This window comes from Microcystis sp. MC19, from assembly GCF_003019735.1.
Classification (GTDB): Bacteria; Cyanobacteriota; Cyanobacteriia; order Cyanobacteriales; family Microcystaceae; genus Microcystis.
The window spans coordinates 978,815-1,025,000 of sequence record NZ_CP020664.1; the positions used below are offsets into that span (position 1 = coordinate 978,815).

General features: G+C 44.0%; 33 protein-coding genes and 1 rRNA gene (2 of these 34 cut by a window edge). 15 read left to right on the top strand and 19 right to left on the bottom strand.

Annotated elements, in window-relative coordinates:
* Positions 1-182, top strand: partial view of an IS630 family transposase gene (locus B5D77_RS05035; RefSeq protein ID WP_254053039.1) — the 3' end only. It extends 682 nt beyond the left edge of the window; 182 of the gene's 864 nt are visible here — the last part of the coding sequence; its start codon lies off the left edge, out of view; the stop codon is at positions 180-182.
* Between the two features lie 288 nt (positions 183-470).
* Here the strand turns inward: B5D77_RS05035 and B5D77_RS05040 are convergent, their stop codons facing one another.
* Positions 471-1,328, bottom strand: a complete 858-nt coding sequence (locus tag B5D77_RS05040) for an IS5-like element ISMae4 family transposase (protein ID WP_106909955.1) — start codon at positions 1,326-1,328, stop codon at positions 471-473.
* A gap of 426 nt (positions 1,329-1,754) precedes the next feature.
* On the opposite strand from B5D77_RS05040, the gene B5D77_RS05050 reads away from it, so the two are divergent.
* Positions 1,755-3,251: an IS5-like element ISMae6 family transposase gene (locus tag B5D77_RS05050; RefSeq protein WP_046660474.1), complete on the top strand. Its 1,497-nt coding sequence runs from the start codon at positions 1,755-1,757 to the stop codon at positions 3,249-3,251.
* 198 nt (positions 3,252-3,449) lie between these two features.
* Here B5D77_RS05050 and psbC read toward each other — a convergent pair whose 3' ends face one another.
* The 8 genes from psbC to B5D77_RS05095 form a co-directional block, all read right to left on the bottom strand.
* A complete protein-coding gene (psbC, locus tag B5D77_RS05055; protein WP_002801320.1) occupies positions 3,450-4,832 on the bottom strand; it encodes a photosystem II reaction center protein CP43 in 1,383 nt (460 codons plus the stop codon).
* Complete coding sequence (psbD, locus tag B5D77_RS05060) at positions 4,816-5,871, bottom strand: photosystem II D2 protein (photosystem q(a) protein) (RefSeq protein ID WP_002737445.1); 1,056 nt, start codon at positions 5,869-5,871, stop codon at positions 4,816-4,818. Before psbD ends, psbC begins: the two co-directional genes overlap by 17 nt.
* Positions 5,872-6,196: 325 nt before the next feature.
* Complete coding sequence (locus tag B5D77_RS05065; protein ID WP_106908395.1) at positions 6,197-6,958, bottom strand: biotin/lipoate A/B protein ligase family protein; 762 nt, start codon at positions 6,956-6,958, stop codon at positions 6,197-6,199.
* Positions 6,921-7,397 (bottom strand): YbjN domain-containing protein, encoded by a 477-nt coding sequence (locus tag B5D77_RS05070; RefSeq protein WP_008198407.1) that lies wholly within the window; start codon positions 7,395-7,397, stop codon positions 6,921-6,923. Before B5D77_RS05070 ends, B5D77_RS05065 begins: the two co-directional genes overlap by 38 nt.
* A gap of 489 nt (positions 7,398-7,886) precedes the next feature.
* Positions 7,887-9,230: a chloride channel protein gene (locus B5D77_RS05075; RefSeq protein WP_008198409.1), complete on the bottom strand. Its 1,344-nt coding sequence runs from the start codon at positions 9,228-9,230 to the stop codon at positions 7,887-7,889.
* Between the two features lie 492 nt (positions 9,231-9,722).
* Positions 9,723-10,178 carry a peroxiredoxin gene (locus tag B5D77_RS05085; protein ID WP_008198411.1) on the bottom strand — a complete coding sequence of 152 codons (456 nt, stop codon included), beginning with the start codon at positions 10,176-10,178 and terminating at the stop codon, positions 9,723-9,725.
* A gap of 49 nt (positions 10,179-10,227) precedes the next feature.
* Positions 10,228-11,922 (bottom strand): ABC-F family ATP-binding cassette domain-containing protein, encoded by a 1,695-nt coding sequence (locus B5D77_RS05090; protein ID WP_008198413.1) that lies wholly within the window; start codon positions 11,920-11,922, stop codon positions 10,228-10,230.
* A gap of 125 nt (positions 11,923-12,047) precedes the next feature.
* On the bottom strand, positions 12,048-12,443 hold the full coding sequence (locus tag B5D77_RS05095) for a nuclear transport factor 2 family protein (protein ID WP_106908396.1): 396 nt from the start codon (positions 12,441-12,443) through the stop codon (positions 12,048-12,050).
* A gap of 227 nt (positions 12,444-12,670) precedes the next feature.
* On the opposite strand from B5D77_RS05095, the gene B5D77_RS05100 reads away from it, so the two are divergent.
* Positions 12,671-14,314, top strand: coding sequence for a CocE/NonD family hydrolase (locus tag B5D77_RS05100; RefSeq protein ID WP_106908397.1), 1,644 nt, complete (start codon positions 12,671-12,673; stop codon positions 14,312-14,314).
* On the opposite strand, the gene B5D77_RS05105 is transcribed toward B5D77_RS05100, so the two are convergent.
* The 3 genes from B5D77_RS05105 to B5D77_RS05120 all read right to left on the bottom strand — a co-directional run bounded on the left by B5D77_RS05105 (position 14,297) and on the right by B5D77_RS05120 (position 17,800).
* Entirely contained in the window at positions 14,297-14,872 is a 576-nt protein-coding gene (locus B5D77_RS05105; RefSeq protein ID WP_002741242.1) for a hypothetical protein, read from the bottom strand. The genes B5D77_RS05100 and B5D77_RS05105 overlap by 18 nt on opposite strands.
* A gap of 110 nt (positions 14,873-14,982) precedes the next feature.
* Positions 14,983-15,942 (bottom strand): aldo/keto reductase, encoded by a 960-nt coding sequence (locus tag B5D77_RS05110; RefSeq protein ID WP_106908398.1) that lies wholly within the window; start codon positions 15,940-15,942, stop codon positions 14,983-14,985.
* A 358-nt stretch (positions 15,943-16,300) separates the two neighbouring features.
* Positions 16,301-17,800, bottom strand: a complete 1,500-nt coding sequence (locus B5D77_RS05120) for an SLBB domain-containing protein (RefSeq protein ID WP_008198426.1) — start codon at positions 17,798-17,800, stop codon at positions 16,301-16,303.
* Positions 17,801-17,930: 130 nt separating this feature from the next.
* Here B5D77_RS05120 and B5D77_RS05125 point away from each other — a divergent pair, with 130 nt between their 5' ends.
* Positions 17,931-20,129 (top strand): transketolase, encoded by a 2,199-nt coding sequence (locus tag B5D77_RS05125; protein WP_106908399.1) that lies wholly within the window; start codon positions 17,931-17,933, stop codon positions 20,127-20,129.
* 74 nt (positions 20,130-20,203) lie between these two features.
* Here B5D77_RS05125 and B5D77_RS05130 read toward each other — a convergent pair whose 3' ends face one another.
* Positions 20,204-21,133, bottom strand: a complete 930-nt coding sequence (locus B5D77_RS05130; RefSeq protein WP_008198430.1) for a 2OG-Fe(II) oxygenase — start codon at positions 21,131-21,133, stop codon at positions 20,204-20,206.
* 84 nt (positions 21,134-21,217) lie between these two features.
* On the opposite strand from B5D77_RS05130, the gene B5D77_RS05135 reads away from it, so the two are divergent.
* The 6 genes from B5D77_RS05135 to B5D77_RS05170 all read left to right on the top strand — a co-directional run bounded on the left by B5D77_RS05135 (position 21,218) and on the right by B5D77_RS05170 (position 30,967).
* Positions 21,218-22,345: an ABC transporter permease gene (locus B5D77_RS05135; RefSeq protein WP_106908400.1), complete on the top strand. Its 1,128-nt coding sequence runs from the start codon at positions 21,218-21,220 to the stop codon at positions 22,343-22,345.
* 140 nt (positions 22,346-22,485) lie between these two features.
* On the top strand, positions 22,486-23,712 hold the full coding sequence (locus B5D77_RS05140; protein WP_008198434.1) for a glycoside hydrolase family 10 protein: 1,227 nt from the start codon (positions 22,486-22,488) through the stop codon (positions 23,710-23,712).
* Positions 23,713-24,135: 423 nt separating this feature from the next.
* A complete protein-coding gene (locus B5D77_RS05150; RefSeq protein ID WP_106908402.1) occupies positions 24,136-27,015 on the top strand; it encodes a UPF0182 family protein in 2,880 nt (959 codons plus the stop codon).
* 961 nt (positions 27,016-27,976) lie between these two features.
* A complete protein-coding gene (locus tag B5D77_RS25730; RefSeq protein WP_159036941.1) occupies positions 27,977-28,303 on the top strand; it encodes a hypothetical protein in 327 nt (108 codons plus the stop codon).
* A 144-nt stretch (positions 28,304-28,447) separates the two neighbouring features.
* Positions 28,448-30,184 carry an IS1634 family transposase gene (locus tag B5D77_RS05165; RefSeq protein WP_106908404.1) on the top strand — a complete coding sequence of 579 codons (1,737 nt, stop codon included), beginning with the start codon at positions 28,448-28,450 and terminating at the stop codon, positions 30,182-30,184.
* A 114-nt stretch (positions 30,185-30,298) separates the two neighbouring features.
* Positions 30,299-30,967, top strand: a complete 669-nt coding sequence (locus B5D77_RS05170; protein WP_106908405.1) for a hypothetical protein — start codon at positions 30,299-30,301, stop codon at positions 30,965-30,967.
* Positions 30,968-31,401: 434 nt separating this feature from the next.
* Here B5D77_RS05170 and B5D77_RS05180 read toward each other — a convergent pair whose 3' ends face one another.
* A complete protein-coding gene (locus B5D77_RS05180) occupies positions 31,402-32,130 on the bottom strand; it encodes a GDSL-type esterase/lipase family protein (protein ID WP_008198446.1) in 729 nt (242 codons plus the stop codon).
* 229 nt (positions 32,131-32,359) lie between these two features.
* Between B5D77_RS05180 and B5D77_RS05185 the strand changes: the two genes are divergently transcribed.
* From B5D77_RS05185 to clpB, 4 genes are all read left to right on the top strand, one after another.
* The gene (locus tag B5D77_RS05185; RefSeq protein ID WP_008198449.1) at positions 32,360-33,253 is read left to right on the top strand and encodes a methylenetetrahydrofolate reductase; all 894 of its coding nucleotides are present in this window, start codon (positions 32,360-32,362) and stop codon (positions 33,251-33,253) included.
* A gap of 119 nt (positions 33,254-33,372) precedes the next feature.
* Positions 33,373-33,681, top strand: a complete 309-nt coding sequence (locus tag B5D77_RS05190) for a hypothetical protein (RefSeq protein ID WP_002781238.1) — start codon at positions 33,373-33,375, stop codon at positions 33,679-33,681.
* A gap of 17 nt (positions 33,682-33,698) precedes the next feature.
* Entirely contained in the window at positions 33,699-34,184 is a 486-nt protein-coding gene (locus B5D77_RS05195; RefSeq protein ID WP_008198452.1) for a GNAT family N-acetyltransferase, read from the top strand.
* Between the two features lie 555 nt (positions 34,185-34,739).
* Positions 34,740-37,400, top strand: coding sequence for an ATP-dependent chaperone ClpB (clpB, locus tag B5D77_RS05200; protein ID WP_106908406.1), 2,661 nt, complete (start codon positions 34,740-34,742; stop codon positions 37,398-37,400).
* 120 nt (positions 37,401-37,520) lie between these two features.
* Here the strand turns inward: clpB and B5D77_RS05205 are convergent, their stop codons facing one another.
* From B5D77_RS05205 to B5D77_RS05230, 5 genes are all read right to left on the bottom strand, one after another.
* Positions 37,521-38,048, bottom strand: a complete 528-nt coding sequence (locus B5D77_RS05205; RefSeq protein ID WP_106908407.1) for a zinc ribbon domain-containing protein — start codon at positions 38,046-38,048, stop codon at positions 37,521-37,523.
* Positions 38,049-38,212: 164 nt separating this feature from the next.
* Positions 38,213-39,289 (bottom strand): magnesium-protoporphyrin IX monomethyl ester (oxidative) cyclase, encoded by a 1,077-nt coding sequence (acsF, locus tag B5D77_RS05210; RefSeq protein WP_106909956.1) that lies wholly within the window; start codon positions 39,287-39,289, stop codon positions 38,213-38,215.
* A 761-nt stretch (positions 39,290-40,050) separates the two neighbouring features.
* On the bottom strand, positions 40,051-40,863 hold the full coding sequence (gene lpxC, locus B5D77_RS05220; protein WP_008198503.1) for a UDP-3-O-acyl-N-acetylglucosamine deacetylase: 813 nt from the start codon (positions 40,861-40,863) through the stop codon (positions 40,051-40,053).
* Between the two features lie 92 nt (positions 40,864-40,955).
* Positions 40,956-42,941 (bottom strand): BamA/TamA family outer membrane protein, encoded by a 1,986-nt coding sequence (locus tag B5D77_RS05225; protein WP_232306125.1) that lies wholly within the window; start codon positions 42,939-42,941, stop codon positions 40,956-40,958.
* A 431-nt stretch (positions 42,942-43,372) separates the two neighbouring features.
* Positions 43,373-44,251, bottom strand: a complete 879-nt coding sequence (locus tag B5D77_RS05230; protein ID WP_008198508.1) for an Hpt domain-containing protein — start codon at positions 44,249-44,251, stop codon at positions 43,373-43,375.
* Positions 44,252-44,936: 685 nt separating this feature from the next.
* Between B5D77_RS05230 and B5D77_RS05240 the strand changes: the two genes are divergently transcribed.
* Positions 44,937-46,186: ribosomal RNA gene (locus B5D77_RS05240) — 16S ribosomal RNA — on the top strand; it runs 239 nt beyond the window's last position.

Consider the following 46,186-nt stretch of genomic DNA (forward strand, 5'->3'; position numbering starts at 1 on the left):
GATTGAAATTAGGCTCCTTTAAAGGGGACACTTATATTAAGCTTCTCGAATGGCAAGCCCAACTCGCTGCCCAACATTTTGAAAAGACGGGGGAGATTACCGTCATCGTTCAAGATAATCATCCCATTCATAGGAGCAAGCAAGTCAGAGAGTATTGGGATAAGTGGCAGCAGCAAGGATGATTTTTCTTTCAACTGCCCAAATATTCCTCTGAAATGAATCTTATTGAAATTAGAACTCTTGCAAATTAATTATATGTTATAATGATGGGTTAACTAATTTTCCCCAAAAAATTAGTTAATCAGTACATTCGTCCTGAATGAAAACTTGAAGTTTAACTTTTAACTCAAAACTCTTTAGAGCTGCTTTAATTTGGTTATCAAAACCTCTTTATTTAAGCAGCACAAACTATCTCAATTTTTATAATTGAGAATAAATTCTCCTTGACTTGATTAATCTTTAGGCAACTTTTAAGAAGCTGCTATACCTATCCCTAACTCACAGTTATAAATAGCCGCCAACAAGTTAACTCTTAAACTATATCTTCGACGACGATTCCGATATTTACAGGATAAGATTTTAAAGGTTTTGAGTTTCCTATTTATATGTTCAATGATAATCCTTTCTTTGGCTAAAGCCTTGTTATACTCTTTTTCTAACTCTGTTAATTTTCTATTTTTCGGTTTCTTTTTCGGTGTATAACTATTACTATGGTATGCAGCTATTCCCTGATAACCACTGTCTTCTATGCTGGTAGTTAAAGGATGAAAACGAACTCGACTTTTTTTAAATAAACTAAAATCATGACCTCTGCCTTTCCCACAAAAGACACAGATAATTTCCTCTGTATTTTGATCAGCTACTAATTGGGATTTTAAAGTATGATAACCTCTTTTACCCGAAAAAAAATCTTTCTGTTTCTTTTGGGGGCGTTCAATGGGAGTTTCCGTTACATCCATTACCGTTATGACCGGTATCTCTGCTTGATTGAGTAAAGCTTTTTTTCCTTTTAAACGGAAGTTTCCCGATTGTAAAAGCATTTTTTCCGTCTTATTTACAATCCGACATATAGTTGATTCTGATAGTTCCCAGCTTGTACCAATGTGAAAATATGTTCTATATTCTCGCCAATATTCTAACGTTACTAAAACTTGTTCTTCTATAGATAGTTTAGGTTTCGGTCCCCTTTTAGATGGTGAATTAGAGTCGGCTTCAACACTTTTTACTGATTCTACCATCTTTCTATATGTTTGTTTATACACACCGAAACGGCGTTTGAATTGTTCATCTGATAAGTTTTGATAATCCATAATTTTGCTAATAAACATAGCAAAATTATAGATGATTTCCTGACCTAAGATCACATTTTATTCTTTTTTCCACTTCAATCTAAGAATTGAGAAAAAAGCAAAACCTTATATTGTACCATAAAAAAATTATGCAAGAGGTCTATTGAATGGCATCAATTAAAAACGCATGAACTGGCAGGTCAAATTTTTCCCGATGAGTCCGATTTAGCGATCGCTGTTAAACAAGGGATCGAAGCTCGCGCTCAAAAAGGAGGATACGAAACTCACTGTTTTAAGTTTAATTCTGCCTAGCTACTTAGGGTTTGCTGAATAATGGTAAAAACCTTACAGGAAAGGGCTTTTAGCTTGATTGAGAGCTTCCCAAATGCACTTAAATCTGCTAGAATCTCTTAAAACCCTTGCATCACCCTTGCATCACCCTTGCATCTTCTCTAATTAGTGCTAATGTACCGTAAAAGCGAGTTACCCTCAACCCCACCAGAAAACTTCGAGCTGCCCTTTGAGGGGAAATTATCCCAAGACAATCGTTGGGTAATTATGGCCAACCTCATTCCCTGGTCAGAATTTGAAGCGGAATACGCATCACTTTTTTCAGAAGAAATGGGCACACCCGCCAAAACATTCAGGACAGCACTCGGAGCATTAATTATTAAAGAAAAATTAGGAACAAGCGATAGAGAAACGGTAGAACAAATCAAAGAAAATCCTTATTTACAATACTTCTTGGGGTTTTCATCCTACAGCAATGAACCCCGGTTTGAAGCGTCAATGTTGGTTCACTTTCGAGAAAGAATCACTCTGGAACTAATTAATAAAGTGAATCGCTTTATGGTCAAAAATTCGAGAGAAATAAAAGAAGAAGAAAACACCGAAAAAAAGTTAGAGAGCGAAACCCAAAGTCAACCAGAAAATCGAGGTAAATTAATTTTAGATGCCAGTTGTGCGCCCGCAGATATTAGTTATCCTACGGATTTAAACCTGTTAAATCAAGGAAGAAAACAAACCGAAAAAATTATTGATATTCTCTATGAAACTTTAAAAGGAAAACTTGTTCAAAAACCGAGAACCTATCGTCTCCTAGCCAGAAAAAGTTATTTAGAAGTAGCAAAAAAAAGAAAACCTACCGTCAAACAAAGACGAAAAGCTCTGAAAAGACAACTGCAATATCTAAAAAGAAATCTCGACCATATTGAACAACTTTTAGCAGAAGGAGCCTCGCTACAAAGCTTGAAAAAAAGAGACTATAAACTGTTATTAGTAGTCACAGAAGTTTATCGCCAACAACTCTGGATGTACCAAAATAACAAACAGAGTATTGAAGACAGAATTGTCAGCTTAACTCAACCCCATATCCGTCCGATAGTCAGAGGAAAAGCTGGAAAACCCGTAGAATTTGGGGCTAAATTCTCAGCAAGCTGTATAGATGGTTACATATTTTTAGACCGGATTAGTTGGGATAACTTTAATGAATCGGGAGATTTAAAAGCACAAATAGAAGCTTATTATGACTATACAGGATACTATCCAGAATCAGTTCATGTGGACAAAATTTATCGAACCAGAGAAAACCGAGCTTGGTGTAAAGAAAGGGGAATCAGAATCAGTGGTCCCCCATTAGGAAGACCAGCCAAAAATGTTAGTAAAGAACAAAAGAAACAAGCTACCGATGATGAGAGGATTCGGAATTGTATAGAGGGCAAATTTGGACAGGGGAAAAGAAGATTTAGCTTAGGTAAAGTGATGGCTAAACTTCCTCATACTTCCTTTTCAGCGATTGCTATTACTTTTTTAGTCATGAATCTTTCTAACCTGTTGAGGCAGGTTTTTTGGGCTTTTTTATGTCTGAAATGGAAAAACAGCACTTTTTCTCGGTCAATGATTAGGATAAGTTATAACTTAAAAATTAATCAACAACTAAAGCTTATGCTTGTAGCTAAGTGAAATCATTGATTAAGAGACCTGTACTTTTCAATGACTTTTTCAGCAGACCCTACTTAATTCATAATTTATAATTCCCGCTCCCCACTTCCCCACACCCCACACCCTGCCCCCTGGAAAAGCTTTTTCAGCAAACCCTATTTAACAACAAAAAGGCTCCCGCCAACTAGACGGGAGCCGCTGCCATCGAACTAACCGAAATTAGTCGAGGTCAGGCATTGCCAATGCGGGTTCAGTCTCGCGGTCAATTCCTTTCTCGAAACCGGCGGCGGCGGCGCGAGCGCGTCCAGCGTGCCAGAGGTGTCCAATCAGGAAGAAGAAGGCGAGGGTGAAGTGAGAGGTAGCCAACCAAGCGCGAGGAGACACATAGTTAAACGAGTTAACGTCAGTGATAACCCCACCTACAGAGTTCAAGGAACCTAAAGGAGCGTGGGTCATGTATTCAGCCGCGCGGCGTACTTGCCAGGGTTGCACGTCATTTCTGATTTTGTCGAGGTCTAAACCGTTAGGACCACGAAGGGGTTCTAACCAGGGACCGCGGAAATCCCAGAAACGCATGGTTTCACCACCGAAGATGATTTCGCCAGTGGGAGAGCGCATCAGGTATTTACCTAGACCAGTGGGGCCTTGGGCAGAAGCGACGTTAGCACCTAAGCGTTGGTCACGGACCAAGAAGGTGAAAGCTTGAGCTTGGGAAGCTTCCATACCGGTCGGACCGTAGAATTCACTGGGATAGGCGGTGTTGTTAAACCAAACGTAAACGGCGGCGATAAAGCCCATCATGGAAAGAGCGCCCAAGCTGTAGGACAGATAGGCTTCTCCAGACCAGATGAAAGCGCGACGGGCCCAGGCAAAAGGTTTGGTGAGAATGTGCCAGATACCGCCAGCGATACAGATTAAGCCAATCCAGATGTGACCGCCGATGATATCTTCCATGTTGTTGACGCTGATAATCCAGCCTTCGCCACCGAAGGGAGCTTTAGTCAGATAACCAAAGATAACTGCGGGGTTGAGGGTCGGATTGGTGATGATGCGGACATCACCACCACCGGGGGCCCAGGTATCATAGACACCGCCAAAGAACATGGCTTTAAATACCAACAACAGCGCACCACAACCCAAGAGAATCAGGTGATAACCGATGATGTTGGTCATTTGGTTTTTGTCTTTCCAGTCGTAACCGAAGAAATTAGAGTATTCCTCTAGGGTTTCCGGTCCGCGGATAGCGTGGTAGATACCACCAAAACCGAGTACAGCCGAAGAAATTAAGTGCAGAACACCAGCGACGAAGTAGGGGAAGGTATCGACTACTTCACCACCCGGACCGACCCCAAAACCGAGGGTAGCTAAGTGGGGAAGCAGGATTAAACCCTGTTCGTACATCGGTTTTTCGGGGATGAAGTGGGCGGTTTCAAACAGGGTCATCGCCCCGGCCCAGAAAACGATTAAACCAGCGTGGGCGACGTGAGCGCCGAGCAGTTTACCGGAGAGGTTGATAAGACGAGCGTTACCAGACCACCAAGCGAAGCCAGTGGAACTTTGGTCACGACCACTAGCAGTAGGGATATTAGAGAGCGTTACCACGCGGGAGAACCTCCTCAGGGAAGATAAAGTTTTCGTGGGGTTGGTCTTGGGGAGCCATCCAAGCTCTCAGACCTTCGTTAAGCAGAATATTTTTAGTGTAGAAGGTTTCAAATTCTGGGTCTTCCGCCGCTCTCAATTCCTGAGAAACGAAGTCATAGGCCCGGAGGTTAAGGGCTAATCCCACTACACCCACAGCACTCATCCATAAACCAGTCACGGGGACAAAGAGCATGAAGAAGTGTAACCAACGTTTGTTGGAGAAAGCGATGCCGAAGATTTGCGACCAGAAACGGTTCGCAGTGACCATGGAGTAGGTTTCTTCCGCTTGGGTGGGTTCAAAAGCTCGGAAAGTGTTGGAACCTTCACCGTCTTCAAACAGGGTATTTTCTACGGTCGCTCCGTGAATAGCACAGAGAAGCGCACCACCGAGGATACCAGCTACACCCATCATGTGGAAGGGGTTCAGGGTCCAGTTGTGGAAGCCTTGGAAGAAGAGAATAAAACGGAAGATACCAGCCACGCCGAAGCTAGGGGCAAAGAACCAGCTAGACTGACCGAGGGGGTACATCAGGAAGACACTGACGAACACCGCAATCGGACCGGAGAAGGCGAGGGCGTTGTAGGGACGAATGCCGACTAAACGGGCGATTTCAAACTGACGTAGCATGAAGCCAATCAGGCCGAAAGCACCGTGGAGGGCGACAAAGGGCCATAAACCGCCGATTTGACACCAACGGGTGAAGTTACCTTGGGCTTCCGGTCCCCAGAGAAAGAGGATGGAGTGACCGAAGGCATCGGCGGGGGTGGAGACGGCTACAGTCAGGAAGTTGCCGCCTTCTAAGTAGGAACTGGCTAACCCGTGGGTGTACCAGGAGGTGACGAAGGTGGTGCCGGTTAACCATCCACCTAGGGCCATGAAGGCGCAGGGGAAGAGTAGTAAACCAGACCAACCGATGAAGACGAAACGGTCTCTTTTGAGCCAGTCATCGAGAGCATCAAACAGCCCTCTTTCTGGGGCGCGTCCGACAGCAATGGTCATGGGTATTTTTCCTCTTGCTTAACTGAAATCAAGGGCAAGATTTCTTAACTTTTTTGAGTCTGGGATTACTCCCATTGTCTTATAAGATGGGGCGCTCGATTGACTGGATTAGCTTGACTAACCTAGCTGCGATCGCCTGTTAATCCTCACAAAATGTAAAAGATTAACGTTTCTTAAACTAGCACAAGCTAGACAATAATTTCGAGTTTGGTAAGATTTTGGTTCTTTGCGGCCTCTATCTACCTTTACTCATTATTAGCAAAAAATTACAAATCTATACAACTTGACTCATAATTGATTTTAAATGCACACAAAAGCTTTTTTGTCAATGAGTATTTATATTCATTTTTTTAATTGATTGCCATTCCCAATCCTCAAGGGGTTGTTCTAGCAATTGACAATCAAAGCAATCCTCGGCGGCGGTTTTCAGGGTAGCGATAAGGGTCTCTAGGGTCAAATCTGGGGCTAAATTGAGCTTTTTAGGGGCAGCACTGGCGAAAACTTGCTCAAAGAGCGAATTATCTTGATCTAGCACCATGGAACCATGTTGGAGAACCGAGGAACCCCTTTGCAGTTGGGCGCTACCAATAAATTTATGCCCCCAATTATCAACTAGATCCGCACCGGTAGCCGTAGCGAAACAGTTAGCAGAATGGATATATCCCCGGCCAGCAGCACCGTAGGACAATTCCAAACCGAGATTTTGCCAGCCTGTGATTAAAAATTGACAGATTTGACGGTAAACTTCCCTAATATTCCCCTTCATACCCGAATTTACCACCATATAAGTCAAATCCCCCTGATGTAGTACGGATCGTCCACCGGTAGGACGACGAACTAGGGAGATTTTTTGACCTTGCCAAGTCAAATCACGCCAAAAATCGGGATATTGTCGTTGATGATAGCCCAAGGAAATGGCCGGGGGCGACCATTGATAAAAACGCAGAGTCGGGGGATGATGGCCGCAACGGTGTTGCTCTAGTAACCAAGAATCGATCGCCATTTGTAGCTCTGCCGATAAGATAATTGGAGGGATATAACGCCAAATTTTAGCTGCCACCAAAGGATTCTCGTAACATTTCATCATTATTATCTGCTACCGTCGCCACGAGAGTAATTGCTCGGGAAATCTCCCCAGCAGACAAATCGGCCACAGTACGCTGAGAAATCACCACCACCTGATCATTCATAATGGCAAAATGAGATTCAAAGGTTTCGGCACAATTCATCGCTAATAACTTGCGGGTTAATCCCAATTCATCCTTAACAGGCAATTTCAGCACAGAAGACCACACCGTGAGAAAATCATCATCGCTTTCCCCGGTTAACTGCACAAACACCTCAACGCTACCATACTGAAACTTCCAAAGATAACCTTTTTCTCCGTGTTGTACCATAGCAGTATCATTCTGCTGCAGAGTAGAAATAACCGTTTCAATCATTTCTTTGTGACTGCTTGTACTAGCCAGAAATTGGTCGGACATTGACTCTATTGCTTCTGAAGTCGCTAAACTTTCCGTGGTCATAAAAATTCCCTAAACTCGATCGATCACAATCTTATCCCACCCAAGGGAAAAGAAAAAAAGACATTCGGGTTGGGGGACTAGGGTGTTAGGGTTTTAGTTGAAATTTCCCCATTTCCCTGACCCCTTACCCCAATTACTCAAAATTTTATCAAGCATTTGAGTCAACAGCTGACTTGATAGCCGATCCTGTAGTGGACTGTTTCAACTAAAATAGGGCAATAGATTTCGGCTTAAAGTCTTAGATTATAGAATTTATAGCATTTTTCTAATACACCAAATTAGCTGAAACAGTCTATTAGGATGGGTTAGGGGGTTACTAATCGTGTTAAAAAAGCAAAATTAACCATCCGCGCCCCACACAGCCAATGGATCATTAAACTGGTGCGTTACGCTTTCGCGCTTCGCAGCCGACCAATTAGTGCGATCGCCGATCTGGTAGAGTGGGTCAGCACCCTCTGGATATCGCGGTCAATCCCCTGAGGGTGGCTTCTAGCGGAACATTGCGCGGAGGGAACTGGAGAGTTGATTGGCTGCCCGTGCGGCCACCAATCCCGAAAGGGCAGCCACCACCACTGTGGCAAGGCAGGTTAGCTGGGCTGCCCCCGGTCCACCCACCCCCAGCACCATGGCCATGGCGGTCAGAGGTAGGCGATAACCGCCAGCAATACCGGCCGCTGCCCCCGCCGCACCGGCCAGATCCCCCGAAATCTCAAAGGTGGTGGCGAACACCCGGCCACTGAGGTCGCCGATCGCCAGAAAAGGGACAAACACGCCGCCACAGCCCCCGGCTAAAACGGCAGCGGTGGTGGCCGCGGCCCGGAGCAGAGCTACCACCAACAGGTGGTAAGGAGTTGTTTCAGTGTTTTCGGCCCAGAGGATAGCGGCCACCCCTGGTCCAAAAGCCGCTGCTGGAGTCGCCACCTGTCCGATCACGATCGCCAAGAACAGCATCACCAGGCCACCGATCAGGAGACGAGTGGCGGGCCTGTCCCGCAAGCCTCTGGCCCAGTAGATCGCCTCACCGGTGAGGGCTGTAATCGTGCCGGCGATCACTCCGATCAACAAAGTGGCACCCACCGCATCCCAGAAGTCAGTCGGGGCAACCTGCGGCACGACCAGCCGGATCAGTTGCAGCTTAAAGGCAGCGTTGACTCCCCATCCCACCAGTCCCCCGGCTAACATCGCCGCTGCCCGCTCCGGGGTGATCGGAACCTGGCGTCGCTGACTCAACTCAAACATAAAAAAGCTGCCCACCAGAGGGATTCCCATCAGAGCAGAAACACTGGCCGCACCGCCACCGATGGCCAGGGGCCGCACCAGTTGACCTAGGGCTGGATTTATGCTACCTAACCAGGTTCCCGTCGCCACGCCAATATGAGCTGCCGGTGATTCTGTTCCCATGGGCGCACCCAGTCCAACGGTGGAGAGGATGGCCAGGGCGCGCAAGGGGGCTAGATTCCAGGGGAAGCGCTCTTCGGCACCAGATGCGTTCACCACGTCACCGGTCAGGTCGGCGCGAGCAATGTCATGGGGGAAGGAGTACCAGTCCATCAGAGAACCCCAGCGGCCAGAGGAAGTTGCCCCCCGGGGAGCTAAGGTCTGCACGGGTTGCCCCCTACCCAGTCCAAACAGGACTAGCACTGCTAAGGTAACGCCCACCAGAGGCAGCAGCAGTCGCCAAACGCTATCCAGTCCAGAGGCCATATCGAGGGTTTGCTTGATCGCCTCAGTCAGCAGTACCGCGGCCAGAGAGCCGATCAAACCTCCGAGCAGGCCGCCAACAGCCCATGTGCCTACCCTGGTTAACAGAAGTTGTAGTTTGTTATTTAGCATCGTGCCAAGAAAGTTAAACTTTTATCGTTCCTATAGCAAGTCCCTTGGAGTGGTCAAGCAAAACACCCTGAAAGTCTTTACTATATAGTTAGTAAAAGTATAGTCAAATATAAACAGACTGAATTCCATTTGAGAAATTCCCTTCACTTTTACTTCGAGAGATTAATTCTCCTTGGCTGAACTACGCACCTCTCTATCCCATAGCTGAACGGATTTGGGAATGCTTTTCTTAGGATGTTGTAACTTGAAACCACTACTCAACGGATTTAGTATAAGTTAACATTTCAATTAGACGTTTATAAGGAATAACGACAAACTTTTGGGTGTTAGCTTTGCCTATGTTAGCCTTCTGTTTCCAGCCGTCATTTTTGCCAATAACTAAAGCAGATTGAGGGTGTGTTAGTCAAAATTAACACACCATTAATTTTATTTTTAAGTCAGAACTGTCCCAATTATGGGACAGATGTTTTAATTTCTTGCATAATCATCAACCTAAAAAGATTTAATCGTGTTCAAAGATTCGGTAACGTGAGCTTTAAAATCTAACATAGAATCGAAAATATGTCTGACGATTCCCTCTTTATCAATGATATAGGTAACTCGTCCGGGGAGGACGAATAAGGTAGAGGGAACACCGAATAATTTCCGCACTCGGTTATCGCTATCACTTAAAAGGGTGAAGGGAAGATTATATTTTTGGGCAAATTGTTGATGAGATTGGGGACTATCGGCACTAATCCCAATAACTTCCGCACCCGCATCGGTAAAAACTTCGTAACTATCGCGGAAAGCGCAGGATTCTGCGGTACAACCCGGAGTATCATCTTTGGGATAGAAATAAATTACTAGGGATTTTTTACCGATTAAATCGCCGATATTAACCGTTGTTCCCGTTTGGGAAGGGAGAGAAAAATTGGGAACTTGATCGCCTACTTTTATAGCTGCCATAAGATTAATTAATCGATAGATAATTGTGGATAGGGTGATGCTTTATATTCTAACCTTTTTTGGCCTTTTGTTTAGCGCGTTTAGCGGCATCTTTGGCCGCTTTTTCTGCTTCAATGCGTTTTTGTTCGGCTTTTTGTTTTTCTTCGTCTAGTTTTTCTAGATAATAGTGATAATCTCCTGCGTAGGCAATTAATTCGCCCTCCCGAATCTCGACAATTTTGTTAGCTACCTGGGAGATAAAATAACGATCATGGGAAACAATTAAAACCGTACCTTCATAAACTTTTAAAGCTGATTCTAACATTTCCTTGGCGGGAATATCGAGGTGATTAGTGGGTTCATCGAGAATTAATAAGTTAGCGGGAGCAAGTAACATTTTGGCTAAAGCAAGACGCGCTTTTTCGCCACCACTCAAAGATTCTACTTTTTTTAATACCGTTTCCCCACTGAATAAAAATCGCCCTAAAAGACTGCGAACTTCCACATCTTTCCAATCGGGAACTTCATCATGAATGGTATTTAAAACAGTTTTAGTTAGGTCTAAAGCTTCCGCTTGGTTCTGCTCAAAATAACTAGGAATAACGTTATGTTTACCGATTTCGATCGAGCCTTCTGTGGGAGTTTCTAAGCCAACAATTAAACGTAAAAGCGTCGATTTCCCTGCACCATTTGGTCCTAAAAACGCCACGCGATCGCCCCTTTCTATTTCCAGATTTGCTGCCAAAAAGAGAATTTTATCATCATAAATGTGAACAAGATTTTTAATAGTTACCACTTCTCGACCACTACGCACTGCCGGAGGAAACTGGAATTTTAAGGTACGCACATCGGCGATTGGTGCTTCAATTTTTTCTACCTTTTCTAATTGTTTTTCCCGGCTTTTTGCTTGGGTGCTACGGGTGGCACTAGCCCGGAACCGATCGACGAAAGCCTGCTGTTTTTCTAGTTCTTTTTGTTGACGTTCGTAGGCGCTTAACTGAGCAGATTGTTGTTCGTATTTTTGCTGTAGGTAGGCAGAATAATTACCTAAATAAGTGGTAGAAACTCCCCTTTCAGTTTCGACAATTTTGGTACAGAGACGATCAAGAAATTCCCGGTCGTGGGACACTATGACCATGGGAGTGGTTAAATCCTTGAGGAATTTTTCTAACCATTCAATGGTTTCTAAGTCTAAATGGTTAGTCGGTTCATCGAGGAGTAAAATATCGGGAGTTTGTAGGAGAATTTTGCCTAAACTCATCCGCATTTGCCAACCACCACTAAAGGAACTTACTAAGCGATCGCCATCATCAATAGTAAAGCCCATTTCCGGTAAAATTTTCTCGATGCGCGCTTCTAATCCGTAACCATCTAACGCTTCAAATTGTCTTTGTAGGCGATCCAATTGATGAATTAAGCGATCTAATTCTTTGGGATCGGCTTTTTCCATGCGCTGGGGAATTTCGATGAGTTGATGGTGGACTTGATTCGCTTCTTGAAACACCGTCCAAAATTCCTCCCGTACCGTCCGACGGGGGTCCACTTCAAATTCTTGGGTAAGATAGCCCATATGGAGACTGGTAGGACGGATGATCTCCCCGGCGGTGGGTTCCACTTCCCCCATAATAATCTTCAGTTGGGTGGACTTTCCGGCCCCATTGACTCCCACCAACCCGATGCGATCGCCAGTTTTTACTTCCCAAGTGACATCTTTTAACACTTCTCCCGTCGGGTAAATCTTACTAATTCTCTCTAGTCGTAGCATCGCTGATTTTTCTCCAGTCCTAGGCCGGTGAGGCAGTCCGCCCTTATTGTAACATTTAGTTAAGCGCAATCTGGTCTTTGTCAAGTTTTCGAGGAAATAGCCGGAAACAATTATCAACTGACAAGCTATCTCATGATTGGACTAGCGTGATGGGAGACTAAATACCATTTCTGGGCCATTTTTTGCCAGAGATTGGTGGCGATCGATTGTGCTTTTAATTTTCTCCCGCGTACTGACTGTAAAACCGTTTCTCCCACGATAACATAGGCCAGTGCTTGGTCAACTTCTATCTTAATAATTTCTGTCTCTATCTCCAGAAATTCTGTATTGAGAAAAATCCCTTGCCAAGAGGCACGAATTGACTCCCATCCCCTGAGCATTTGCCCCCCGGGATGAACACAGACACTGGTGGAACCTTGCCACCAAAGACGACTCATACTACTAATATCTTTTTGGGAAAAAGCACGGTAAAATTCCTCATGGGTGGCGATAATTGCTTCTTGATCGGAAGAATCATTCATAGGAAAATATAGGTTAAGCTAATTTTATTGAACTGAATAATCCCTAGCCGCTTTCAGATTGAACCTGCTCAGATCAGGAAGGCGGCCAGGTTGGGGGGAGAAAAACTGAATACTGATAGCCGATATTAGTTATTATAGCTCTTGATCGGAAGAAATGCTATATACTATACTGAAAGTAATCTTAAATTGAGTGACTCAACACTATTTTTTATTTGACAGAGATAATAATGCTTAATCCCTACCCCGTAAAAAAAGAAACGGTCAGTTTCATCACCAGAGATGGAATTAGTTTAGTTGCCGATATTTATCGTCCCGATAGTAGGGAATCTTTTCCCATTTTACTAATGCGACAACCCTACGGAAAAGCGATCGCTTCTACGGTGGTTTATGCCCATCCTAGCTGGTATGCACGTCAGGGTTATATTGTGGTAATTCAGGATGTCCGGGGCCGGGGAAACTCGACGGGAAATTTTAATTTATTTGCCCATGAAATTAGGGACGGATTAGAAACCATTGAATGGGTTTTAACTATTCCTAATAATACGGGTGTGGTGGGAATGTATGGTTTTTCCTATCAGGGAATGACCCAATTATATGCCGCTGCCAATGGTCATAGCGCTTTAAAAACTATTTGTCCGGCGATGATTGCTCATGATTTATATCGAGATTGGGCCTATGAAAATGAAGCATTTAATTTACAATATAATCTCGCTTGGGCAATACAATTAGCTGCGGAAACAGCTAGATTAAAAGGGGAAGAAACTGCCTACCAAAAACTCTGGGCAGCTTCCCGAAATTTACCCCTTTTTGATCCTATTGCTGCCTATCCCCAAATTTTACAGGATTTAGCCGCCGATTCTTTTTATCACGATTGGATTACTCGTTATCTTCCCGATGACTATTGGCAAAATTTATCACCGCAACACTTTTTAAAAAATATCGATTTGCCGATGTTACATATCGGGGGTTGGTTCGATCCTCATCTCCGGGGAACTTTGAGTTTATACCAAGAAATGCAAGCGCGTTCTATCTATCCCCAACGACTAATTATTGGTGCTTGGACTCATCTACCCTGGGGGAGAAAAGTAGGAGAGATAGATTATGGTCAACAGGCAATTAGTCCTGTGGATAAAATGCAGCTGCAATGGTTTGATTATTTCTTAAAAGGTCAGGAAACGGAGTTATTTGAAAATCCTCCTATGTATCTATTTCAAATGGGGTCTAATCAATGGCGATATCTGGAGAAGTTTCCCAGAGAAAATCAGCAAATTTATTATCTTGCTAGTCAAGGTTTAGCCAATCTGCGCGAGGATGAGGGGAAATTAAGCGCGATTTTGTTAGAACCTGCGATCGAGGATACCATAGTTCACGATCCTTGGCGACCAGTGCCATCTTTAGGAGGTCATAGCGCCCTACTGGGGGGAATATTTGATCGCACCATGCTAGACTGTCGCAGTGATGTGATTACCTACACTTCTCCCCCCCTAGAGAAAGATTTAACGATTTTGGGTAGTCCCCGTCTGGATTGTTATTGTCAAGCAGACGCGGTTAGTTTCGATATCTGCGCGGTGGTTTCTCAAGTTACCCCCGATGGTCGGGTTTTTAATATCACTCAGGGTTATAAACGGGTAAATAATCCCGAATCACCCCTAAATATTGTCATGCAGGCCACTTTTATCACTATTCCTCAAGGTCATAGCTTGCGTTTAAGTCTGAGTCCCTCTTGCTTTCCTGCACATCCCGTCAACGCGGGGACTGGCAGCTATCCTCACGCAAGTCGAGCGATTGATTTTTCTATTATCACAATTAAGGTTTTTTGTCAAGGAAATTTTCCTGCAAAATTGCTATTACCTTTAGTCGGGGAAAGCTAAACCGCTGCGGGGATCGCGAATGTATAAACCTAACACCAGCGAGGAGATAACCGTATCCCAGACGGGGGTGAATTTGTCCGCATCATCGACCCAATAATCCATAGTAATTAAACATTGAACCCCAGAACCAATACCCACGGCAATGCGCGAATAAGCGGGACGATTTTCTTGGGGGTCGATGAATTGAATTTGCACCCAAACAATGCGGACAGTTTGACGTTTTTCTTGGATAACTTCGCCGATTTCGTGAGGATTGCGGCTATCTTCACGAGCTAACTTTTTGACCATTCCTTTTAGGGGTAATTCTTTCCAATCTCCGGGGGGAAGTAAATTATAGGAAACCTCTAAACGACAATCATCATCGGGGGGTTTTCTATCTAAAAAACGAAAGGAATTATCATCGGGTTCAAAATGCCAATCTTGAGGAACTTCAAAGCGAACTGCACCGCGACCAGCTACAAAAATACTGTTACCCGGACTAGATTTCCAGTTATGATCTGGATTTAAGTCGAGGGTTTCTTTAATCCATTGCAGATTGTGTTTTTTCGATTTAGCCATAGGTATAATCCTGCGGTAAGAATCGGACTATAGCTGTCATTATACAGGCTTTTTCCTGAGAATTAACCAAAACTTCTGTCTTCACCCTTAGGATAACTGCTGCATAATTTTTAAAAATCCCACAGCACAGGATTATCATCTAAGAAATCAGTTACCTGTTTACCGATATTATCAATTAATTTTAGGTCTTCTGGGATTAAATTAATTGTCATTGCTTGAGCGTTATTAACTGCTTGAGCGGCATTTCTTACCCCAGCAATTGCATTAGTTTGAGGTTGCTTGATTAACCAAGCAAGAGATAATTGAGCTAGGGAACAATTATAGCGGTTAGCAATCGGTTCTAATTGATTTAAAGCCGCTTGTACCCTCTGAAAGTTTTCGCCATGAAAGAGTTTATTTTTAATTCTATGGTCCTCCGCTGCCAACTGATAACCATTTCTAAATTTTCCTGTTAATAAACCTTGGGCAAGGGGAGAATAGGCCAGAATAGAAATATTATTTTCTATACAATAGGGCATAATTTCCTTTTCCACCGAGCGCCAAAAGAGAGAATAGGGAGGTTGAATGCTCTCAATTCTGCCGTATTGACTGGCTTCTTCCAGTTGAGAGCGGGAGAAATTGGAAACCCCGATAGCGCGAATTTTTCCCTGTGCTTTCAGATAATTAAGAGCGGACATAGTTTCAGCAATAGGCACTATTTCCGTGTTCCATGAGCCACTAGGCCAATGAATTTGGTAAAGATCAATATAATCGGTTTGGAGGTTTTTTAAAGAGCGGTGGCAAGCTGCGACAACTTGCTCATATTTGAGGTGATTAGCAAAGACTTTGGTGGCATAAATTACCTGTTCTCGCACATCGGTCAAAGCTTGAGCGACAATGGATTCCGAGTGACCCTCCCCGTAGATTTCGGCTGTATCTATAGTGGTAATTCCTGCCTCAAAAGCGGCACGAATAGCCTTAATACTTTCCTCATCTTCAATACCTGCCCACATCTTTTTTCCTGCTTGCCAAGTACCCACGAGAAGGGGAGTAATTTCTATATTAGTCTGACCGAGATAGCGTTTTTGCATAACAGTTTTTTTGATGGGTGAGGTATGCCCGGGTTTTTAGTCGGGTTTAGGGCTGAAAATCCCAGTAGAAGAGGACTAGGGTGACAAGAATAAAAACTTTTACCGTTAGGGGTGTAAAGAACAAACTTAACAAGCCACAAAAAAGACCTAATAAGCGGGTACTGAGGCTAATTATTTCGCCTTGAACATTGTAGCTAATCGACAGGGAGATTAGGGCTAGAGTAAGGAGAAAAATCATAGTTTTCTTTCCTGAGTCTATCGAGCAGAAAAGCCGTGACCGCTCACGACTTTTCGCCGTTTCTATATCTATTATTAGCTCGATTACTTAGCCAATGACATCGGGTTAAAGTAAACTTTTTTAACGGAAAAGATTTAAAAATCCGTTGAAGAGGCCTGTCAGACCAGTAAAGGGACTTAAAACCGTGCCGAGGGTGTCGGTGGCAGAGGCCAGATTGCTACGATGAACCACAACCACATCATTATTGCGGAGAATCGGGTTAGTTTTCTCGTTGATACCTTGGGAAAAATCGATGTTAATTGAGGTTTTGGTGACGGTTCCGTTAGGATTGAGACGAATTAATTCCACTGTGGACTGATTGGCCCGACGCTTATCAAAGTCTCCTGCGGTTAAAATTGCCTGATTGAGAGGGGTATTGGGAGGAACTTCAATTATCCCCGGTTTTTTCACCTCCCCGACCACTTTCACGTTAATGGTTTTAGGGGCAAAACTGGCCGATGCTAGGGTTTCCGATTCCTTGGCCGAGATTTCAGTCGCGGTGGGGATAATCACCGTATCACCTTCTTGAAGAAAGATATCGCCGGTCATATCACCTTTATCGAGCAAACTCCAGAGATCTACCGGGATTTTCTGCTGGGAACCGTCACGAGTATAACGCAGCACTTGCACCTGTCGGATATCGGCGAGGGGTTTGATGCCTCCCGCTTGTTGGATAGCTTGGGTTAGTCGGGCCGGTTTCCTGGTGCCGCCGCGATCTAGGTCATTATTATTATTATTGTTATTGTTGGCAGTGGGGACAATACGATGGGACCCCGGACGATAAACTTCTCCCACCACAGTAACATTAATTTCTCGATCGCTATCTAGTCCAAAATTGGCATCGGCCAATTGATTGACTTCCCCGACGCTAAGGGTCGTTTTAGTGGGAATAACGATGCTATCGCCATCTCTGAGGCTAATATCTTGGGTTGTATCGCCTTTTTGGATTAATTGCCAGAGATTGGCTTGTATTAGCTGTTCTTGTCCCTTGAGGTTGCGTCGGATTTGAACTTGACCAATATCGGCCACCGTAGTCACTCCCCCTGCTTGCCGGATTATTTCGGTCAATAGGGGCGTTTTTTGGCTTTGTTCGGGGTTAATTGTATAGGTACCTGGGCGATTGACTTCCCCCGCGATGGCGATTTGCAGGGGCCGGGGGGTGAGAACGCTAACAGTAACCACGGGACGCTTGAGATAGGTGGTGTAACGTTTAGCCAGGGTTTGGCCGGCTTCGGTGACGGTCATTCCTTCCACTTTGACGCTACCAATCAGAGGTAAAGTTAGGGTTCCATCGGCTAAAACAAGGAAATCGCCGCTTAAATCCGCCACTTGGTAGATGGTGACGCGCACTTTATCCCCTTCTCCCAGGGTGTAATCTTTGCTTTGGGCGGGGATAGGGGCGGTCGCTTCTTTAGGGGGTGCAGCACTACTCGGAGGAGTGGCTTGGACTGAGCGAGCCTCTAAGGAAGTTAGAGGGGCAATAGTGCCGATAATTAATAGATAACGCAGTGATTTGCTGATTAAATGCTGTGATTGGCTGCTATTTAACATGATCAATAGGATTAATTTTATTGTTAACATTGGCGATCAGTGTAACACAAATAGTCGATCGCCTATGGAAACCCCCTCTAATATCGCATCTATCGAGAGTTACCGCTAACTGTAAGATAGTGTTAACGATTGCCTGTATGTAAAGGGGTATATTAATTTTATGACAGCTACTAGCACAATTCCCGATTTTTGTCAAGGGATAAAATATTTTGGGGCTTCCTTACCCGAATTTGATAAATATGCAGGAAAAGCCGCTATTGCTGAGGGAAAAACCGCTATTAGTGACGCTAATGACCCAAATGCTATCTATCAAACCCTCCTAGCAGCCGATGCTTTGCGTTACCTCACCCTACAAATCACCGCTACCAAAGAATCGGGACACCCTGGCGGTTTTGCCAGCGCTGCCGACGTGATTGCCTCTTTGATGATGTTAGGCCAGAAAAATATTTTCACCGAAGTGGGCCATCATGCCCCCGGTTTTTATAGTAACGTCTTTCTCGATCGCTCTCTGGAAGCCATGGGCATCAGCAACGTCACCCAATTGGGAGAACGTTTTCGGGAAAAACACGGACTTTTAGGGCATCTTTCCGGACAAATCCCCGGACTTCTTGGGCCGGCCGGTCCGTTGGGCCAAGGCCAACATTTTGCCATGGCGGCGGCCAAATTACACCCTAATACCCTTTTCCCTGTGACTATCGGGGATGGTGGTTTAGGAGAACCCTACATTATGAGTAGTTTTGGTCATTTTCACACTGCTTATCCAGAAATTACTAATTTTCTGCCGATTTTAGTCTGGAATGGCTATTCCCAAGAACACCATAGCATGGTTTCCCTGAAAACTAATGCCGAAATGGAAGCCTATTGGCGCGGTAATGGTTTCGAGGAAGTGATTCTCATTAATGCCAAAGACTTTGATAATGCTAATCAAAATGGGGAATATGTAGATAGCACCAAATTCTCTTTTAACCAGCGTCTGGAGTTCATGAAAGCGGTGTTAATGGCCACGGATAAAGCCGCCCAATTAGCTCTAGGTGGTAAACTAACGGTGATCATTATTAAACAACTTAAAGGGGCGGGAGTTCACAAACGGGGAGCGGCTTCCCATAATCTTTATCCCGGCGATTCTTTAGAAAAAGATTATATCGTTAGTGCCTTACAGGAACGCGCTTTACCCCCGGAAGCTTGGGCAATTGTTCGTACTAATTTCGAGCGCTCTGGAGGTGGTCCAGCAGCAGAAACAGTGGTGACGGAAAAAGTCCTCCCGCTGCTGGATTTAGGAACCTTACCGATGACCGAATATACTGTGGGTGGCGATAAAAAAGTGGCCACCACTGCCATGGGGGAATTAGTGGTAGCTGTGGGTAAAGCTGACCCCAATTTTGTTGTCACTAATGCTGATGGTAATGCCGCTTCGGGAATTAATAATATTAACGTCGGGTTAAAGATTATTCACCCCACCAGCGATGATACCTATTTCCAAGCACCTAATGGTCAAGTTTATGAGCCTTTAAGCGAGGATGCCTGTGCCGGATTAGCCGTGGGTTTATCTCTCTTGGGAGCGCGGACTTTATGGTGTTCCTACGAGTCTTTTGCTATCAATGGTTTACCGATTTGGCAGACTGTAACCCAAGCGATGGCCGAATTACGTCGTCCTACCCCTTCTACTATTACTTTATTCACCGCTGGAGCCTTAGAGCAAGGACGTAATGGTTGGACACACCAACGCCCAGAGATTGAAAATTATTTCGCCGCTATGATGCGAAATGGTAATATTTTTCCTCTCTTTCCCTGCGATGCTAACAGTATTCAAGTCTGTTATGAATGGGCCTTAGGAACCAGCAATAAAGGCATTACAATCACCGCTAGTAAATCGCCTTTACCGGTGCGAACCACCTTTGAGCAAACTCGTCAAGCTTTGGAAAAAGGCGGCGTAATTCTCCACGAATCGGAAGGCAGTAAAAAAGTCGTTTTTGCCGTCATTGGTGATATGACTTTATTACCAGTATTTGAGTCTGCACAACAGTTAGAAGCGGCGGGAATCGGGGTTAAAATTGTCTCGGTAATTAATCCCCGTCGTCTCTACCGTCCTAGCGATGTGATGAGTGAAACTAGCTCGGAAGCGGATAATAATTTCCTCGATGATGCTGGTTTTGATAGTCTCTTTGCTGGTGATGCTTTAATCGGAGTAACCGGTGGTACAAGCGCCATGTTAGAACCGATTATGTTACGCAGTAATGCGCCTCGGGATGTCTTCGCTTGGAAACGGGGAGAAACCACCGCCAGCGCCGGGGAAATTATGGCCTATAATGGCTTAACTGCCAATGCTTTAACTGTGCGTGCTACCCAGTTATTAGGTTAAGTTCCCAGTTAGTTTTTTTGGTTATTCCCTACTTTTTCTGATTGGAAAGTAGGGATTTTTTTCTCAGGTCACTTTTACCAACGAGGCAAACTTTTAATGATTTGCCATAGGCGAGGGTATTGGAGAGATAGATAGCGCTTAATATGGGATTTTAAACTAACTAAATCCTGAGATTCTTTCAGTTCTCTATCTTGATAAAAACGAATTAAATCATCCCGTCTTTTCAATAAAATTTTAATTTGTTGGTAATCTTCCGCGCTTAAAACTTGATGGGGTTGAATATTTTCTGGCAGCGGGCGCGGGATGTAAAAAGTTGTATGAGATGGCGATAATTCCTCGATAGGACGTTCTTTGGTATAGAGATAGATAGAAAGAGATTTTCTGGATAAATGCCGTTGATTTTCTGGTAAGTTAATCTGAGAAAATCCATGCCATGAATGTTCATTGGTTTCAAAAATCAGACAACGATTAAAGATAGGTACAAAAGATTTAATCTTATTTTCTTCTGGTTGACGAGGATTGGAATGTAACTCTAGATTCCCCCCCCAATCTGCTTGCCATTGGGGATTTAAGTAGATTAATAAATTCAAGCGGCGATGATACCAGTGACGCTCATCGAGGTTAAAATCAATGTGAGGGTCTAATTCTTGACCGTGTAAATTTTCATGGGTTCCACCCCCATAAAAACTAGGGTCTGGAATTAAATTATCGATACCGGTTAATTGAGAAATTAACTCTAAAAACTCTTGAGCTTGAACGTAGCGGCCAAACTGTTGATAAACACCCCCCAAACCGATTAAATCCTCATTAACTGCCTTCCCCCCAACTTTTCCTAGCTCACTAATGGCTTTTTGCGGATTAAAACTGGGAAAATTTTCCAGCAAAATTTGCGCTTGCTCCCCAACTAAAAAATTATCGATGACCAAATGCTTAAACGGTTGCGCTGTCTCAAAATCTTGACGATAGACAGGAGATTTCTCATAAACAAGGGGGTTGATAAACATTAGACAGCTTTTTTGTTGGTATGATAAATTGTAGCAATCAAACTGACAAAATAAAGATTAACTCTCCTATTGACCTCATCGCCTATGGACTGGTGGCACAAACTCAAAGATAATCCTCTCGCTCGTTGGGGAGCAGTTTTACTGTTAATCTTCTATTTAAGCGTAATGGCGGCGGATTTTGTCGCTCCCTACTCTCCCTACTCCTCCCAACCCGGTCAGTCTCTCCTACCCCCCACCGAAATCTTTTGGCGCTCCCAGTCGGGAAGTAACAAGGGTGAGTGGATTGGCCCCCACGTCTATCCCACCACTCAAAGTGCTATTAATATAGAAACTGGTGAGCGGAAGCTAATGAGAGATTTTAACAACCCCTTGCCGCTGCGTCTCTTTGTTCAGGGTGAAACCTATAATTTCGGTCAAATTCGCCTACCTTTGCCGCCAAAATGGCAGGAAGTAACTTTATTCCCCGGTATCCCTTTTGATCTCCATCTGTTCGGGGTGATCGGCGATGGTAGAATCAATATATTGGGAACTGACGAATCGGGACGCGATAGTTTTAGTCGCCTGATTTTCGGAGGCAGAATTAGTTTATTTATCGGTTTGGTCGGGATTTTAATTTCTTTCCCTATCGGTTTATTTGTCGGTGGCATTTCTGGCTATTTTGGCGGTTGGTTAGATGGTATTTTAATGCGTTTTGTGGAAGTTTTAATGACTATCCCCGGCATATATTTACTCGTGGCCCTAGCGGCCGTTTTACCCGCAGGATTAACCAGCACCCAGCGCTTTTTATTAATCGTCCTGATTACTTCTTTTATCAGTTGGTCGGGATTAGCGCGGGTAATTCGCGGTCAAGTTTTATCCCTGAAAGAACAGGAATTTATTCAGGCAGCCAAAGCTATGGGAGCAAAACCCCTTTATATTATTCTGCGTCATGTGCTGCCCCAAACTGCCAGTTATATCATTATTTCTGCTACGTTAGCCGTGCCGGGGTTTATCGTGGCCGAATCGGTTTTAAGTTTAATTGGTTTGGGAATTCAACAGCCAGATCCTAGTTGGGGAAATATGCTTTCTCTGGCTACCAATGCCTCAATTATTGTTCTACAACCCTGGTTAATTTGGCCGCCTGCTTTGTTAATTATTCTCACCGTTTTAGCTTTTAATTTACTCGGTGATGGTTTACGCGATTCTCTAGATCCTCGCAATTTAGAGAGATAATTTAGTTATTTTAGCAGTCAGGAGGCGGTCGGCAGGAGATTATTTTTATTTATTCTCCCTTCTCCATTCTCCCTTCTCCCTTCTCCCTTTTCCCCAATTCATAATTCATAATTTATAATTTATAATTCCCACTTCCCATTATGAATAGAATCAGTAAAACCTTTAATAATTTCGCCGATAGTTTGGTGATTTATAGTCAAAGATACGGAAAAATAAGCTGGTTAATATTTTTAATTATCTTTGCTTGTATCATGACGATAACCTTTAATTATCCCGCACAATCCACCAATCAAACCCAAGAAAACCCCGAAATTCGTGGAGTTTGGTTAACTAATATCGATAGTGAGGTATTATTTAACCCAGAAACCCTAAAAGATGCCCTTGATAGGTTAGCCGATTTAAACTTTAACACTATTTATCCCACGGTCTGGAATTGGGGTTATACACTCTATCCTTCTAAGGTAGCAGAAAAAGTCACGGGACGAGCGATCGATCCCCATGAATCTTTAAAAAATCGCGACTTTTTAAAGGAAATAATTAGCCAAGGTCATCGGAAAAAATTAAGAATTATTCCCTGGTTTGAATTTGGTTTTATGGCTCCTGCGGATTCAGAATTAGCCAAACGACATCCCGATTGGTTAACCCAAAGACAGGATAAAAGCGTAATTTGGTGGGAAGGAAAAGTGCATCAACGGGTGTGGTTAAATCCCTTACATCCGCAAGTACAAAACTTTATTACCGATTTAGTCAGCGAGATTATTACTAACTACGATATAGAAGGAATTCAGTTTGATGACCATTTTGGTTATCCCGCCGATTTTGGCTATGATGAAACCACAATTAAACTCTATCAAAGGGAACATTCGGGAGCATTACCACCGCAAGATTACCAAGATAAAGCATGGATTCAATGGCGGGCCGATAAAATTACTGACTATATGAATAGTTTAGCCCAGACGATTAAAAAGCAGCAACCTAAAGCAATTATTTCCCTATCTCCTAATCCCTACACTTTCTCCCTAGAATCCTATCTTTTAGATTGGCAAAAATGGCAGCAAAAAAACTTGATTGATGAATTAATAGTGCAAGTGTATCGAACTGATATGAACGCCTTTGACTGGGAATTATCCCAACCAGAATTACAGCAAGCTAGAGAATCTATTCCCGTAGCTATTGGGATTTTATCTGGTTTAAAAGGTCGTCCGATTCCGATGGTTAATATTACTCAACAAGTGGAAAAATCGAGACAAGAAAATTTTGGCGTTTCTTTCTTTTTCTACGAAACTTTATGGAATATGAGTAATGAATCTCCTTCCTATCGACGCAGGATTTTTCGGGAAATACTCCAGTCTGCTAATCCTAGCTAAAATTGCTGACTTTAAGCGAAATTATTGCCCTAACCTAGCTATAGTTTCTTAAGTTTATCTTTAAATTAAGAAAAAGCAGCAGGGAGAGACGAGAAGGCTGCATCTCATTTTTGTCAATCTACTGAGTTGGAATTTTTAAAGGGAAACTCTCTGCTAAAATTAGTCATTACTTCTGATTTTATCACTCAATCCAAGCCTTTGGGGGGTTCTACCCCCCAAACCCCCCGTTGGGGACGCAAGCGCCGTCCCCAAACCCCGGAGCGCATTAGTTTTTCGGTGGGATGCTTACACGCAGCTGCTGATATATTTGTAATAATTTAAGAGTCACTGACTAATTGCTGATTTTCCGGATTTCTGTAAATGTGAGATGCACCCGACGAGAATCGCTAGAATAAAAAAAGACTCTCCCTTATCACTTTATTTATGCTGATCAGACATAACCGAAGCTCGATCGCTAAACCTATTTTACTTTTTCTCGGCTGCCTTGTGATCGGGCAGTTGGGGGTATTAGTGGTAGCCAATAGCCTCTGGTTTACCGAGATGGGTTATTTAAACACTTTCCTGAAGCAATTATCTTGGCAACTAGGATTAGGTTGGGGAAGTGCGATTCTTTCTTTACTCTTTATTTTTACAAATTTACGTTTAGCCCAGCGTTTTCGTTGGCAAAAACCCCAGGAAGATAGTTATCCTCTTAGTCCTCAATCTCCTAGTATTAATTTACTCGGCCTTTTGATTATCGCAACGGGAATTGGAGCTTGGATCGGGTCAATGTTATTGTATTACAGTAAACTAGCCCTCAGTCTCTGGACACCAGATTTTAATCTCCCTAACCTCAGTTCTTCCCTAAGTTCTCCTCTGCAAATAGTTTGGATTAGGCAAGTATTAACCGATATTTCCAGTAATCTTTGGCAAGGGGTAATTATCGCTTTTTTAGTCTTGGGATTATTAATTAAAACCGAGTATTTTTTGCGAATAATATCTATAGTATTCACTGTAACGCTATCTTTCATTATTGCTGGGCAGTGGGCGAATTTTTTAAAATATTTTTATGGTGTTCCTTTCAATATTAACGATCCTCAATACGGGAATGATTTAGGTTTTTACATCTTTCAATTACCCCTGTGGCAGTTACTAGAATTATGGCTCAGTGGTGTGGGAATATATACTCTTTTTGCCGTTAGTTTAACCTATCTTTTTTCAGGTGATAGTCTTTCTCAGGGAAAATTCCAGGGGTTTTCCCGTCCGCAACTGCGTCATTTATACGCTCTGTGGAGTGGGTTAATGGGGCTGCTAGTATTACACCATATTATTCAGCGTTACCTGCTACTTTATTCTCCCGAAGGAGTAGTTTATGGTGCAGGTTATATCGATGCTCATGTTGGTCAATTTATTGAAATTATTCTGGGAATTATTGCAGCAATAACCTCTATATGGTTAGGAGAAAAAGCATTATTTGGTAAAATAAACCGTCGCAAATTACACAAAATCGCCAAGAAAAAGTTGTTATTTTTCCCCTACTTAGTTCCTGTATTTCTATATTTAATTGTTTGGATCAGTGGCACAATTATCAGTGGAGGATTACAAAGAATAATCGTACAACCGAATGAATTAGTGAGAGAAAGACCCTATATTGAAAGAAGTATTCAATCCACAAGAGCGGCTTTTTCCTTAGATAGAATTGATGCCCAAGTTTTCGATCCACAGGCCGAATTAAATGCCGAAGTTTTAGAGAGAAATCATCTAACTATCGATAATATTCGTCTTTGGGACACCAAACCACTGCTAGAAACTAACCGACAATTACAGCAAATTCGCTTATATTATAAATTCCCCGATGCTGATATCGATCGCTATCGAGTGCGAGTAGGACTGCCTGAAAAAATCGAGGAACGTCAAATATCCGAAAAACAACAGACCATTATTGCCGCTAGAGAATTAGATTATAGTGCGGTTCCCACTACTGCTAATACTTGGGTGAATAAACATCTAGTTTATACCCACGGTTATGGGTTCACTCTTTCCCCGGTTAATTTAGTGGCTGCCGGGGGTTTACCCTACTATTTTGTCAAAGATATCGGCACAAATAAAGACGAAGGGGCCCTGCAAACCTCTAGCGAATTAATTGATTATAGCATTCCCATTGGTAAACCCCGCATTTACTACGGGGAATTAACTAATAATTATGTGATGACTCCCACCACTGTAGAAGAATTGGATTTTCCTAGCGGGGATGGAAATGTCTATCATACCTACGATGGTAAGGGAGGGATCCTAATTGGGAAGGGGTGGAGACGTTGGCTATTTGCCCTTTATCTGCGGGATTGGCAAATGTTATTTAGCCAAGATTTTACTCCCGAAACTCGGCTATTAATGCGTCGTGATATCCAAAATCGCGTGCAAACTATCGCCCCTTTTTTAAATTATGATCGCAATCCCTATTTAGTAGCGGCAGATGTGGGCGATAGTAGTAGTAAATTACATTGGATTATCGATGCTTATACTATCAGTGATCGCTATCCCTATTCTGACCCCGGGAAAGATAAATTTAACTATATTCGCAATTCGGTGAAAGTGGTAGTGGATGCCTATCATGGAACGGTGAATTTCTATGTTGCCGATGAAAATGATCCAATTATTCAGACGTGGAGTAAAATCTTTCCTCATCTCTTTAAATCTTTAGCAGAAATGCCGAAAACTATCCGCAGTCATATCCGTTATCCTGAAGATTTATTTAGTACCCAAGCGGAAAGATTATTAACCTATCACATGACCGATCCGCAAGTATTTTATAATCGGGAGGATCAATGGGAAATTCCCCTAGAAATTTACGGCACGGAACCCCAGGCTGTATCACCCTATTATTTAATCATGAAACTGCCCGATGCCGACAAAGAAGAATTTATTCTCCTCCATCCCTATACTCCCTCTAGTCGGCAAAATTTAATCGCTTGGTTGGCAGCGCGTTCAGACGATAGAGAGTATGGTAAGTTATTACTCTATCAATTTCCTAAACAAAGGTTAGTGTACGGACCGAATCAAATTGAGGCTTTAATTAACCAAGATCCAGATATTTCTCAACAGATTTCCCTTTGGAATCGAGACGGTTCTAAAGTTTTGCAGGGACACCTATTAATTATTCCCATTGAACAATCGCTGCTTTATGTAGAACCTTTGTATCTAGTGGCAGACCAAAATAGTGTCCCGACAATCGCTAGAGTAACAGTTGCTTATCAAAATAAAATTGTCATGGAACCAACCCTGAAGGAAGCTTTAGAAAAGTTATTCTCAGGCCATCAGAGCTAAATTGCCGCTAATTGGCCCCAAATTAGCTAGAAAGCTGATGCTGGTTCCAGAACGATCCTCAATCTACAAGAATTTCCTAAAGAATTTCCCTTGGCAAATTCTTATAGATTGAGAAAGATAATAACTGGACTTCCCCCATACAGAAATACTAAAAAATCAACAAAACTCTTACTGCATGAAGCTTCTCAGAAAAAATTGACAGGCGGCTACTGGATATATTTCCCATTGAAAAGGGCCGTACCGTTGACTATATCTAAGGTTGGCTGAATAAATCTAAAAACCTTGTTGGATAATATGTTTAGGCTTTTTTGAAATCAAAAAGTGCTACCCCTTCCAGTGATCGGGGGGAAAAATTAGGCACTTTTTCCCTGAAAATTAGGTAATTGACCCCCTGAAAATGGGTAAAACCCCACACCCGTTCAGACCTCGGACGTTCGGCGAGACTTCGGGGTGAGCTTTTGTCGAACGCTCAGTCGAGCCGCGTGAGCTTTTGTCGAACACTGAGCTCATGGCCGAAGCCCACACTCTGCCCCCACGAAAAACTTTTTCAGCAAGCCCTATCTAGAGTGGAGCGATTCCGTAGAGTTGGCTATATAGCGATCGCCGACCTGATTGTAACAGATAGTGTCATTAATCTCTAGAGTCAGCGATTCCCTCTTTAGTCGTGTTTTTGAGCGTTTTCTGCCCCGAAACAAGCTATAATGGTCGAAAGTCCAAATTTAAAAATCCTGGACTCAAACCCTATTTGCGTAAAGACTTCAGGATTTTGCACTCAGTAGTTCATTAGTGTTATATTGCTTTAACTCAGGCTCTGTAAGACTTTTAGCCATAGCTAGTATGTTTATCCAGCGCACTATGTCTCCTCAACAGCTACACAAAAATTAACATAAACTTCTGGGAACATTCAGCATCATTAAGGAATATCATCGGCCCTGACTTGAACACAGGAATTCTATTGCTTATGATGACTACATCTTATCGAACCGTTTTTTCAGTCGTTTTGGGTACTGGGGTAGTTTTCGGACTTAGTACTTCAGTTCTTGCACAAACCACCACCTCCTACAGCATTACCCACGGTTTTAGCTTTAGTGTCGGGGGAAACACGACTCCTCTCGTCCGGGGATTCGACGGGGGAAGTGCTTTTGCTTTCTCTCCTTACGTCTCGCCACCGGCAGCATTCTCCAGCTATGTGAATCTCTCCTATCCCCTCGGCCCTCCTTGGACCCGTTTCGACTCCGTGAGTGTTTCCAGAGGGTTGGCATCGGCTACCGCTAGTTCCTATACCTGAACTTCCCCCATACATATATACTATAATAGCCGAAAACCCTTATCCATCAATGGATGCACCCCCTTAACTTTTCTTAATGTACCCATGTAATTTGTAACATTTCTTAATGGACAAGAATTCTCTCCATTTGCTAAAATGATAGCCATGTATATAGAAAAAGTTCCTAACCGTAATTCTCCCCCCGCTGTTCTTCTTCGAGAATCCTACCGAGAAGGAGATCAAGTCAAAAAAAGAACCCTTGCCAATCTCTCAAAATTACCCGATGATATTATCGAAAATCTGAAACTGGCTCTTAAAGGAGCAACACTGTCCATGAATGAAGGCATTCCCAATCATTTTGAAGTGATTAGAAGTCTTCCTCATGGTCATGTAATGGCTATTTTAGAGACGATTAAAAAATTGGGTTTAGATAAAATAATCAGTGAAAAATCCTCACGAATCAGAAACTTAGTGGTGGCGATGATTGTGGCAAGAATCATCAATCCTAAATCGAAACTAGCCACAGCGAGAGGGTTTAATAGTGAGACTTGTAGTCAGAGTTTAGGACAATTGTTAGACTTAGAGAAAGGCGATGAAGACGAATTATATAACGCCTTAGATTGGTTATTAGAAAAACAAGAGAAAATTGAGAAGCACCTAGCAATTAAACACTTAGAATCAGGAACATTAGTCTTGTATGATGTCACTTCTACCTACCTAGAAGGAAATGGTTGTGAACTGGGAAAATATGGGTATAATCGAGATAAAAAGAAGGGGAAAACTCAGATAGTGTTTGGTTTGCTCTGTTCAGCTAAGGGTTGTCCGATAGCGGTAGAAGTATTTGAAGGAAACACTTCAGATGGTGCTACTTTAAGCGGACAAATTGAGAAAGTCAGAAAGGGTTGGGGGATTGAGAATGTGGTCTGGGTAAGTGATAGAGGAATTTTAACTAACTCGAAAATCAAGGAATTAGTAAAACCGATAGAAGGATTAGACTATATTACTGGTTTAACTAAGCCTCAAATTCGGAAACTGGCTGAGGTGGAAGTGATTCAATTAGGATTATTTGATCAGGTAAACTTGGTGGAATTTGAGAGTGAAGATTATCCCGAAGAAAGATTAATTGCTTGTCGGAATCCCTTAATAGCCCAGAAAAATCAACTACAAAGAGAGGCATTATTAGAAGCGGTAGAGAAGGAACTAGATTTGATTGTTCAGGCGACTCAAAGGGAGAAAAGAGCTTTAAATGGCCAAGATAAGATAGCTTTGAGAGTGGGCAAGATTCTTAATCAGTTTAAGGTCAATAAATACTATAACCTAGAGATAACAGAAGAAGGCTTTTCTGATCAGCGTAAGCGGGAATTAATCGCTCAAGAAACGGCCTTGGATGGTGTGTATGTGTTAAGAACTTCTCTGGAGTCAACCTTGATGGATGCAGCGACGACGGTTAAAGCTTATAAAAGTTTATCTCAAGTGGAGGAGGCATTTCGCTGTTATAAGTCAATTGATTTAAAGGTACGTCCTATCTATCATTATAAGGGTGATAGAGTCAAAGCTCATATCTTTTTATGTATGTTGGCTTATTATGTGGAATGGCATTTAAAACAGTGCTTGGCTCCTTTATTATTTGAGGATGAAGAAATTGATGATGGTTCTCTGAATGTGATTAAGGCGAGTCGGAGTGAATCGGTGCAATCTAAGGAGAGAAAAAAACGGAATCAAGAGAACTTTCCTGTGCATAGTTGTCGGACTTTGTTGGAAGACTTGGGGACAATTTGCTTGAATACAGTGGAATGTACGATTAGAGAGGGAAGTTATCGTTTTTCTAAGATAACTCGACCGACCCAACTGCAACAAAAAGCGTTAGATTTATTGGGAGTTTCCCTGATTTGTACCCAGTAACGGGGCGGCGTAAATTCTCTTAATCCCTTCTACAGCACAGCTTATGGCTTTTTGTCAACGGGGAAGTCCAGCTATACGCAGATCAATAGTCTTGGAGTCGGAACAGTATCGGGATTGATTAATGCTTCTGGGACAGCGAGCGCTTTGGAACGCGGGGAAACGGCTTGTGCTAATAGTTACACCGGAGTGACAGCCCGACAAAGAATCCGATTACCTTTCGGAGGCGTGATCTGGGGTCCGCGATTCAAGTTGGATTTTGTCCGTGGGAGCGGGTGTGCGGTAGGCAAAGACCCGATTAAATTTACCGTCACCGATCCCGATACGGGGGCGATTCTGAACTCAGGACAGTTTTTAGATATTACCAGTACGGGTGATGGTACTGTCAACTGGGATGATGATTCCCTCGATTTTGCTATTAGCGACGGAACCTTCAGCATCGACCTTAATAGTCCTTTTATTCTTGATAACCAACGAGGCACTTTGTTGCTCAAAGTTCAGGGAGGCATCATCACCGATTCCCAGGATTCGGGAATTTTTGATGGTTATTTGCCTCAAATTGGAAGTTCCGGTACTTTCTCGGTCTCTGGCTCCAATTTCAAGCCCGATCTTACCTTTGACTACGATCTAGGAGATTTCGGTAAGGAGGTCGATCTGGAACTCACCGCCGACGGTGGGGCGATTCCGGTTCCCGAATCCTCAACGATGAACCCGTTAAGTCTGGGCATTTTAGGGCTGATTTTCCTGGTAGGGAAACGATTCCGGGGAAGTTTTTCCAAGAAGTAGCGGCCTTTGACACTGCCGTTGCCCAAAGGCAAGGGGATTCTCGGTTCACGGAGATTACTTTCTCAGAATTACTTCTGAGAAAGTAATTGACAAAACCCTTACTGCATGAAGCTTCTCAGAAAAAATTGACAAGCAGCCACTGGGTATATTTCTCCTTGAAAAGGGCCGTACCGTTGACTATATCTAGAGTGGAGCGATTCCGTAGAGTTGGCTGTATAGCGATCGCTAACCTGATCATCGATGTCATTAATCTCTAGAGTCAGCGATTCCCTCTTTAGCCATGTTTTTGAGCGTTTTATGCCCCGAAACAAGCCATAATGTAAGACTTACAGCGTTTCTCAGCTCTGGAGTTTAGACTAACAGGGTTTGACCGGTTTCTTTACCGGCTCTTCTGGTTTCTGTAACGCCGCTAGATCCACTGATAACAGAGGACATCACTTTTGTGCAATTCCTGTGAACGGTTGAATAAAACCATCCACACCGACAAAGGAGGTGAGGGGCGACCAGTTTAAAATATCCTCTAAAATTGATTGATAGCCTTGCACATTGGGATGAAGTCCATCTTGCATTAATCTTTCTTGGCACCACAGATCACCCCGGTTCATCCAGAGATCAAATAAATCCAGATAGGGAATATTTTGCTCTAGACAAGCTTGTTTAGTGGTTTCTTTAAAAGAATACTGATCGCGATGGTTGAAGTAAAAGCAATCTAAAAAGGGCATTTTCCGCTCATCCACGGGAATCATACCTATAAACAAAACCGGACAAAGAGAACGGGCCCTGCCGAGTAAATGTTCGATTTGAGTTTGAAAAAGATCGTGATCGGTATAGGTACGACCATCGGGCCGGCCTAAACGGGCTGTATCATTAACACCGACGGAGAGAAGAATCAGGTCGGGGAGACGATTGCGAATTTCTCCCCTGAGACGAAATTCCTGTTCTAAACGTTCGGACACTTGTACCACTCGATCGCCGCGAATCCCCAAATTATACAGGGCATGACCGGCACTTTCCATCCACAAACGACGTAGGCGCTCGGCCCAACCGCCACCCACGGGGTCGCCATAGCCATAAACAAGGCTATCTCCTAAAGCGACGATTTTGAGGGGATGGGTCATGATTACGGCTTTGTCTTTAGTAGGTAAACGAGAAAGAGTTTGCATGATCGCTCGATCGAATCGGTTGTCCTTTACACTTGTAAACGAATTTGGTTAAACTGTCCGTGTATTATACTACATTAGAAAATTTTTCCTGCCAGTTAACTCATCTGATATCAGCCAAGCACTGGCACTGACCAGTATAAAGCACGCAGCCCGATGATCATTCCTTGCCTCCGAGTCATTTCCGGGCTAAATCTGCTATAAAATTTATGGTTAAAACCTAGATAACTCGATGACTACTCGTTTACAACGCGCGGTTCAAGACCAAGAATTTTTGATTACAGCCGAGATTACTCCCCCGAAAGGTGGTAATACCAGTCATATGCTAGAAATGGCCCTCTGGCTAAAAAATCGCGTTCATGCGGCTAATATTACCGATGGCAGTCGCGCCGTAGTGCGAATGTCCTCTCTGGCTGCCTCCGCTATTCTCTATCAACACGACATCGAACCCATCTGTCAAATGGCCTGTCGCGATCGCAATGTGATCGGATTACAAGCAGATCTCATGGGCGCTCATGCTTTGGGATTGAGAAATATACTAGCTTTAACCGGAGATCCCGTCAAAGCAGGAGATCATCCCAAAGCTAGGGCAGTTTTTGACCTAGAATCGGTACGTTTGTTAAAATTAATCGATAAATTAAATAAAGGTTTTGACTTTAACGATAAATCTTTACCTGATGGACCCCTAGAGCTTTTTGCCGGGGCTGCCGTCGATGTGCAGTCAAAAAGTTGGTCTGGTCTTCAAAGCCGTTTTGAGCGTAAAATCGAAGCGGGAGCGCAGTTTTTTCAAAGTCAATTAGTTACGGATTTCGATTGTCTTGATAAGTTCATGCAACAGGTGGCCTCCCTGGCCGATAAACCGATTCTAGCGGGGATTTTTCTGTTAAAATCAGCTAAAAATGCCGTATTTTTAAATAAAAATGTGCCAGGGGTACAAATTCCCGATCAGATCATTCAAAGACTCGCCGACGCACCCCATCCCCTCGAAGAAGGCATCAAAATCGCCGCCGAACAAATAAAATTAGCCCAGCAGTTATGTCAAGGTGTCCACATCATGGCGATTAAACGGGAGGATTTAGTCCCAAAAATTCTCGACGTGGCTGGTATCCCGCCAATACATAACTAAGATGAAAAGTCAATAGTTTTTATAAAAAATTAACTTTCATTTTGACTACTGGTCTTTTGACAAGAATTCTACCCCTAACCTAGTATGGTAAGGCTCAAAGCATCTTCGGGGTTAAAAGCATGGATTCCAATCTAGGTCAAGAAAAAGAGAATAGTTGTGGTAATTCCGGGCGAAAATGGTTGTCGATCGGTATTGCCCCCACTGGTATAATTTCCATTGGTATTGTTCCCATGGGCGTTATTTCCATCGGTATTGTTCCTATGGGAGTAGTTTCCATTGGAACCGTGGCCATGGGGACAATTGCAGCCGGTTTTGTGTCCATGGGACTTTTCAGTATTGGTAGCGTTGGGATGGGATTAAATAACGGTCATTTTTCCAATCTTAATTCTCCCCCTGCTGAATCTCCCCATAAACATCATCAGCATTAAAATTTTGACTAGCAATCATGAATTATTCCATCCGTGCTGCCGTTGCTACCGATGTCAAGGCTATTTTTGACTTAATTGTTGCCTTAGCGGCCTATCAAGAACTCAGCCATTTAATGACAGGAAATAGTCAAGCTTTAGGCGAGCATTTATTCGGAGAAAAACCCTACATCGAAGCATTGGTGGCGGAGGTAGAGGGTAAAATAGTCGGTTTTGCTCTATTTTTTGCTAATTATTCCACCTTTCTGACTAAACCGGGGATTTACCTCGAAGATATCTTCGTTTTACCCGATTATCGCAGTCAAGGGATCGGCAAAGCTTTACTAATGGCTGTGGCTAAAATTGCCGTCGCTAGGGATGCAGGACTTTTAGAATGGACTGTCTTAGAGTGGAATCAACTGGCGATCGATTTTTATGGAAAAATGGGGGCTAAGGTCTTCAAAGAGTGGCAAATTTGTCGCCTCACCGGGACTGCTTTAACCCAATTGGGTAATAGTGATAAATAAGTCAGTCCCGATGCAACAAGTTACACCGTCAAGCATGAAAATATTCTGATCCTAAATCCGGTTATTAAAAACTGATTATTTATTCCCCCTTTTGCAGGAGTGCCTCTCCTGATATGTAACCTATACTCGACGGATTTAGTATTACTTCAGATCTGATTACTCAATCCAAGCTTTTGGGGGGTTCTACCCCCCAAACCCCGGAGCGCATTAGTTTTTCGGTGGGATGCTTACACGCAGCCGCTGACGCATCTGTAATAATTTGAGAGTCACTTCACTCGCAGGAGTGCCTCTCCTGATATGTGGCCTATGCTCAACGGATTTAGTATGATTGACGAATTTGCCTTATTTCAGCTTCTATTTTCAAGTCAGGAGATAGGAGTCAGGAGATAGGAGATAGGAGACTTTTTTATTTATTCTCCCCACACCCTACACCCCACACCCTACACCCCACACCCTCTTTCCAGTCAGACCCTTTGTCGAGTCTGGAACTTTGTGATCGATCGAGACTCCTTGCTATACTATACCTCTGACACTGGCTTTCCTCATTGGTGCAGAATGCAACCCACAGACTCGAATAAATTTACCGAACAAGCTTGGGATTCGATCGTTAAATCGCAAGAAATTGCGCGACGCTTCAAAAATCAGACCTTAGAGGTGGAACACGTTATTATTGCCCTCCTAGAGCAGAATAACGGTCTAGCCACCCGGATTTTACAAAAAGCTAATATAGAAATTCCCCGACTGCAACAACAGCTAGAAGTCTTCACCAACCGACAGCCAAAAGTGGCCATCGTCGATCAATTATACCTAGGTCGTGGTCTCGATCTGCTGCTCGATCGAGCGGAAGCATCCCGGGAAAGTTGGCAAGATAAATTTATCTCCGTCGAACATCTTCTCGTCGGTTTTGCCGAAGATGAAAGGGTTGGCCGGAAATGTTTACGCACTTTCAATCTTGACCCCCAAGATTTAGAATTAGCCATCAAAGCGATTCGCGGTACTCAAAAGGTTACTGAACCCAATCAAGAGGAAAAATACGAAGCTTTAGATAAATATGGCCGGGATTTAACAGCGGCGGCCAAAGAAGGCAAATTAGACCCGGTTATCGGTCGCGATGAAGAAATTCGACGGGTGGTACAAGTCCTCTCGCGACGGTCTAAAAATAACCCGGTTTTAATCGGTGAACCGGGGGTAGGAAAAACCGCTATTGCTGAAGGATTGGCCCAAAGGATTGTTAACGGAGATGTTCCCGAATCTTTGAAAAATCGTCAGTTAATTTCCCTCGATATGGGAAGTTTAATCGCTGGGGCAAAATATCGAGGCGAATTCGAGGAAAGATTGCGGTCAGTCATGAAAGAAGTGACCCAATCAGAAGGGCAAATTATTCTCTTTATCGACGAACTACATACTGTTGTCGGTGCGGGTTCTAGGGAAGGGGGATCGATGGATGCGGGCAACCTATTAAAACCTATGTTAGCCCGGGGAGAATTGCGCTGTATTGGGGCGACAACTTTAGATGAATATCGCAATCATATTGAAAAGGATCCCCCTTTAGAAAGACGTTTTCAACAGGTTTATATTAAGGAACCTTCCGTGGAGGATACTATCTCGATTCTCCGGGGTTTAAAAGAACGTTATGAGCTGCATCATGGGGTGACAATTACCGATTCGGCCCTAGTGGCAGCAGCTACCCTATCCCATCGTTATATTAGCGATCGCTTTTTACCAGATAAAGCGATCGATTTAGTCGATGAAGCGGCGGCAAAATTAGAGGTAGAAAGTACCACTAAACCCGCCGATTTGGAAATGATAGATCGTCGCTTAATGCAGTTACAGATGGAAAAATTCTCTTTAGAAAAAGAGGAGAAAAAAGATCGAGCTTTTCAAGAGCGTTTAGAAAGAATTATCGAAGAAATTGAGGAATTAGAAAGTAAACAAAAGCCTCTCGCTGACCAATGGCAAACAGAAAAACATATTGCCGAGGAAATTAAATTATTGCGAGAGGAAGAAGAACAATTGCGCCTACAGGTGGAACAGGCGGAACGAGCTTATGATCTCAATAAAGCGGCCCAATTAAAGTATGGCAAACTGGAAATTTTACAAGGGGAATTAGAAGTAAAAGAAAAAGAACTAGAAACTATTCAAGTTGCCGGGGCAACCCTATTAAGACAGCAAGTCACCGATGCCGATATTGCCGAAATAGTTGCCCGTTGGACGGGAATTCCCGTCAATCGTTTAATGGAATCGGAACGACAAAAATTATTAGAATTGGAGTCTCATTTACAGAAAAAAGTGGTCGGACAAAATGAAGCGGTCACGGCAGTAGCAGCGGCGATTCGACGCGCACGCGCAGGAATGAAAGATCCCTCCCGTCCGATTGGTTCATTTCTATTTATGGGACCCACGGGAGTGGGTAAAACCGAGTTAGCGCGGGCCTTGGCGGGGTTACTGTTCGACTCCGAAGAAGCCATGGTTCGCATCGATATGTCGGAATACATGGAAAAACACGCGGTTTCGCGGTTAATCGGCGCGCCTCCGGGTTATGTGGGTTACGAGGAAGGGGGACAACTATCGGAAGCGGTGCGTCGTCGTCCCTATTCTGTGGTTTTATTGGATGAAGTGGAAAAAGCCCATCGGGATGTTTTTAACATTTTATTACAAGTGCTTGACGATGGGCGCATTACCGACTCTCAGGGGCGAGTGGTGGATTTTCGGAATACGATTATCGTCATGACCAGTAATATTGGCAGTGACCATATTTTAAATGTTTCCGAAGATGCCGATTATGAGGAGATGCGGAAACGGGTTTTAACAGCTTTGCGGAGTCATTTTCGTCCCGAATTTTTGAATCGTATCGACGATTTAATTATTTTCCACACCCTGAAAAAAGAAGAATTGCGTTACATTGTTCGTCTGCAATTACAGCGTCTGGAAAGATTATTAGCAGAACAAAAAATCAATCTGGAATTAACCGCAGCAGCAGAAGACCATATCGTTACTGTTGGTTACGATCCCACCTACGGTGCGCGACCTTTAAAACGCGCTATCCAACGGGAGTTAGAGAATCCTTTAGCCACAAAAATTCTCGAACAAGCTTTTATGGAAGGGGATACGGTGGTAATTGATTGTCTAGATGAGGTGTTAAGTTTTAGCAAAAAGGAGCTAGAAAGGGAAGAGCCAAGATTAGAATTAGCTGTGGTTAACCTCAGTTCGGATTAAAACCAGACAGGGGGTATGTTCCCCCTCTGCGGATCAATTTAGCCAATATAGACAAAATTTTGCCACAAAAGGCCTTGTGAATCTAGCTAAACAGGTTTTACCTATCTAGCTCACTGCCTATTACTGTAACTGATGACCACAGCTACTACAAAAGCGATCAGTTGCTGCTACTTTTGCCCCGCATTGACTACAAAATCGCGTTTTACTGACGGTTTTTGCGTCTCCCATACTCATTTTCATATCTCCCATCTCCATTTCCATAGGGGCAAAATTCATCGACATATTGCCCATTTTCATCGGTTGCATCGGTTGCATTGGTTGCATTGGTTGCATCGGTGAGGAGGAGAAACTGGTAGCAGTGGTCGATTGAGAGGACTGAGAAACTCCAGAGGTATGAGGAGAGGAAAAACTGATACTGCTTCCTTGAATTTGGATTCTGTGGGGTCCGGTTTCAGTGATAATTTCAATAATCGCCCCTTGGGGAATTATCTCTATTTGGGGTTCTTTTGTCCAAACTCCCGTAGCAAAACTACTGCTAGACTGCTGTTGTTGTCCCACCGCACCACTAGCGAGGGTTACAATCGTCTGCAGCCCTTGATTATCGAGATAGAGACGTTGTCCTGTGGGTAATTCACTATAAATAGCCATATTTTTGACAGTGAAAAGTAAAAAGTAAAAAGTAAAAAGCTAGTTCACACCCCTAGGATCCAGTCTAGCGAGGATAGAAATGTTAGAGGATTTTCTTAAGAATTTTATCGACAAAAAAAGGGTGGTTTAACCCACCCTCACCATGTCTCAAGAAAACAAACTTTTTAACGGACGCTACCGGCTAATTTATCGACCCGAATCGGTTTGATCAGGTACAATTTGAGGAATTGCCAAGCGTTAGAGGCGAAGATAGGCAATTTCTTCAGGAATTTAACCGGTGCGGGACTGTTTTCGCTATCGATCGCCCGTAATCCCTCGTTATTGCGAACACAAATCTCTAGGCGATCATAAAATTCAGGACTATCCACATCAAGAACAATCGGGAAGACGCGGCCTGCGGTTTCATTGGTCTTCTCGATTACATACTTATCGTACTCGCGAGCGTCCAAACCGAGAATGGCGTAGAAACCGGAACGCTGAGTATCATTGAGATACATCGTAGCGAAGACCGAAAGCAGGAAGAAACGACACCAGAGACGAGCGCGCCAATCATTAAGAATATCAGGCTGCGCGCGCATGATCGCATCGAAGAAGTCCCCGTGACGGTTTTCGTCTTGACACCAATTCTCGAAGAAGTTAAAAATCGGATAAACCCGATCTTCGGGATGTTGTTCGAGATGACGATAAATGGTGATATAACGCCAATAACCGATTTTTTCGGAAAGATAGGTGGCGTAGAAGATAAATTTCGGTTTAAAGAAGGTGTAGTTACGGCTTTTGGTTAAAAATCCCAAGTCAAGGGAGAGGTTAAAATCCGATAAAGCCTTATTAAGGAATCCAGCGTGACGCGCTTCGTCCCGGGACATGAGGTTAAAGCATTCCGCGAGGACGGGATTTCTGTTTTTTAAACGTCTGCCGAGTTCTTTGTAGAGAAGAAAGCCGGAAAATTCGGCCGTGCAGGATCTTTCCAGAAATTCCACGAATAAGCGGCGAGTTTCGCCATCAATATGCTCCCAAGAGCGATCGAATTCTTGATTGCGAACGAAGTGATGCCGGTTATAATCGGTACGGAATTCCTCTAAAATCGCTTTCAGTTCTTCCTCGTTAGCGGCGATCGACATTTCCGCCATCGCTTCAAAATCAGTGGTGTAGAAGCGGGGAGTGAGGATCGTTTCTTTAGCGGGAACTTTTATACCCGGACGGATTTCCTCGAATTCTGGTTTTTGGATCGTGCTGACCATAGGGATTATTGATTTTACTCTGGGATGATGATTGAGACGAGTAAAGGCTCTGACTTGATAATGACGAGCCGTGAAAAAACGGCTAGGATTCACTATAGCAAGCTCTCAGCCCTAGACTCCCTTCCTGTTCATTAAAAGTTACAACTCTTAATTAAGCTGTGTGAACAAACCCAGATTTTTCGCTGGGAGTCTTGACAAATGTTCGGGGAAGTGGGGTTTGTTCGGTGATCGGTAAACAGTCATCGGTAATCGGTGAACTGAAAACCCATGGAACGAACCACAGAGGCACAAAGGACACAGAGATCGATCACTACTATATAAGTTAAACTTATCACACAAAAAATAAGAGAGCCAACAAGGTTTTTGGCAATATGCTAATCTGGCTAACAAGCTTTTGGGGGTGATATAGGGGAAAGTGCGATCGGTATCGCTGTAGGGTGCGTTCCCTAATGCAAGTCCTACTGCTCCACCGATCGATTTTGGGGAACGCACCATGCACATTTATTGAAACTGTGGGTTAAAGTGCGATGCTGCTCTGGTGGGTTGAGTTCCGGATTGGCAACCTGTCACCGAGCAAACCCGACGGTGTTGGAATGATTCTGATAGCTGACGGCTGATAGACAAGGGTTATCAATGCTAGGATAAAGGCTTGAGTAGAGAACGAGCGAGCCAAAGCCATCTCATCGACAGAAGTAAAAACCCCGCCTCTAGACAGCCCCACTTCCCACTCCCCTATACCTTTTAAACATAATTTAGTATAATTAACCCTGAATTGTTTTGGCTAATTGAACGTGGAGTTTATGACTGGCTTTAAAAGCCATGTAATGAGCAGTGGGAATGGTTCCCAGTAAACTCAAATCACCAATTAAGTCCAATAATTTATGTCTTACTGGCTCATTATCAAAGCGTAAAGGAGGATTTAACCATTGATTTTGATCGCAGATTAAAGCATTTTCTAAACTGCCTCCTTTAATTAAACCAGCCTTTTGCAGATACTCAATTTGATCGGCAAAACCGAAAGTCCGAGCATCTGCGATCGCATTTTGAAAACTTTCTTGATTAGGACTCCAACTATACCATTGATTACCGATCGGTTTATAAGTAAAATCGATGCCGTAGGTAAAACGTAATTCAGGGGAAGGAATCGCCGCCACAAAAGCATCCCCTTCGTACAACCAAATCGGTTGAGAAATGGTTAAATCTGATGGAGAAAAAGAGTTATTTAAACCAGCATTTTTGATCGCTTCCACCCAGATTTTGGCCGAACCATCAAGGAGGGGAATTTCCGCACCATCCACCTCAATGCGAGCATCCTCTACCCCCAAAGCGGTTAAGGCCGCTAATAAATGCTCAACAGTTCTAACCTTTGCTTCTCCTCGTCCCAATTCTGTTGATAAAGTCGTTTGGTAAACCGAAGAAACTAGAGCGGGAATAATCGGTTGATTGGCTAAATCTCTACGGACAAAATAACGTCCTTCTCCTGGATTTGCCCCACAGACGCGCACCCGGGTTATCTCCCCCGAATGTAGGCCAATTCCCGATAATTCAAATTGTTTAGCGATAGTAGAAACCATAATTATCAAGTAATAAAGCTTTTATCAGTGAACAGCAAAAATAACTAAATTCATCGATAACTGGTAACTGGTAACTGATAACTGATAACTGATTAGAATCGTTCCCCGATACCGAAATGAATACGAGAACTACCATCGACATTAAAACCGTAGTCAACCCGAATTTGGCCGACGGGAGATTGTACCCGAACACCTAAACCGTAACCGAGACCAGTACCGGGTAAATCCCGGACAATACCGGGTTGACCGGGGACATCACCTTGGGAACCAATAGTAGTGCCGAAATCGACAAATAATGCCCCTCCGATAATTGCCACAATGGGAAAACGATATTCGGCCGTCGCTTGGAAATAACTGCGACCGCTACCCACTTCTCCCTCAGCGTAACCCCGTACAGAGTTACTACCCCCAACAATAAAAGCATCGTAGGGGGGTAAATCGCCTAATACTGTCCCTGCTTGCACATTAAAAGCTAGGGATTGCTGACCTTTAAAAATATCGGTTTCAAAGAGATTAAAGGAATTAATAAACCGAACGGGGATAAAGTAACTGTAACTACCCCGAACACGAGTGCCGAAAATACTGCCAGAACCGACGGGGATAGTTTGTTCCAAACCTAGACGCAGGAAAGAACCACTGGTGGGTTGCAGGGGATTGTCGCGAAAATCTTGAATAGCGCCAATATTGAGGGAAAGTAGATCATCAGTCCCAGAGGAACTAAAAGACAGTTGTTGACTGCCAAAACCGTTGAGGGGTGCAGACAAGGGGGAGATGTCACCATTGGCATTCTGCACCTGTACCTGTTGATAGTTAAAACCTAGGGAAACCACCCATTTTGGTTTTGTAAAAACATCAGGGGCCAAAGGACGGACAAAAGTAATACCGCCACCCGTGCGGACGATACGGGGACTATCATTATCGTTAAGGGTCCGAATTGAGGAATCTTCCCCATCATAAACTAGAGAAATCGACTGTCGCCGGAAAACGTTGACCGTGTAGGAAGTGCGGAAATTATCCGTGGCAATCCAAGGATCGGAAAAACTCAGATCGAATAAAAATTCCCGTTCCCCTAACTGAACTTCTGCCCCCAAAGTTTGGTTATTACCGCCAAAATTGCGCTGTTGATAGCTGACAGTGCCGAATAGGCCCGCATTCGAGCTAATACCACCCCCAGCGGCCACGGAACCGGTATTACCTTCCACCACATCGACGTTAACAATCACCTCCCTTGGGTCGCTGCCGGGGGAAAAAGACAGACGCACATCCTCGAATAAACCGAGACCGAAAACACGCTGTAAATCCTGTTGGGCCGTATTGCGGTTAAAAATATCCCCCGCTTTTAGGCGCATTTCCCTAGTAATGATAAATTCTCTGGTTTTACCGTTGACTGGTTCCTGTTCAACGTTAAAGTAGCGTACTTGAATTTTTTCGATTAAACCTTCGGAAATGACCAGAATCACCCGACCATCGGGAGTTACTTGCGGCGCACCGATTACCTGGGCTAGATCATAGCCGTTTTTGCTGTACCAGTCATTGATTTTTTTCACCCCCGCCTGTAATTCCCTCAAATTCAGGGTTTTGCCGTATTGACCGGCGAAAATTTCCTCGACCACCCCAGCAGGTAAAATCGATTTGTCCACGGTTTCCGGGGCGATTTGAATCTGTACGCCCTGAAAAACGGGGTTAGGCTGCACCTCAAAGGTGACTCGCACCCCTAGTGGCGTATCTTGGGGAACTGCCCGCACATCGGCAAAAAAACCCGTGGCAAAAACGGCGTTAATGTCTTCTTGCAGTTGCGATCGAGTCGCACCTCGTCCTGGTCGGGTGCGAATGGTATTATAAACTAGATTTTCTAATTCCCGATCGCCCCCCTGTACTACCACTTCAGCCACCAAAACTCGCGACTCCTCGGCCTGCGCTGGTGGCGCTGTTGGGGGAGTTTCTACAGGGCTTGGTGTTTCCGTCGGGGTTTCCGGTGCTGGTGCCACGGGTGGAGTAGTTTCTGCCGTCGCCGGGGGAGACTGTACTATCTCCTCGACAGGTGAAAAAACCGTTGGTTGCGGTTTTTCTTCGGCCATGACCGTCCCGTGAAATAATCCGAAAATAGCCAGCAGCAGGGCCAGCGAGGAATATCGCCCCGAAAAATTGAGATTTTTAAGCACTTCCACACACCCACTAACACCATTATGGTTTTGTTTGTTTTCTCTGCCCGAGAAATTTAACGAACGTTAAAACTCTAGCAGATCGCTTACTCTCAGTAAATCCCAGCTTGACCGGTGACTCAAGAGATACTGCATCGGGTCTGATATTGGTCAGCCGTCAGCATTAAGTTTTTATCTTGCCATATCTTAGCTTTTTCTGGTTTGGCTCTATCCCAATTCCCCCTCTGGGATTATTGCCACCTCGGTTGGCCCACAATCAATTACATATCTTCCTAACTCACCAAAATTAAAAACAATTATGTTTATTCTCCTGGGAATCCCCCACCTTATTTACGCCTGGGCAGATGTCAACGTCTCGTTTGTAATAACTGTACCAGTTGCGAGACCTGTTGCCGATTGAACATTTGCAGCAGGGTACTAGCTACCAATTCCGGTTCTAGGGTAATCAGGATTTGTGGTAATTTGGCGGTGGCTAATAATTGCAATTCTTGACTGACGGTGATTTCTTCCCCGCGACCCCATTCTAATAAATCACTGGCTTGTTTTAATTCTTTAATAATAACCGGGGCGAGAGTGCGGTAGGAATGTTTGGGGTTAGCCAGGGCAGATTGGGCATTTTTAACTAAATATTGCCAGTTTTGCTGTTCCGAAGCCAATTGAGATAGAGATAAAGTTAATTTTTGTAATTGCTGACGGGAAGCACTGGTTTCTTCCTGTTTGAACAGTTGTAACATCTGTTTGAGGATAGCTCTGATGCTCATGGAGATAGAAGACGCTGCCGCAATAGCTGGAGTAGATTTTTTTTGGTCGAGAAGATAGTTAAGATGGGCCTGCAATTCGGCAAAAGTCGGTTCACCTTTTTTAACCATAGCGTTAGCTTCTTCGGCTTGCAACCCTAATGGACCGGGCAGCTTATCGATCAATGTCTGCAGCAGATCATAACCCTTGAGGAACAAAGATTCTAATTTTTGATCCACTTGCAGGGGATTTTCTTTCAGTATTTTGAAAGCATCCTCAAGACGGTGAGCAGTTTTTTGGATACTGCCATAACCTAACATGGCCGCCCCCCCCTTGATCGAATGGGCGGCACGAAACATCTCGTTCATCTGTTCAGTATTGTTGACCAGATTGCCTAGGTCTAAAATCCCCTGTTCCAAAGTTTCTAGGTGTTCTTTTGCTTCTTCGATGAAATAGCCGAGAATTTTCTGAGCGTTAGCGGAGTCCAAGGTCTTATCCCCCTTATCACGATGCTGTCTAGTCCTAGATTGCCCAGTTTTTCAGGAAATATATCAGTTATCAGGCAATGGCTAGGAAAACTGGCCCAGACGGACACAAGCTTGGTTCAAAAGCCTGGCCCCAAAGGTTCTCAGCTTCTCTTGCTCAAAATAGATCTAGCAATGGCAGGCAAAAAGCTAAAGCAAGAATCGGGAACAGGAGCAAGCTGACTAGAAATTGTTATTGATAAGTGGTGGCTGAGTTGTTGACTATAGGCAACAGACAACGCCAGAACATTAGGTCGTCCTCCAGAGATGATGCCAAATCCCCTCATACTCCAGCTTGCTCTTGCTCAAAAACCTCGTCACCTCCATCAAGGGCTAAATTAGAACAAATTTACTAAACAAAAATACCCGACCAGAAAAAGCTTAAAAGCTGAAAGGCTTACGTAGCAAGGGATAGAAAAAAGATCAAAAAATTTTGCCAAAAGGGGTTGACAAACCTGGGGAAGTTAGATACATTGGTAAATGCGCGGTTGAAGCGAAGCGAAAGCGAAGCGAAACAAACGACGCTGGAACCTAGACAAAACAATAGTTTGAAAGCCAAGTAAAACAGCCTCGTTTAGAAGCAATTCTATAACAAAACGGTGAAACCCGCAAGGGGGAAACCAAAAAAAGTCAAAGAATCAAACGATTCATCATGGAGAGTTTGATCCTGGCTCAGGATGAACGCTGGCGGCGTGCCTAACACATGCAAGTCGAACGGGAATCTTCGGATTCTAGTGGCGGACGGGTGAGTAACGCGTAAGAATCTAACTTCAGGACGGGGACAACAGTTGGAAACGACTGCTAATACCCGATATGCCGCAAGGTGAAACCTAATTGGCCTGAAGAAGAGCTTGCGTCTGATTAGCTAGTTGGTGGGGTAACGGCCTACCAAGGCGACGATCAGTAGCTGGTCTGAGAGGATGATCAGCCACACTGGGACTGAGACACGGCCCAGACTCCTACGGGAGGCAGCAGTGGGGAATATTGCGCAATGGGCGAAAGCCTGACGGAGCAACGCCGCGTGAGGGAGGAAGGTCTTTGGATTGTAAACCTCTTTTCTCAAGGAAGAAGTTCTGACGGTACTTGAGGAATCAGCCTCGGCTAACTCCGTGCCAGCAGCCGCGGTAATACGGGGGAGGCAAGCGTTATCCGGAATTATTGGGCGTAAAGCGTCCGCAGGTGGTCAGCCAAGTCTGCCGTCAAATCAGGTTGCTTAACGACCTAAAGGCGGTGGAAACTGGCAGACTAGAGAGCAGTAGGGGTAGCAGGAATTCCCAGTGTAGCGGTGAAATGCGTAGAGATTGGGAAGAACATCGGTGGCGAAAGCGTGCTACTGGGCTGTATCTGACACTCAGGGACGAAAGCTAGGGGAGCGAAAGGGATTAGATACCCCTGTAGTCCTAGCCGTAAACGATGGATACTAGGCGTGGCTTGTATCGACCCGAGCCGTGCCGAAGCTAACGCGTTAAGTATCCCGCCTGGGGAGTACGGCCGCAAGGTTGAAACTCAAAGGAATTGACGGGGGCCCGCACAAGCGGTGGAGCATGTGGTTTAATTCGATGCAACGCGAAGAACCTTACCAAGACTTGACATGTCGCGAACCCTGGTGAAAGCTGGGGGTGCCTTCGGGAGCGCGAACACAGGTGCTGCATGGCTGTCGTCAGCTCGTGTCGTGAGATGTTGGGTTAAGTCCCGCAACGAGCGCAACCCTCTATCTTAGTTGCCAGCATTAAGTTGGGGACTCTAAGGAGACTGCCGGTGACAAACCGGAGGAAGGTGGGGATGACGTCAAGTCAGCATGCCCCTTACGTCTTGGGCGACACACGTACTACAATGGTCGGGACAAAGGGCAGCGAACTCGCGAGAGCCAGCGAATCCCAGCAAACCCGGCCTCAGTTC

Coding starts and splice junctions, on each gene's coding strand:
- B5D77_RS05040 (WP_106909955.1), bottom strand. CDS start 1,328: ATGTTTATTAGCAAAATTATGGATTATCAAAACTTATCAGATGAACAA.
- B5D77_RS05050 (WP_046660474.1), top strand. CDS start 1,755: ATGTACCGTAAAAGCGAGTTACCCTCAACCCCACCAGAAAACTTCGAG.
- psbD (WP_002737445.1), bottom strand. CDS start 5,871: ATGACCATTGCTGTCGGACGCGCCCCAGAAAGAGGGCTGTTTGATGCT.
- B5D77_RS05065 (WP_106908395.1), bottom strand. CDS start 6,958: ATGATGAAATGTTACGAGAATCCTTTGGTGGCAGCTAAAATTTGGCGT.
- B5D77_RS05070 (WP_008198407.1), bottom strand. CDS start 7,397: ATGACCACGGAAAGTTTAGCGACTTCAGAAGCAATAGAGTCAATGTCC.
- B5D77_RS05075 (WP_008198409.1), bottom strand. CDS start 9,230: ATGCTAAATAACAAACTACAACTTCTGTTAACCAGGGTAGGCACATGG.
- B5D77_RS05085 (WP_008198411.1), bottom strand. CDS start 10,178: ATGGCAGCTATAAAAGTAGGCGATCAAGTTCCCAATTTTTCTCTCCCT.
- B5D77_RS05090 (WP_008198413.1), bottom strand. CDS start 11,922: ATGCTACGACTAGAGAGAATTAGTAAGATTTACCCGACGGGAGAAGTG.
- B5D77_RS05095 (WP_106908396.1), bottom strand. CDS start 12,443: ATGAATGATTCTTCCGATCAAGAAGCAATTATCGCCACCCATGAGGAA.
- B5D77_RS05100 (WP_106908397.1), top strand. CDS start 12,671: ATGCTTAATCCCTACCCCGTAAAAAAAGAAACGGTCAGTTTCATCACC.
- B5D77_RS05105 (WP_002741242.1), bottom strand. CDS start 14,872: ATGGCTAAATCGAAAAAACACAATCTGCAATGGATTAAAGAAACCCTC.
- B5D77_RS05110 (WP_106908398.1), bottom strand. CDS start 15,942: ATGCAAAAACGCTATCTCGGTCAGACTAATATAGAAATTACTCCCCTT.
- B5D77_RS05120 (WP_008198426.1), bottom strand. CDS start 17,800: ATGTTAACAATAAAATTAATCCTATTGATCATGTTAAATAGCAGCCAA.
- B5D77_RS05125 (WP_106908399.1), top strand. CDS start 17,931: ATGACAGCTACTAGCACAATTCCCGATTTTTGTCAAGGGATAAAATAT.
- B5D77_RS05130 (WP_008198430.1), bottom strand. CDS start 21,133: ATGTTTATCAACCCCCTTGTTTATGAGAAATCTCCTGTCTATCGTCAA.
- B5D77_RS05135 (WP_106908400.1), top strand. CDS start 21,218: ATGGACTGGTGGCACAAACTCAAAGATAATCCTCTCGCTCGTTGGGGA.
- B5D77_RS05140 (WP_008198434.1), top strand. CDS start 22,486: ATGAATAGAATCAGTAAAACCTTTAATAATTTCGCCGATAGTTTGGTG.
- B5D77_RS05150 (WP_106908402.1), top strand. CDS start 24,136: ATGCTGATCAGACATAACCGAAGCTCGATCGCTAAACCTATTTTACTT.
- B5D77_RS25730 (WP_159036941.1), top strand. CDS start 27,977: ATGATGACTACATCTTATCGAACCGTTTTTTCAGTCGTTTTGGGTACT.
- B5D77_RS05165 (WP_106908404.1), top strand. CDS start 28,448: ATGTATATAGAAAAAGTTCCTAACCGTAATTCTCCCCCCGCTGTTCTT.
- B5D77_RS05180 (WP_008198446.1), bottom strand. CDS start 32,130: ATGCAAACTCTTTCTCGTTTACCTACTAAAGACAAAGCCGTAATCATG.
- B5D77_RS05185 (WP_008198449.1), top strand. CDS start 32,360: ATGACTACTCGTTTACAACGCGCGGTTCAAGACCAAGAATTTTTGATT.
- B5D77_RS05190 (WP_002781238.1), top strand. CDS start 33,373: ATGGATTCCAATCTAGGTCAAGAAAAAGAGAATAGTTGTGGTAATTCC.
- B5D77_RS05195 (WP_008198452.1), top strand. CDS start 33,699: ATGAATTATTCCATCCGTGCTGCCGTTGCTACCGATGTCAAGGCTATT.
- clpB (WP_106908406.1), top strand. CDS start 34,740: ATGCAACCCACAGACTCGAATAAATTTACCGAACAAGCTTGGGATTCG.
- B5D77_RS05205 (WP_106908407.1), bottom strand. CDS start 38,048: ATGGCTATTTATAGTGAATTACCCACAGGACAACGTCTCTATCTCGAT.
- acsF (WP_106909956.1), bottom strand. CDS start 39,289: ATGGTCAGCACGATCCAAAAACCAGAATTCGAGGAAATCCGTCCGGGT.
- lpxC (WP_008198503.1), bottom strand. CDS start 40,863: ATGGTTTCTACTATCGCTAAACAATTTGAATTATCGGGAATTGGCCTA.
- B5D77_RS05225 (WP_232306125.1), bottom strand. CDS start 42,941: ATGGCCGAAGAAAAACCGCAACCAACGGTTTTTTCACCTGTCGAGGAG.